Source organism: Chamaesiphon sp. VAR_48_metabat_135_sub, from assembly GCF_031418915.1.
In the GTDB taxonomy this organism is placed as follows: domain Bacteria; phylum Cyanobacteriota; class Cyanobacteriia; order Cyanobacteriales; family Chamaesiphonaceae; genus Chamaesiphon.
Window position 1 is genome coordinate 1 of record NZ_JANOJV010000041.1, and the last position, 49,479, is coordinate 49,479.

The 49,479-nt window shown below is 44.4% G+C and carries 41 protein-coding genes; 22 read left to right on the forward strand and 19 right to left on the reverse strand.

Going from position 1 to position 49,479, the window contains the following annotated elements; genetic code table 11:
• Positions 1 to 166: 166 nt before the first annotated feature.
• The 3 genes from RMO55_RS03020 to RMO55_RS03030 all read right to left on the reverse strand — a co-directional run bounded on the left by RMO55_RS03020 (position 167) and on the right by RMO55_RS03030 (position 4,098).
• On the reverse strand, positions 167 to 2,194 hold the full coding sequence (locus RMO55_RS03020; protein WP_310423290.1) for an NAD(P)H-quinone oxidoreductase subunit 5: 2,028 nt from the start codon (positions 2,192 to 2,194) through the stop codon (positions 167 to 169).
• Between the two features lie 442 nt (positions 2,195 to 2,636).
• Entirely contained in the window at positions 2,637 to 3,167 is a 531-nt protein-coding gene (locus RMO55_RS03025) for a phycobiliprotein lyase (protein ID WP_310423294.1), read from the reverse strand.
• 232 nt (positions 3,168 to 3,399) lie between these two features.
• A complete protein-coding gene (locus RMO55_RS03030; RefSeq protein WP_310423297.1) occupies positions 3,400 to 4,098 on the reverse strand; it encodes a HEAT repeat domain-containing protein in 699 nt (232 codons plus the stop codon).
• Positions 4,099 to 4,329: 231 nt separating this feature from the next.
• On the opposite strand from RMO55_RS03030, the gene RMO55_RS03035 reads away from it, so the two are divergent.
• The 3 genes from RMO55_RS03035 to thiO all read left to right on the forward strand — a co-directional run bounded on the left by RMO55_RS03035 (position 4,330) and on the right by thiO (position 8,068).
• Positions 4,330 to 5,595, forward strand: coding sequence for a HAMP domain-containing sensor histidine kinase (locus RMO55_RS03035; protein WP_310423300.1), 1,266 nt, complete (start codon positions 4,330 to 4,332; stop codon positions 5,593 to 5,595).
• 187 nt (positions 5,596 to 5,782) lie between these two features.
• Positions 5,783 to 6,862 (forward strand): family 10 glycosylhydrolase, encoded by a 1,080-nt coding sequence (locus tag RMO55_RS03040; protein WP_310423303.1) that lies wholly within the window; start codon positions 5,783 to 5,785, stop codon positions 6,860 to 6,862.
• Positions 6,863 to 7,000: 138 nt separating this feature from the next.
• Positions 7,001 to 8,068, forward strand: coding sequence for a glycine oxidase ThiO (thiO, locus tag RMO55_RS03045; RefSeq protein ID WP_310423307.1), 1,068 nt, complete (start codon positions 7,001 to 7,003; stop codon positions 8,066 to 8,068).
• Positions 8,069 to 8,176: 108 nt separating this feature from the next.
• On the opposite strand, the gene clpP is transcribed toward thiO, so the two are convergent.
• Positions 8,177 to 8,788: an ATP-dependent Clp endopeptidase proteolytic subunit ClpP gene (clpP, locus tag RMO55_RS03050; protein ID WP_310423310.1), complete on the reverse strand. Its 612-nt coding sequence runs from the start codon at positions 8,786 to 8,788 to the stop codon at positions 8,177 to 8,179.
• A 421-nt stretch (positions 8,789 to 9,209) separates the two neighbouring features.
• Between clpP and RMO55_RS03055 the strand changes: the two genes are divergently transcribed.
• Positions 9,210 to 10,355, forward strand: coding sequence for a glycosyltransferase (locus RMO55_RS03055; RefSeq protein WP_310423313.1), 1,146 nt, complete (start codon positions 9,210 to 9,212; stop codon positions 10,353 to 10,355).
• Positions 10,356 to 10,446: 91 nt separating this feature from the next.
• Here RMO55_RS03055 and RMO55_RS03060 read toward each other — a convergent pair whose 3' ends face one another.
• On the reverse strand, positions 10,447 to 11,460 hold the full coding sequence (locus tag RMO55_RS03060) for a type I glyceraldehyde-3-phosphate dehydrogenase (RefSeq protein WP_310423316.1): 1,014 nt from the start codon (positions 11,458 to 11,460) through the stop codon (positions 10,447 to 10,449).
• Positions 11,461 to 11,675: 215 nt separating this feature from the next.
• Here RMO55_RS03060 and RMO55_RS03065 point away from each other — a divergent pair, with 215 nt between their 5' ends.
• The 3 genes from RMO55_RS03065 to RMO55_RS03075 all read left to right on the forward strand — a co-directional run bounded on the left by RMO55_RS03065 (position 11,676) and on the right by RMO55_RS03075 (position 13,746).
• Positions 11,676 to 11,846, forward strand: a complete 171-nt coding sequence (locus RMO55_RS03065) for a metallothionein (protein ID WP_310423319.1) — start codon at positions 11,676 to 11,678, stop codon at positions 11,844 to 11,846.
• A gap of 161 nt (positions 11,847 to 12,007) precedes the next feature.
• Positions 12,008 to 12,271 (forward strand): ArsR/SmtB family transcription factor, encoded by a 264-nt coding sequence (locus tag RMO55_RS03070; RefSeq protein WP_396134153.1) that lies wholly within the window; start codon positions 12,008 to 12,010, stop codon positions 12,269 to 12,271.
• A gap of 578 nt (positions 12,272 to 12,849) precedes the next feature.
• Complete coding sequence (locus RMO55_RS03075; protein WP_310423325.1) at positions 12,850 to 13,746, forward strand: hypothetical protein; 897 nt, start codon at positions 12,850 to 12,852, stop codon at positions 13,744 to 13,746.
• Positions 13,747 to 13,854: 108 nt separating this feature from the next.
• Here the strand turns inward: RMO55_RS03075 and RMO55_RS03080 are convergent, their stop codons facing one another.
• The 10 genes from RMO55_RS03080 to lipA all read right to left on the reverse strand — a co-directional run bounded on the left by RMO55_RS03080 (position 13,855) and on the right by lipA (position 24,127).
• Positions 13,855 to 15,084, reverse strand: coding sequence for a nucleotidyltransferase family protein (locus tag RMO55_RS03080; protein ID WP_310423328.1), 1,230 nt, complete (start codon positions 15,082 to 15,084; stop codon positions 13,855 to 13,857).
• Between the two features lie 57 nt (positions 15,085 to 15,141).
• Complete coding sequence (locus tag RMO55_RS03085; protein WP_310423332.1) at positions 15,142 to 17,007, reverse strand: ABC transporter ATP-binding protein; 1,866 nt, start codon at positions 17,005 to 17,007, stop codon at positions 15,142 to 15,144.
• A 25-nt stretch (positions 17,008 to 17,032) separates the two neighbouring features.
• The gene (locus RMO55_RS03090) at positions 17,033 to 17,854 is read right to left on the reverse strand and encodes a hypothetical protein (protein WP_310423335.1); all 822 of its coding nucleotides are present in this window, start codon (positions 17,852 to 17,854) and stop codon (positions 17,033 to 17,035) included.
• A 43-nt stretch (positions 17,855 to 17,897) separates the two neighbouring features.
• Positions 17,898 to 19,088, reverse strand: a complete 1,191-nt coding sequence (locus RMO55_RS03095) for a class I SAM-dependent methyltransferase (protein WP_310423338.1) — start codon at positions 19,086 to 19,088, stop codon at positions 17,898 to 17,900.
• Between the two features lie 134 nt (positions 19,089 to 19,222).
• Positions 19,223 to 20,224: a hypothetical protein gene (locus tag RMO55_RS03100; RefSeq protein ID WP_310423341.1), complete on the reverse strand. Its 1,002-nt coding sequence runs from the start codon at positions 20,222 to 20,224 to the stop codon at positions 19,223 to 19,225.
• Positions 20,225 to 20,239: 15 nt separating this feature from the next.
• A complete protein-coding gene (locus tag RMO55_RS03105; RefSeq protein ID WP_310423343.1) occupies positions 20,240 to 20,380 on the reverse strand; it encodes a hypothetical protein in 141 nt (46 codons plus the stop codon).
• 64 nt (positions 20,381 to 20,444) lie between these two features.
• A complete protein-coding gene (locus RMO55_RS03110; RefSeq protein ID WP_310423346.1) occupies positions 20,445 to 22,334 on the reverse strand; it encodes an asparagine synthase-related protein in 1,890 nt (629 codons plus the stop codon).
• Positions 22,331 to 22,813 carry a lasso peptide biosynthesis B2 protein gene (locus tag RMO55_RS03115; RefSeq protein WP_310423349.1) on the reverse strand — a complete coding sequence of 161 codons (483 nt, stop codon included), beginning with the start codon at positions 22,811 to 22,813 and terminating at the stop codon, positions 22,331 to 22,333. The genes RMO55_RS03110 and RMO55_RS03115 overlap by 4 nt, the downstream gene beginning before the upstream one ends.
• Positions 22,785 to 23,066, reverse strand: coding sequence for a PqqD family protein (locus RMO55_RS03120; RefSeq protein ID WP_310423352.1), 282 nt, complete (start codon positions 23,064 to 23,066; stop codon positions 22,785 to 22,787). Before RMO55_RS03120 ends, RMO55_RS03115 begins: the two co-directional genes overlap by 29 nt.
• A gap of 161 nt (positions 23,067 to 23,227) precedes the next feature.
• Complete coding sequence (gene lipA / locus RMO55_RS03125; RefSeq protein ID WP_310423355.1) at positions 23,228 to 24,127, reverse strand: lipoyl synthase; 900 nt, start codon at positions 24,125 to 24,127, stop codon at positions 23,228 to 23,230.
• A gap of 261 nt (positions 24,128 to 24,388) precedes the next feature.
• Here lipA and RMO55_RS03130 point away from each other — a divergent pair, with 261 nt between their 5' ends.
• Positions 24,389 to 25,126: a response regulator gene (locus RMO55_RS03130; protein WP_310423359.1), complete on the forward strand. Its 738-nt coding sequence runs from the start codon at positions 24,389 to 24,391 to the stop codon at positions 25,124 to 25,126.
• Between the two features lie 141 nt (positions 25,127 to 25,267).
• On the opposite strand, the gene recR is transcribed toward RMO55_RS03130, so the two are convergent.
• The gene (recR, locus tag RMO55_RS03135) at positions 25,268 to 25,879 is read right to left on the reverse strand and encodes a recombination mediator RecR (RefSeq protein WP_396134154.1); all 612 of its coding nucleotides are present in this window, start codon (positions 25,877 to 25,879) and stop codon (positions 25,268 to 25,270) included.
• Between the two features lie 404 nt (positions 25,880 to 26,283).
• Here recR and RMO55_RS03140 point away from each other — a divergent pair, with 404 nt between their 5' ends.
• The 6 genes from RMO55_RS03140 to RMO55_RS03165 all read left to right on the forward strand — a co-directional run bounded on the left by RMO55_RS03140 (position 26,284) and on the right by RMO55_RS03165 (position 33,695).
• Positions 26,284 to 26,493, forward strand: a complete 210-nt coding sequence (locus RMO55_RS03140) for a chlorophyll a/b-binding protein (protein ID WP_310423362.1) — start codon at positions 26,284 to 26,286, stop codon at positions 26,491 to 26,493.
• A gap of 313 nt (positions 26,494 to 26,806) precedes the next feature.
• Positions 26,807 to 27,946, forward strand: coding sequence for an NF038122 family metalloprotease (locus RMO55_RS03145; RefSeq protein WP_310423365.1), 1,140 nt, complete (start codon positions 26,807 to 26,809; stop codon positions 27,944 to 27,946).
• Between the two features lie 260 nt (positions 27,947 to 28,206).
• Positions 28,207 to 29,367, forward strand: a complete 1,161-nt coding sequence (locus RMO55_RS03150) for an NF038122 family metalloprotease (RefSeq protein WP_310423368.1) — start codon at positions 28,207 to 28,209, stop codon at positions 29,365 to 29,367.
• 167 nt (positions 29,368 to 29,534) lie between these two features.
• Positions 29,535 to 30,794 carry an NF038122 family metalloprotease gene (locus RMO55_RS03155; RefSeq protein WP_310423372.1) on the forward strand — a complete coding sequence of 420 codons (1,260 nt, stop codon included), beginning with the start codon at positions 29,535 to 29,537 and terminating at the stop codon, positions 30,792 to 30,794.
• 163 nt (positions 30,795 to 30,957) lie between these two features.
• Positions 30,958 to 32,151 carry an NF038122 family metalloprotease gene (locus RMO55_RS03160; RefSeq protein WP_310423375.1) on the forward strand — a complete coding sequence of 398 codons (1,194 nt, stop codon included), beginning with the start codon at positions 30,958 to 30,960 and terminating at the stop codon, positions 32,149 to 32,151.
• A gap of 251 nt (positions 32,152 to 32,402) precedes the next feature.
• Positions 32,403 to 33,695, forward strand: a complete 1,293-nt coding sequence (locus RMO55_RS03165; protein WP_310423377.1) for an NF038122 family metalloprotease — start codon at positions 32,403 to 32,405, stop codon at positions 33,693 to 33,695.
• A 375-nt stretch (positions 33,696 to 34,070) separates the two neighbouring features.
• Here RMO55_RS03165 and RMO55_RS03170 read toward each other — a convergent pair whose 3' ends face one another.
• From RMO55_RS03170 to RMO55_RS03180, 3 genes are all read right to left on the reverse strand, one after another.
• Positions 34,071 to 35,252, reverse strand: coding sequence for an RtcB family protein (locus RMO55_RS03170; protein ID WP_310423380.1), 1,182 nt, complete (start codon positions 35,250 to 35,252; stop codon positions 34,071 to 34,073).
• Positions 35,253 to 35,387: 135 nt separating this feature from the next.
• On the reverse strand, positions 35,388 to 36,512 hold the full coding sequence (locus RMO55_RS03175) for a geranylgeranyl reductase family protein (RefSeq protein ID WP_310423384.1): 1,125 nt from the start codon (positions 36,510 to 36,512) through the stop codon (positions 35,388 to 35,390).
• Between the two features lie 215 nt (positions 36,513 to 36,727).
• Positions 36,728 to 36,928: an NblA/ycf18 family protein gene (locus RMO55_RS03180; RefSeq protein WP_310423386.1), complete on the reverse strand. Its 201-nt coding sequence runs from the start codon at positions 36,926 to 36,928 to the stop codon at positions 36,728 to 36,730.
• Positions 36,929 to 37,422: 494 nt separating this feature from the next.
• Here RMO55_RS03180 and RMO55_RS03185 point away from each other — a divergent pair, with 494 nt between their 5' ends.
• From RMO55_RS03185 to RMO55_RS03220, 8 genes are all read left to right on the forward strand, one after another.
• A complete protein-coding gene (locus RMO55_RS03185) occupies positions 37,423 to 38,598 on the forward strand; it encodes a response regulator (RefSeq protein WP_310423391.1) in 1,176 nt (391 codons plus the stop codon).
• 81 nt (positions 38,599 to 38,679) lie between these two features.
• Complete coding sequence (locus tag RMO55_RS03190; protein ID WP_310423393.1) at positions 38,680 to 39,042, forward strand: response regulator; 363 nt, start codon at positions 38,680 to 38,682, stop codon at positions 39,040 to 39,042.
• Positions 39,043 to 39,047: 5 nt separating this feature from the next.
• Positions 39,048 to 39,563, forward strand: coding sequence for a chemotaxis protein CheW (locus tag RMO55_RS03195; protein WP_310423396.1), 516 nt, complete (start codon positions 39,048 to 39,050; stop codon positions 39,561 to 39,563).
• 95 nt (positions 39,564 to 39,658) lie between these two features.
• Positions 39,659 to 43,843, forward strand: a complete 4,185-nt coding sequence (locus RMO55_RS03200; RefSeq protein ID WP_310423399.1) for a GAF domain-containing protein — start codon at positions 39,659 to 39,661, stop codon at positions 43,841 to 43,843.
• A 197-nt stretch (positions 43,844 to 44,040) separates the two neighbouring features.
• The gene (locus RMO55_RS03205) at positions 44,041 to 47,358 is read left to right on the forward strand and encodes a hybrid sensor histidine kinase/response regulator (protein ID WP_310423401.1); all 3,318 of its coding nucleotides are present in this window, start codon (positions 44,041 to 44,043) and stop codon (positions 47,356 to 47,358) included.
• 140 nt (positions 47,359 to 47,498) lie between these two features.
• Positions 47,499 to 47,933: a hypothetical protein gene (locus RMO55_RS03210; RefSeq protein ID WP_310423404.1), complete on the forward strand. Its 435-nt coding sequence runs from the start codon at positions 47,499 to 47,501 to the stop codon at positions 47,931 to 47,933.
• Between the two features lie 28 nt (positions 47,934 to 47,961).
• The gene (locus tag RMO55_RS03215) at positions 47,962 to 49,251 is read left to right on the forward strand and encodes a DUF4147 domain-containing protein (RefSeq protein WP_310423407.1); all 1,290 of its coding nucleotides are present in this window, start codon (positions 47,962 to 47,964) and stop codon (positions 49,249 to 49,251) included.
• A 144-nt stretch (positions 49,252 to 49,395) separates the two neighbouring features.
• On the forward strand, positions 49,396 to 49,479 hold an 84-nt coding region (locus RMO55_RS03220; protein WP_310423413.1), incomplete at its 3' end, for an FAD-dependent monooxygenase.

Genomic DNA, 49,479 nt, shown 5'->3' on the forward strand with positions numbered 1-49,479 from the left:
GGGGGGTTTAAGACTAAGAAATATTCGTTTTTTGTTTTAATCTCTATCTATATCGCAAGAAAAAAAAGAGGTAGGGGCAATTAATGACGCGGCGGTTTTATTCGGTGGGAACCTCCTAATAAAACCGACAAGACATTATCCCTACCTTTTTTTGCTACCTAATAACTTAGGTAATTCCGAAAACAACCACTAAACCTAAGACTGCGCCAAAGACAATCAAGGCGTAGAATTGAGCGCGTCCGGTTTCGAGATATTTCAAACCTTCACCGCCGAGCAATGTGGTTAAACCAGCCAGATTCACGGCACCATCAACGACGCGATAATCTACTTCCATTACCTGACGGGCAACCCGACGTAAACCGACGACGAAGACACTATTGTAAATATCGTCGATGTACCACTTATTGAGCGAAAGATTGTAGAGGGTAGGAATTTTGGAAGCGATCGAACTAGGATCGATTTTACGGCTAAGATACATTAGCGATGCTAAAGTTATGCCGATTAAACCGATACCGACTGAACTACCCGCCATAATCAAGAATTCATTGAGATCGAATTCATGAGCATGTTCGGCGACATGTCCAGGTGCGGAGATAAACGCCTCGAAGTAGTTATTAAATGGTGTGCCAACTAAACCGATGAGGGCTGAAGGTACGGCGAGAATAACTAGGGGTAAAGTCATGCTCCAAGGTGATTCATGAGGATTTGCAGCATGATGATGAGCATGAGCATCGTCATGGGCGTGGTCATCATGAGCATCCGCGCCACTGGGACGAGCTGCTGCAAGTAATTGCTGTTGAATCTTCTTGTCATTGCCTCGGAAACTGCCCTCAAAGGTCGAGAAATACATGCGGAACATGTAAAACGCAGTTATCCCTGCTGTGGCGAATCCAACCACCCACAAGAGGGGATTTGAGGCATATGTGGCTCCGAGGATTTCGTCTTTCGACCAAAATCCCGCGAAGGGGGGAATTCCTGAGATTGCTAGGGTACCGACAAAGAAGGTACCAGCGGTGATGGGCATATGTTTGCGGAGTCCACCCATCAGGCGCATGTCTTGGGCGAGCACAGGATTGTGTCCGACGACATCTTCCATCCCGTGGATGACGGAACCGGAGCCGAGGAACATCATCGCTTTGAAGTAAGCATGAGTCATCAGGTGGAATAAACCAGCAGAATAAGCACCGACACCCATCGCCATCACCATGTAGCCCAATTGGGACATAGTGGAGTAGGCGAGTCCTTTTTTGATATCATTTTGGGTAATCGCGATCGATGCACCCAGAAAGGCTGTAGTTGCACCCGTCCAGGCGATCGTATCCATCGCTGTGGGGATATGCTCAAACACAGGATACATCCGCGCAATTAGGAATACGCCCGCTGCTACCATCGTCGCGGCGTGAATTAGAGCCGAAATCGGGGTAGGGCCTTCCATTGCGTCTGGAAGCCAGACATGGAGCGGGAATTGAGCAGATTTAGCAACTGGCCCCATAAATACTAAGATTGCCAGGAGTGCGGCTAAACCGCCACCAATTGCGCCCGACGCGACTAATTCTTGGAGTCTGTCACCGATGATTTGGAAGTCAAAACTACCAGTCGCCCAGTAAAGTCCGAGCATCCCTAAGAGTAAGCCAAAGTCACCAACGCGGTTCGTCACAAATGCCTTTTGACAAGCATCAGCGGCACCTTTGCGATCGTACCAGAAACCAATCAGCAGGTACGAACACATCCCGACTAATTCCCAGAAGATATATACCTGCACGAGGTTGGGGCTAATTACTAAGCCCAACATCGAAGAGCTAAATAGACTCAAATAGGCATAAAACCGAACATACCCAGGATCGTGAGACATATACCCGTGGGTGTAGATCATCACCAACATGGCGACAGTAGTAACAATTACTAACATCAATGATGTCAGATGATCGATCGTGTAACCCATACTCAGATGGAAACTGCCCGCAGATGCCCATTCAAAGGCATAAATGTAAGTGGGATGTCCCTGAAACTGACTAGCAAGAAGGGCAAATGATGCCGCCATCGCCGCACCCATTAACGAAATAATTAGGACTGCATTCAGTTCGCGCAGTCCATTGGTAAATTTATTGAGCGAAATTAATCCCAATCCGACTAGCATCGCCCCAGCAAGGGGAAATACTGGAATCAACCAGGCGTAATCGTATAGTGCTTCCATGTATATGTTGAAATCTAATGATTAAGGATGGACAAACTAACTGGAGTGATTGTTGACTGGAGCGGATGAATACCACTGTTATACAAAGTATTCCCCAGTTGGAGCATCACCTTTAACTAAGTTAAAGGTGAGTGACATCCCAATCCGTTGTGGTTAGCTGGCGATTGAAATCGCGGCTGGTGTTGCAAAATCCGCCGATGCCGTTCCGTTCGCGTAGCGTCTCGTCAGAGAAGCCATGTTACGTCAACGCGGACTAACTCTAGAACAGATATTGCTTTAACCGAACCGTATTTAGTGACATTCAATCGTTGGCATAGTTGCGCCGCGAGGTAATCGAATCTGCTATGAGTAATTATACCGATCCCCACCAGTGATATCTGATTAGTTAGCAGCTTTGCTGCTAAAATTTAGGGGATTTATGGCACTGATGAAGATAATGCTGTTACTTTCCACCCATCCGAATTTCTGAGTAAAAGGAAGCAAGAGAGTCGCCATTAGCCTGTGCGATCATTGTTGTGCGGAGTCGAACATTATCACTCTCAAACCAAATTCGTTCTTCAAAGCAGATACTTTCCTGCTTTGTTACTAGAGTTAAAGCGTCATCATCACCCATCTGATATTGGGCTACTTGAGGCGTAGTGCCATTATCAGCGCGAAAGAGTCTGCCAGTATGGGCTGCTGGCAGATCTGGAATGGAGACGACAATGGTTTCGCCCTGCTGATTTGCTGGGTTTTGGGGCTGAGTATCCCAACTAACGGTGCCTTTCCAGGTATATTTAGCACCACCCCAAGTTAGGCTGGGATCGATACCTACTTGTTGACACAATTGAATAACGTGAGGATTGTCGTTGGGTAAGATCTCAATGACTAAATCGGTTTTTCCATGCTCTGACTGTTTTAAGGTTAGATGGTGACTAGTCTTTTGGGAAAACCATTTACCAGCACTCAACTCAAAAAATTCTCGGACATTCATAAAAGAGGGGGGAGGGTAGGGATAGAGGGTAGAGGGCAGGAGTTAGATCTTTTGGAAACTGTTAATTGTTAATCTTAAAAATTAGATTTAAACCAATAAATAGTATAACCTTCCCACTTACCGATTCTGGCGTTATCGTTGGCGAAGCCTCTGACGAATAAGAAGCGAAAGCATATTAACAAATCCCCAAGTCCCCGTCTTGCCGTTTCCCAATCCCCACATCCCCAGTCCTCTAGCCCTCCATCCGTTGCAAACAGATAGTTGCCGCTGCTGCGACATGAGGATGATGGTCTTTGGTGAGATACTTCAGAGCCGAAATGCTTTTCGGGGTAGGTAATTGGCCTAATGATTCAGCCAAGCGTTGGCGCACTAACCAGTCTTCGGACTCGATGAATAGTAACAATCGATCGATCGCTGCCACAGCTTTAATCTCGCCCAATGCGGCAATTGCAGCTTGTTGGAGAACGACTTCTGGCGCATCTAGAGCTTTGATCAGCACATCAAAAGCACGCGGATCTTTTAAATTGCCCAATGCTACAGCCGCACTAAAGCGCACTAACCAGTCTGTATCCTCATAAAATGCCCTGACGAGTCCTTCAAAGGCGCGAATATCTTCTAAATAGCCTAGGGCACCTGCGGCATCAGCGCGAATCCCATAATCTGGGTCATTAGTGAGGATCTCGATCAAAATCGAGTAAGATTCTGGTGTGACTTTGACACCCAGAGCAAACACTGCCATCGATCGCAGTTGTAAACTTTCATCATTGAGCACTTTTTTGATTAATGGTAATGCGACATCGGCGGGGAGATCTCGCAGGGATGCTAATGCTACCATTCGATCTTTTAGATCTGGACTCTCCAACTGTTTTGCCAGTAATGCTGGCTCCGCTGGTTCTCGTTGGCTTACCCCTTCCGCTGGAAAATCGCTCATATACTTTTTATCATTCTTTATCTCTAGATTGTAACAAATTTTATTAATCCGACGATCGGACAGACTTTATCACCATGCCTAGCATCCACCATGCGATAGGTAAATTAGGTATTCACCATTTAAAATAAATTGTTAAATTAAACCCTTGACCCTTGTATCCCTGACTTCACCATTAAATTTAGCTAATCACTAGCTTATCAATACCCGATCGAGAACCCCCGATAATTATCCATGATCAGTCACATCGACTCAACTTATCTCTGTCAACTTACCGCCGCCCAAATTCAAGAAATTTTAGTTCTGGACGGGGTATTAATTCAACAATATCAATCACAATTACATCGATGGTTGACAATTGCTCAGTTACCAGACTTGGGACAATTGAATCTAAACTTAGAACCTGAAAAAGCTGAAGAGATCGATCGTCGCTTACAGCAGAGAGAAATTGTTGAATTCACAACAATGACAACGGTAATGAATCTCAATATTTGCGATCGATATGTATTTATCCCCTTACTCGAACAGCCCAGTGCTGGTGGCAAGAGTCAGAGTCAATTGTGGGGGAGAATTTGTCTATCTGGAAATTTAAATAGTGTTTGGACACCACAAGATTTATCTTGGGTACAAGCTTTAGGACAACAACTACTGACAGCGATGAATTTGCTGACTGGAGCTAGAACAAGTAACGGATCTCTACCAGCTAGTTCATCCCCGTTATCAGATTTAGCTGAATTAATCGAACGAATTTCTGAATTAGAGTCTATTTGTCAAAAAAAGGATGATTTCATCAATAATATCTCTCATGATTTACGAGCACCATTGATGAATATTAAAATGGCAGCACAAATGTTGACATCCAGCTTAAGGACAGATTCGCAAATATCCAATTTATTGCTAGGTCATCGCGCTCAAAAATACTTATCAATATTGGAACAAGAATGCGAGCGCGAAGTCGAATTAATTAATGATATCCTGGATTTACAACGACTGGAACTGTCAATCGATGGTCTAAATCTCGAACCAGTAGAAATTGCCACTTGGTTACCAATTACCATCGAACCATTCATTCATCGTGCCAATAGTCACCACCAAAAATTAAACGCTTCTGCATCTGAATGGATACCAACCATTGAAATCGATCGAGTTTGCTTGAACAAAATTTTCACAGAGTTATTAAATAATGCCTGTAAATATACTCATGCAGATGGAGAGATTATCGTCAGAATCGATGGAAATGCAAGTTGGATTTCCATCGTCGTTAAAAATCAAGCAGAAATTTCAGTGCAACATTTACCCCACATTTTTGAACAATTTTACCGGATTCCTGGCAGCGATCGATCTCAACAAGGTGGTACGGGGTTGGGACTATCTCTGGTTCAAAAAATAGTACGGCAATTAAACGGTCAAATTCATGTCACTAGCAATTCTGGCTGGACTGAGTTTACTGTTAAACTGCCGATAGGTAATAGATTGATAATTGATAATTATCATTTTTGAATTAAAGCCTCTCCTTTTAAGAATAAAAATATTCGACGTTGCTGAATTAAAGCATGATTTACCGTTCTTACACTTTATTCTTCCAGCTCCACCCTCCCCCTTTCTCCTCTAATTTTTCATACCCCGATCCAGCAACGCCAAATATTTCTGTATTCAAATCCTCTGAGGTGAGATTGCTAACTTCTCTATGTTAAAAGCTGTTTGGTTGACGAATATTGATAGTGCAGTCATGAATTCTCGCAAGGATCTGGCAGAAGGATTACAACGTCTGTCAGAACTGGGATTTAATACGATTTATCCAGTTGTTTGGCAACGTGGTTATACATTATATCCGAGTCAAGTTGCCCAGCAATTAACTGGATCTGCTTTGTTACCAAATAGTCCATTTGTTGGGCGAGATGTACTGGCTGAAATTCTCGAATTAGCACACCCGTTAAAAATGCGCACGATTCCGTGGTTTGAATATGGATTAATGGTACCGCCCAAATCGACGATCGCCATAAACAACCGAGATTTACTAACTCTCGACATTAACGAAAATTCCCAACGCATTCAAGGTGCTAATGGTGAATTAGATCCCAATGCTTGGTTGAATCCCTGTCATTATCGTGTCCGTAAATTTATGGTAGATATGATTGTAGAGGTTGTCAAAAAGTATCCAGTGGCGGGAATTCAATTAGACGACCATTTTTGCTTTCCCCAAGAAATGGGCTACGATAAATTCAGCCAACAATTGTTTCAACAACATAATTTTGGTGACATGGCACCGATCGAACATGATAGTGAAGTGTGGGTGGAATGGGGTGCAGCCCAATTAACCGAATTGTTGCAACAGATCGTTAGTGCCGTCAAATCTGCACGTCGCGATTGTATCGTATCGATCTCACCAAATCCCCTGACTTTTTCTCGCAATCGATATCTCGCTGACTGGCAAAAATGGCAAGAATTAGGCTTGATGGATGAGCTAGTTTTACAAGTATATCGCGATCGAATCGATGCTTTTGAACTAGAATTAACCAAACCAGAAGTTCAAGCTGCGCGGCTGAAAATTCCCACCTCGATTGGGATTTTGGCTGGCTTGAGAACTCGACCGATTCCCAGCCCGATTCTCAAAGAGCAAGTCGCCATAGTTTCTGCTGGACAATTTAGTGGTTTAGCTTGTTTTTTCTATGAAACTTTATTTCACGAACAGCTCGCACCCAATCCCATCAGCAGGACTAAATCGCAACTCTTCGATATCTTCGATCCCACATCACCTGTGGGTTGAAGAAGAGTCTCCGATCTGCCGACTAACATAGATCTAAGATCCTGTGACAAAATCCCTGCCAATCCGATCGAAATCTGAGTTAAACTCGATCGCATTGTAAGCAGCTTCGGCAAGGTATCTGCCGTGGAGAATCGATCGATGCAGTCTGGTAGTGAAATAATCGTCATTGGTGGTGGTGTCATTGGTTTGGCCACAGCCATAGAATTGCGTCTGCTGGGCGCGGAAGTCACCGTTTTGTGCCAAGACTTCCAAGCTGCCGCCGGACATGCCGCAGCGGGCATGTTGGCACCGCAGGCCGAAAAAATTCCCACCGGATCGATGTTAGATTTATGTTTGGCTAGTCGAGACTTATACCCAGAGTGGGTAAATAAAATTGAGTCGATTTCGGGAGTAGACACAGGCTATTGGGCATGTGGAATTTTAGCACCGCATTATGACGATTGCGAACGAAATGAAGATTGGTTGGATCGTCAAACGATCCACCAGCATCAAGCGGCATTGAGTGATTCGATCGTCGGTGGCTATTGGTATCCAGCCGATGGACAAGTTGATAATCGCGCCTTGATTCGATCGCTTTCGATCGCCAGCCAAACTCTCGGTGTAAAATTTCTAGATGGGGTCGAAGTTACAGCGATCGATCGGGATCGGGGACGAGTGACACAGCTAGAAACCAATCGGGGCAACATGTCCGCACAGCATTATATCTTAGCGACAGGTGCTTGGTCGCAGCAGCTCTTGCCGATTCCGATCGTCCCCAGAAAGGGACAACTGTTATCGGTCTTGGTGCCCACCGCGCAAAGAGCTAATTTACCCCTTCAACAAGTATTATTTGGCGAAGAAACCTACATCGTGCCGCGTCGAGATGGCAAAATTATTATTGGTGCGACTAGTGAAGATGTCGGGTTTGCACCACACAATACACTCAAAGGGATTGAGCAACTGATAACCAATGCCATCCGCTTATTTCCTCAGCTCCAGGATTTTCCCCTCCACGAAACTTGGTGGGGTTTTCGTCCAGCGACACCCGATGAATTACCTATTTTAGGCCCGAGTGCCGCTGATAATCTCACTCTAGCTACTGGACACTATCGAAATGGGATTTTATTGACTCCGATTACTGCGAAATTAATTGCCGATTTAGTATGGCACCAGCAAGGAGATAACTTATTATCCTCCTTCAGTTGGCAACGGTTTGAACCTAGTTGATTTTTAAAAACCACACTTGATGGCGATCCCCCTAAATCTGCCCTAAGAGAGCAATTTTTGGTTTCTTAGGGCAAATCTAGGGAGATCTGTCGGAGATATAAAGAGATATTACTGAACTAGAGCCAGAGGAGGATTAGAAGCACTGACACGTCGATCGATCACCGTGTCGATTAAACCATATTCCTTGGCTTCGACAGCAGACATGTAGAAATCTCGATCGGTATCTTCTTGGATTTTCTCCAAAGGTTGCCCCGTGTGTTGGGCTAATAGATCGTTTAATTTACCCTTGATGTAGAGAATTTCTTTAGCTTGGATCGCAATGTCCGTAGCTTGCCCCTGTGCGCCGCCTAAAGGCTGGTGAATCATAATCCGCGAACTCGGTAGACTCATCCGTTTTCCCTTGGCTCCAGCACTCAATAAGAACGCACCCATGCTCGCTGCAAATCCCATGCAGACGGTGCAGACATCGGGGCGAATTTGGTTCATCGTATCAAAGATGCCCATTCCCGCCGAAACCGAACCACCAGGGGAATTGATATACACATAGATATCCTTTTCTGGATCTTCTGCTTCCAAAAATAGCAATTGCGCCACAATTAAGTTGGCTAAATCTGAATCTACCTGGCTGCCCAAGAAGATAATTCGATCGCGCAATAGCCGAGAATAAATGTCAAAGGCGCGTTCGCCTCTCCCAGACTGTTCAATTACGGTAGGTATCATAGCTATGACAATATATATCGATTCTTTTTATTATTACCCAATCTAGGGGCTAAAGGTCTAGGGGTATCCGTACTAAATGACGATCGGATATTGAGTAGGTAAATCTCCTGATGGACTTCTGACTCTTCCTTGCTATACTGGACGATTACATATTGAGACGATTGCGATCGATTTAAGATTCGCCGCTAGAGGTGCTAGTTAAAATATTGCAAATTATTCACATCAATGACAGCTAAATCCTTATGTCCCGATCGTGCCGAAAAGGATCGGTATCACCATATAAATGCTGATGCATAGATTTTACTTGGACGAGATCGGGCACGTATCACCTGTAATTTGAGTCTATTTGAATAAGTTTTAATTTTCCTACGATCCCGCTATTGCGGTTTATCCTCAATATTTTTGCTAATTTAGACAAGATATGAACAGACTTTTAATAATTACGACTGTTCCCAGTACCCTGTGTAGTTTTCTGTTGCCTTTTGCCGCGCATTTTCGATCGCAAGGATGGCAAGTAGATGCGATGGCTTGTGGGGTTTCAACTTCGCCGGAATGCCAGCAAGGATTCGATCGAGTGTGGGAGGTTGAATGGTCGCGTAACCCCCTCGATCCTCGCAATTTATTGGCGGCTCCAGGCGTAATTCGCGAGATTGTGACGCGGGAAAAATATGATATCGTCCACGTCCATACTCCAGTTGCCGCTTTTGTGACACGATATGCATTGAAGGATTTACGCGATCGATTGAAAGTTAAAATTATTTATACGGCGCATGGCTTTCATTTCTATCAAGGGGGTAATCCTTTAAAAAATGCGACGTTTATCAATTTAGAAAAGTTGGCGGGTAATTGGACGGATTATTTAGTCACTATCAATCATGAGGATAAAGTGGCGACATTACAATATAAGTTAGTCTCGCCAGGTCATTCTCGCTATATGCCTGGAATTGGCGTAGATTTAAAGTATTACAATCGCCATGCGGTGCCAGAGCCAGCAGTAATTAAGGTACGGCAGGATTTAGGCATCAGTGTGGATACTCATTTGCTGCTCTCAGTAGCAGAATTTACGCCCCGCAAGCACCATGTCGATGCGATCGAGGCATTTGCTAGACTAGATCGATCTGATGTCCATTTGGCGTTGGCAGGCAGCGGGCCATTGATGGAAAAGATGCGGCAGTTAGCCTTAGAATTAGGTGTTGCCGATCGGATTCACTTTTTAGGCGATCGATCTGATATTCCAGTGCTGATGAGAGCTGCAACTGCAAATATCTTGGTTTCTGCCCAAGAAGGTTTACCCAGATGTGTACTGGAGTCCCTAGCTTTGGAAACTCCTTGTATCGGTACTAAAATTAGGGGTACTCAAGATTTACTTGAAGGCGGTTGTGGACTATTAGTCGATCTTGGCGATGTGGACGGATTAGCAGCCGCAATGACTTGGATGCTCGATCGACCTGAAGAAGCAGCAAATATGAGTAAACTAGGTTATGAACGGATGTCTACTTACGATCTCGAAGCAATTATCAAGCTTCACGAGCAATTGTATGGGGAGGCGTTAGGCGTTAGGCTTTAGGTTTTAGGCGTTAGGTTTTAGGCTTTAGATATAAATATAGGGTGAGCACTAATGCCCACCCTATATTTAACTATCAACTATCAACTAATAACTATCTGACCCACTTTTCGCCGACGATTTCAGCGAGATCGACAACACGTTGGCTGTAACCCCACTCGTTATCGTACCAAGCGACAACTTTGACCATATCATCGCCCATCACCATCGTCAGTGCGGCATCGATCGTCGAAGAGGCATCAGTACCTTTAAAATCGCTGGAAACTAACGGTAGCTCACAGAAGTCCAAAATCCCTTTCATTGGGCCTTCAGCAGCCGCTTTAAGGGCAGCATTAACTTCTTCGGCGAAGGTTTTCTTCTCAACATTGACGACTAAATCGACAACCGATACGTTAGGAGTAGGTACCCGCAGCGCAATCCCGTTGAGTTTACCTTTCAATTCTGGTAACACCAAAGAGACTGCTTTAGCTGCACCAGTAGATGTCGGCACGATGTTCATCGCCGCAGCCCGGGCGCGGCGTAAATCGCGGTGGGAAGCATCCAGCAAGCGTTGGTCGCCTGTGTAGCTGTGAGTGGTCGTCATTGTACCTTTGACGATTCCAAAGTTGTCATTGAGAACCTTGGCAAAGGGTGCTAGACAGTTAGTAGTACAACTAGCGTTACTAATGATGAAATGTTTGCTGTGGTCGTAGTCTTTGTCATTGACTCCGACGACGAATGTACCATCTTCATCTTTACCAGGTGCTGTAATCAGCACTTTTTTCGCCCCAGCATTGATATGGCGGGAAGCACCAGCATGGCTGATGAACACACCTGTAGACTCAATTACCAAGTCGATTTCCCATTCTTTCCAGGGTAAATTGTCAGGGTTGCGATCGGATACACATTTAATCGTTTTACCATTGACAGTAATGGTGTTGTCATCAGCACTGATATCTGCATCGAATTTGCCCAACATGGTGTCGTACCGGAGCAAATGAGCATTGGTGCGAGGATCTGAAGTATCGTTGATGCCTACAACTTCCAAGTGACTATTGGTTCTCCCCAACCAACACCGCATAAAATTCCGTCCGATCCGCCCAAACCCGTTGATCGCTACTCTAATCACAGCCTATAAACCCTCTTTTCCTAAATCTCAGTATCCGCTTATAAAACCAGATCATATCGCAAACTATACACATCTTTGACTTTTTTCAAGAAAGGGGCGGTGTGGGAGGGGTGGGAGTGTTCGTTACTCCCCAACTTTATAATTCCAAACTAATTAATGCATGAACAGGTATTCATGTGTTATTGTAGAAGGATAGTGAATTAAGGTACTAAATCATGACTACTGCAACTCAAATGAAATGTGCATGTAACTCTTGCCTGTGTGTGGTTTCGCTAGAATCTGCCGTCCTCAAAGATGGACAAAATTACTGTAGTGGAGCTTGTGCTGACGGTCATAAAAACGGACAAGTTTGCGGACGTACTGGCTGTACCTGTAACGCGGCTTAGATTAGGCTTTAGGGTTTAGGCGTTAAAATACCTAGTACCTGAACCCTACTTTCATGACTGAAGTAAATCTAGATATCTTTGACGATGAAGAAGCCCACTTGTGTGAATCTTCAGATCGAACTGCTTATCCACCTGCGCTCGCATTAGAAAAAGCGCAGCGGATGGCGGATTTTTTTGGATTATTAGCCGATCCCAATCGACTGCGGATGCTCTCACTTTTGGCAATTGCCGAACTCTGTGTTGGTGATTTAGCGATTGCACTAGAAATGAGTGATTCAGCCGTATCCCATCAACTCAAAACACTTAGAGCATTGCGATTAGTCAGTTATCGAAAACAGGGTCGCCATGTATTTTATCAGCTTCACGATCGACATGTATTCGATCTGTACCAAACTGTCTCCGAGCATTTAGATGAACCGACTTAAAAGTTTAACTCCCCCCATTCTCACAACTTAGACACCCAGAGTCGTGAGTGGATAGTGGATAGCGAAAAGTGCGGGAACAGGGGGTTTCCCGTGAGGCGATCCATTTGGGGAAACTCCTGTTCCCGCACTCGCCCCAAGTAGAGCACCTTTTTAAGACAGTGAATAGTGGATAGCAGAATAGACAATTTCAATCTGCGATCTCGACGGTCTATTTCTTGGGTGCAAAGGGAGTATGAGAGTGGGACAGATATTTTGAGCCTGTTGGCGTAGCCTCTGTGCGAGGAGAAACTGACTTTAATTCAAGCAATCTCCGACTTTTGTCGGATACGAACAGATAGACCTGTCGAGTATGATTGATTCACAAGGGAATTATCTCTGTAACAAATCGCCAAAGATTAGCGATCGAGATCGTAGCAACATGGGTACTATTAAGTTAGCGAATATATCTGTAAACCATCCGCAAATAGCTAGGAATCATAGATCCACAATTCCTACATTACTAATTGCTTGGCAATCTTACTAATTTATTTATTTTTTCAAACTTTATATTAACTAATATGATTAGTCAGCAATCAACAATGTCAAATATTTTTGAGCTAGATGATAACAAGCTAATTGAGAAGTTTGTCCAGGGTAGCGATCGACTTCTAGCTACTGATAATCTGCGGTTAGAAGTAAATGGTGGGTTGTCACAGCTCCTCGCAAGAAATGGCGATCCGATCGCTATTATGTATTTGCAAAATAAGCCAAGAACTGTAGTTGTCAAATTTAAGTCACCGTTTTTTAAATTAATCGATCGAATGTTAATCGATCGAGATTTTGTGATGTTTGGTGATGCTAACCGTGCGGGGTTTATCGAATACAAACATTTTGTCACACCTGCTGGCTATAGAATTTGGCACACCGATCCATCAATTTTATGGAAAAAATGGTGGCCGACTGAAAGATTCCAAAATAAACAACGGTTTAACATGGACATCTTGGTAAGTTTTAAGAATAGCTGGTATCCCGTACAGAATATTAACGTTAACGCGGGGATTTTTACAATTAAAACAATTGCTGGTCAAATCGTACTTAAACGGGATGACAAGGTGCTATGGTTGGCGCAAATAATGCAAGAACATGCCGCTGGAGCTACAGGAAATCTTCAACCAGTAGCTAGTCCGACAACACTAGCGCAAATGCCAGGAATGACAGCATTAGATCCATCAAATTCTGACGATTTAGCTAAAAAAATTCAGCAGAAACAGTCAGAAATCGATCCAGATCGAGCATGGTCGATGATTAAAAAGTTAGAACAAAAGTTACAAAATCAAATTAAATTAAACACTGAAATTGAACAGAAGTTCGATCGATTAGAAAATCGTGCCGTTATTGCCGAACAACGATTGAAAATAATCTACAAATATCTCCAAGAGATTGGTGTCAATCCTCAAGATATTTATAATCGCAATAGCAAAGTGGATAGTGAATAGCCAATAGATAGATATAGGGTGGCATTGCTCACGATCTAAGCTTCAGATATTATTAATGCTGTAAAATAATATTTTCGCAAGCCTAACACCTAAAACTTCAAGCCTAATTCAAGCTTCTGAAACTCGAAAAATGTGTTTTAGAGAAAGTCTAATTAATCGGATTAAATAGTATAATGGAAAAAGTGCTTGGGGTAGTGTGACTATCTGCCATTCTAATGGAGTTGGTGTAAGAATCGTATCGATCCAGTACCAAGAACGATCTCTAAATGATGTCATTGTTTGGCGATAGACAGCATCTTGAGAATTTGTGGAAGTTTTTTCAACTAAGCCTGCACAAATAGCTTGAGGGTGGAATATTATTTCTTTGATTTGGGTGAATAAAATTGGTAATTTCGAGTCAGATTCTAATTGAAATAATAGAGATTCTGGTAAGTTCGCACTAAAAAGTTGATGGGCTAAATAGAGTCCTAACCATAACATTCGCTGAGTGCCAAATTTACCTACCAGGCTACTAATATATTCCCAATCTAGATCACGGTTAGTTCGCAATAATTCGGCAATATCGCAGATCCAATATAATTTTGACCAGTTATGTTTGGAACCATGAGCGCACAAAAATAATAGTAGATGTTCTGCATTCAGAGTAGTAACAGATTGGGAACCAAACTCAACGAGATTGGTTTTAGTCCAGAGCAATTGTCGATCTGGCGTAAAGGAATAATACTTTGGTAAAATCGACCAGTGGAGGTCGATGCATAGTTGTTTTTCTTCATGCCAAAACCACTGTTCGCTCCGTAATCCTGTATAGACAGTTTGCTGTCGATCTGTTAGTGCAAACTGTGATTCATAGCCTTGGCTGATTAGCAACTGACTGGTAGCGAGAACGTCAGCTTCAGCGACTAAGATATCTAAATCGACAAATTGTCGCAGGGCTAAATTTCCGTAGGCAATTTGAGCGAGAATTGGCCCTTTAAAAGACATCATCGGAATAGATTGACTTTCAAATAATCGGCTCAGTTTTACTAGTTCTGCTGTCAGGTGAAGATTGCGCTGAAAGTTTTCATTAAAATTAGCTTGAAGCTGTTCGATTACTTCAGTCGGAATGGTACCAGGTTTAAGCTGCTGGATTTGTCGATCTAGTAATGGTAGAACATTGTGATAAGTTGCTCTTTCTAGGATATAGTTCCAATCTAACGGCTGTCGAACTAATGCTTGAATTTGATTGATTTGCAATGAATCTGGATGAGTGCGGCTACAACAGAGTAGCAGTTCGATTTCCGACTGTCGCTCGAATTGGCGATCGTTTTGTTCTAAAGTTATGGTAGATGCTAGTTTCATATCGATGTTTTTAGAATTTTTCCTAAAGCCTAAAGCCTAAAGCCTAAAGCCTAAAGCCTAAAGCTGGTAGTGCTGTGCTTGAGTGGTAAATAATCGAGCATACAAACCTTGTTGCTGCATCAATTCATCGTGAGATCCGCACTCGGCGATCTGTCCGTTAGATAATACCAAGATTCGATCGACCATTTTAATTGTAGATAATCGATGGCTAATGACAATCGCGGTTCGCCCTTTTACAAGTTGGCGAAACCTGTCGAATACTTCGGCTTCCGCATGTGGATCTAACGCACTGGTTGGTTCGTCTAAAATAATCAGTTGGGCATCTCGCAAGAATGCCCGCGCCAGGGCGATTTTTTGCCATTGTCCGATACTCAATTCTTCGCCATGCTCGAACCAGTTGCCCAGACGGGTATCGAGTCCTTGTGGAAGTCGATCGATCGTCATCTTAGCACCAGCCGCACGAGCTGCGTCCCAAATTCTTTCGGTACTAGGCTCCACCTCGGTATCTCCCAGCCAAATATTTTTGCGAACAGTGAGTTGGTACTGGATATAATCCTGAAATAAAACGCTAATCTGACGATGTAAATCGGTGGGAGAGTAGTTGCGTAAGTCTTCGTCTTCAAGTGTAATCCTACCCGTTGTCGGGTCGTAAAGGCGACATAATAATTTGATCAGCGTAGATTTACCCGCACCATTAGCACCAACAATGGCAATAACTTCACCAGGCGCAATCGTCAGGTTAATATTTTTTAGTACCGAACGCTGACTGTGAGCATAGTTAAAGCTAACATTTTCCAGGCGAATCCCATTGTTCCAGGTAGTGGGTAGTGTTTGAGGCTGTAAGGGTGCAAAAATAGTGGGTTTGAGGTCTAGAAATTGGTAAAAATCTTGGAGAAAGAGACTATTTTCATAGAGACTTACCATCTGACTGAGGAGTTCGCGTAAAAAACCTTGCCCCCTTTGGAAGGCTTGATAATACATCACAAATCCGCCTAGGGTAACGATCCCCTGAATGGTTTGATAAGCGGTAATGCCACAGGCGAGAGCGACAGCGATAGTCGCACTGCTGTGAGTAATGACATCGATGCTAGATTGCTGGGTGGCGAGTTGAATTTTTTCTCGGCGGATGCTGCTGCGGAGCTTTTGGAACCACTGGCTAAATAAATGTCCGAGATTGAAGAGGCGAATTTCTTTAGCGGATGGTTCGGTGGTGAGCAGGGTATGGAAGTAGTCAGCTTGACGCTCGCGTTCTGTCCACGAGCTAATTCGTCCGTAAGCTCTGCCCGTATATCTAAACCGAATCAGAATTCCTGGAATAGTCGCGACGAGGAGCAGGAGGGGAACCATCCAGTTTAGGGCTGCAAGTAAAGCGAGAATGCCCAGGAGGGAGAGACTACTTTGTCCGACTTGCAGGAGACCAGACAAGACCATTTGCGGGCGGTAGGTGGCTTGCTCTTGGGCACGGTGCAGGGTGTTGTAATAGTCAGTGTTCTCGTAATATTGCAGATCGACCTGAATCGATTTAGTATGGAGCAAATGGTGGACTCGATCGCTCACTGCTTCAGTCTGGATGGTCTGAGTGAGCTTGCTGAGGGCACTACAGGCATCATTAAGGATGGCAACCAGTCCAGCAATTCCAATCCAGATTAGCGCGGATTGGAGGGTTTGAGCTGAGGCTCCAGCGGTAACGCTGAGGGTGAGGGTATCAATCAGGCGTTTCATCAGATAGAGTTGTCCCAGGGGTAACAGTCCCTGAACTAACAGCAATCCAAAACTAACCAATGTCCAGCGGGGAGAACTTTCCCAGACAAGGTGAATCGCACGCCGAAGATTGACAATTAAGGATTTCAAGATTGGTTGATAATTGATAGTTGATACTTCGGCTACGCTCAGTACGAGTAATTGATAATTGATAATTATCAATTTTTGAAGCTATTGCTAACACCCCCTACATCTGTTTTTCCGACATATAACCTGATGACATATCCCCGACTTCTTGAAGAAGTCGGGGATATAGTTGACTTAGTTCTGGTAGATCGAATAGTTTTGCCCAGTTGCGAGGATCGATCGTGTTTGCCATGCCTTTGGGTAGAAAGTGAAAGAATAGTAAGTGGCAAAAATTATTGTCTATCTGTTGTGGAATGCGGTGGCGATAATGCCACTGACTGCTACCTGAAAAGATCGCCGCTTGACGCGGAATTAAATCGTGAGCGGTAAAGATATTTTCGGGATCGGTTTCAATTGCCTGCTCCCAATCCGATCGATTGTCAAAGTCTTCAGGCCAATCTCTAACTTGACTAAAGTAAATCGGCCAAGAATGAGATCGATCGACACATAGATCTAAAGTATATTTAGCATAAGGCGCATCCATGTGTACCCGACAAATACCTAAATTATTATACAAACTGAGAAAGTTATAACTTGGCTCGACTAGTTCACCAACGAGATCGCTGACTAATGGGGTGATTTGATGATGGAGTTCAGTAAAGTAAGCATTGTCATGAACCACCAATCGACCGAATCTCAATAGTTCCTGTCGTTCTAGTTCCGATTTACTCAGTTGAGCGATCGAATCCTCAATCCGTGCAAAAGTCTCATCATCGAAGATATTATCGATCGTCATCGTCTCAAAATTCGATCGCGTTTTTAAAGGTTCAAAGGCATCAACAAACTCTAAATACTTATTGGGATAGTTAGTCTCAATTAGTCTCTTAGCCCGAACATAATCTGATAACCAGATCGAATCATACCAAGGAAAAATATTATCCATAGTTTTATTACTATCCACCATCCACCATTCACCATTCACTAATTCAACTATATTTCTGAGCTAGCTCTGCTACATAACTCAAAGCTTTTGCGACAGTGGGAAAACGATGGGGGAATTGTAAATTCAAATGTTGAGCTATGTCGCCCAAAGACTTACCTGCATCCATCCAGTTGAGAATAATCAGGTCGATTTTACCAGATTCGTTGATGCTGGGAATATAGCTGTCCGATCGAGTCTGTAAGGCTTGAGCAGATCTTGGTATGCTGAAAAAGGTAGATTGTTGATAATCGGCTTTAATGTGGTGAGGATCGGCTCCAGCGATGACTTTAGTTTGCCAAGACCAAATATAGTCATCGCCAATCAAATTGGCTTGGAGAGTCACAGTAACTAGATCTCCATGTCCTAAATCGACTGGAGCAGAGAGCGGCAAAAAAGCATTTCCATAAATACATTCTGGTTTGTCTGGAGCATTGGAGAAGCCAATCCCTTCAGCTAAGGTAGTATCAAACCACATGCCAATTCCATGCATAGTGCCCGATTCTGTTTCGGAAAGTCCCCGCCAGCGATCGACTGTCCAAGTCATGGTAGCTTTGACATTAGATTCGATCTTGGTAGTGTAGTCGAGAGTCGCCCAAACTTGAGGATCGACGAGCAATTGCGCTGGATGAAGTCGATGCTTCTCCCAGTTATTAGTCACAAATTGGCGATTGGCAGTCAAAATGCAGCCATAGGGAGCATCTTCCCAAGGTGAGAGATATTTAGATTGATAGTAATCTGGATCGCTAATTAAAGTCGCCCAAACCCGATCCTGTTGGGGAATCTGCACGCCACCAGGTTTGAGAAATCGAGATCTCGCATCGGCGATTGCGGCAAAATGATGCTGATAAATTGGAGTGATACCCCGTAAGTCAGAGATAATTACATCTACTCGCTCGGGGAGATCGATGTCTGTGGAGAGAGCTTGGATAAACTCAATTTTATCAGCACAGTGATTATCGATCGCCACCTGTCGGGCGACGGAGATGGCATCGTCTGGTTCGATAGCATAAACTTTACTCGCCCCAAATTGACAGGCAAGGACGGCAAAAAAACCCGTTCCCGTGCCAATATCCAATACCACTGCACCAGGTTTAATTGCTGCTTTCAAGGCTTGGACATAAGGATCGAGTCGCTGTCGATCGACGATCATATCACCGTAGCCAGGAATGCTATAGCCTTGGATTGAACTGCTCATTAAATATTGGGGGGAAGCGGGGTGCGGGAAGCGGGGGGCAGAGAGCGGGGAGCAGGGAGGGGTGCTTTTACCCTTTACCCCTAAAGCCTAAAGCCTAAAACCTAAAACCTAACCCCCCCTTTCTCTTAGGATTGCTAGACTGGAAAATCGCTGACGATCGTGTCTATCAAATCGTCTAACCGTGCGATATCAGTATGTGGAGTAATTTGGCGGACGGGAATATATTTTACCACCCGACTTAGGAATTCAAATTCCTGGGCGCGGAGGGATTTATCCAATAGATAGTTGGTATAAGTATTCGTCACAAGGGTGATTAACTGTTCCTGAGTTGTCATTGGGGCGACACAAGGACACGATCGATTGTCACTGCGCTCGTTGAGATAGTAGATTGCGGCTAAGGGTAATGGTTCTGTTTGAAACTTATACCCAGTTTGACTCAAATCTAAATATCTTTTATCCCAAGTCGGGTGAGTGGGGACGAGGCGCGGTAGGGCATCAGCAGCACTGTACAGTGCGCGAACTGATGAATCCCACAGTCGGATGCGCGGATATGCAGGTTCGATGAGGAAGTTATCACCTCGATCTATTATTGGCACTACATCGTCGGATAGAATTGCATAGCCTTGTTGAGCAAAGGCGGCGGCTGTGGTCGATTTGCCCGCTCCTGCCGCTCCAACCAAAACTACAACTCGATCGCCAATCGCGATCGCATTGGCATGGAGACAAACTGTACCCCGAAGTCTGAGGACAAAACCCAAGATCGGCCCTAATAGATAGACGGCGGTGTCTTCTAGGGTGAGATCGTCGGGCCAGGTAGCCCAAATTTGGGTACCCAGCCGATTAATCACAAAGGTAGTTTCGTCGTGATAGCGGCAATAAAAATATTGCCCCATCCCGACTTGCCAGACCTGAAGTAGTGGCACCGTCTCCGATCCTACTAAGTCAGATTTTTCGGCGCATTCGTACCAATTGGGGGGAATTCCCGATCGATCTGGCGTTTCCGTCAGCCAACTCGGTAATTCCCCCAACACAACATCGACAATAGGAAGATCGCTCGGCAGGCTGTCTATCGAAATAGGACCTGGTAGAGCGATATTAACAGTCAAACCTAGACCGTAAATCCGGTAATATTTCATCAGTGAATGAAACTGCTAGGATGTTTTCTTTTTAGCAGTACCGAGTCCAGTACCTCCATCGGCAGCAGCAGTAGATGTATTCCCCATATTTTGGGTCATGACACTGATGTTTCCGTACATCCGAAATTCTGGCTGGTGGTAAGTTTGCTTGCTCATAATTTTAATTCGGGGTGATTTTAAGTGTGTAACCGATCGGACAGATATTCAATTAATCCTGAGACTAAGATGTATCGTGCCGTCGGGGGAATGGTTGCAAAGGATCGTCTTTGACAACATCCAGGTGTCGATCGAACCAGTAAGCGAAACTAATCGGAATCAGATATTCCCAGTATTCCCATCCGTTTAGCGAATTGATCGATTCGAGCAATTGGTATATGCCACCGATATTAACATAACTCTCAATGGCGGGCAGTATGTTCGACACTGACACTCGATTCATGCTCTGCAATCCTTTTGCTGCCAAAGGATCTCCCGCTAGCGGTGTTTTTGGTCGTAGTCTAACTTCTGTCGGCAGAATATCTTTCATTGCCGCTCTCATTAACATTTTATCAACACACCAAGGTGTTGGGGGCAATGCTAATAAATAATTTAGCAATCGCAGATCGATAAATGGGAGTCTGACTTCGACCGGAATGCCCGAATAGCCAGGATCGTTATACTCTAGAATAGCTGCCCACAGCATCGATGTACTCTTATGATAGGCTGGCGATCGAGGCGAATCCACCAATTTCTTTGGTCGATCTTTAATTTCCGACCATCGCTGTGCGAGTTCCATCGATCGAACAAAATCTGGATTTAGCCAAGTTGGATATCCCTGTAGCTTTCGCTCTGGCTGCCGCCACCGTCGCATTCTGCCTAGCAAACCCGATCCCCAATGCGGTTTGACTCCAAAACCAAATAAGGAACGGCTCACATCTAATCCTACGTCAATTAGCGACATAGTTTGGATCATTTCTCGGACTGTGGTGGGAGTGAGAGATTCATCACCACCATCGCCACACAATACGACTCGACTATGAGCTGATACTCGTCGAAAACTGTCCCAATCCAGCTCCTGTAGAGGATTGTTGGATGGCTCTGGTAGTTGAAATTTTGCGCTTGTCAAACTAGCATTGAGATCGTAGTTATCAGCGACTTGATAATCGATCGCCATCCCCAATTTGTCGGCGGCGAGTCCCGCATAGTAGCGTTCTCGATCGGGGATGAGTGTATCATAGACGATGCTAAAAGCTTTGAGATCGAGTGGCTGAGATCGCTGTTTGGCGACAGCCAATGCGGTGGCGGCAATTGTGGTCGAATCGAGTCCACCACTAAAAAAACTAGCAACTCGATCGGTTCGCAAGCGATCTCCAACTGATTGACCCATCAATTCCTGAAATCGATCGAGATAATCTTGAGGATTTGCATATCGAATTAGCTCTGGTACTGGCATCGTCCAATACCGTCGCGTCTGCACTCCCCGCTCTGACGACCACGTAAATGTGTGAGCTGCTGGCAATCTTTGAATATCGGCAAATGCTGTCGTTTCGAGATCGTAATTCATGTCGAACAGCAGCAAATCGCCGATCGTCCGCTCGTTCAATTTACTAGATACCTGTGGATGTTGGCGCAGACAATCGAGGGTATTACTAATTAGCAAGCAGTTGTTCACCTGACTATAGTAAAACGGCTTCACACCAAAGTGGTCTCTAGCGCAGAATAACCGCTGTTGGCGATCGTCCCAAATTACAAAAGCAAAGTCTCCCAATAAGCGATCGGCACAATCATCACCCCAGCGGAGATATGCTTGCAAAATTAGCTCGACATCAGTTAATATTTCCTTACGATCGCCGCTTTCTTGCCTAAAATCTAGCTGCTCGATTAAAGTCTGCCGATCGTCGATCCGTGCATCAGCAACAATCCACACCTGTCGGTCGATCGTAAATGGTTGCGACTCGGCTGCTGATTCCCACGTCGTCCGCAACATCGTATGTCCAAACCCAACAAAATCCTGCGACCAAATCGTTTGAGCATCTGGCCCGCGAAAGGTCATAAAATCATTCATCCGACCTAATAAGTGCGGATCGACAGGCGATCGATCGGTATGAATTAGAGCAACAATCCCACTCACAATTTTTCCCCAACAGGTTGTTCAAATGAACGATCGAACGCTTGAAAACGCTGACGGACATCCTCGGTATCATTCAAAACCACGCCCTGATACTCGACCCAGGCATGAGCCGAAAATTTATCTGACTCGCGTTGCACCCCGATCCGTAATTCACTTATGATTCCCTGCGATCGCAACAAAATCCACAACACCAAAGATTGTTTTAAACAATTCGTCCACAGGTGATTGTACCGCACCGCAACTCGCACCATTCGTTCCGTCATCCATACCCGATCGATTTCAGCTACTGTATCATCAACCGAACTGCTGCTTGTGGGTAGTCGTAACAGCATCTTTTGGCTAAAGCGCAAGCCCTTAAAATTTACCAAAATGGCAACCGCAGGCAATAGGCACAGGGCTTGGAACAGTAGAGATCGTTCGTACTCGGACAGACTGAATATAATTTGAGCCTTACGCTTGAGTAATTTCAACCAGTTCATGTTCGACAAATCGTTCGACCAAGTTTAAGAAATCTTGCTTTAACTGTTCGGAATCGACATCATATCGATCGAGCAATCGATCGTAAGCAGTTTGTAATGATTCTGACTCTTTCAGACAAGACCACATCGCACTGCCAACATCATCGAGTCCAAAATATTCTTCGCTCTCCAAATTTAGTAAGACGAGTTCGCCATCTACGTTTTGGACTAAGATGTCTTGCTTTACAGCAACCTTCTGTTTAAGTGTCAGCATTAATCCAAATTACTAGAAAAGGGGGTAAGGGTCGATTGTACAATATTTTGGGCATCTGAGTTTTGGAAGTGTGGATTCGGGGTTCGGGGTTCGGGATTCGGGGTTCGGGGTTCGGGATTCGGGGTTCGGAGGACACAAGCGTCCACCCTCTACCCTCTAGTTCACTCCCCCGCATGATAAGAACTTCGCACCAAAGGACCCGATCGAACATGGTGGAAACCTAATTCCGTGGCAATTGCGCCTAATCGATCGAACTCAGCGGGAGTCCAGTACTTGACTACAGGGAGATGTTCTGAAGATGGTCGCATATACTGTCCCAATGTAACTCGATCGCACTCGATCGATCTGAGATCTTGTAATGTCTCGATAATTTCGGCTTCGGTTTCCCCATGTCCCAGCATCAACCCCGACTTAGTGGGAATGCTAGGATCTAATGCTTTGACATGACTGAGCACATCTAGCGATCGAGCGTATTTTGCCCCACGGCGCACTCGATCTTGCAGTCTAGCTACTGTTTCGACATTATGGTTATAACAAGCAGGTTGTGCGCCAACTACGGTGGCAATCCGTTCTCGTTGTTGCTGTTCGGCATCCTTCCCACTCCAAAAATCTGGAGTCAACACCTCCACCTGAGTCTCAGGATTAACCGATCGAATTGCGTCGATCGTTTTTACAAACCAACCAGCTCCACCGTCATCGAGATCGTCTCTCGCTACCGCTGTCAATACCACATACCGCAGTCCGAGCAATCCCACAGCTTCAGCTACCTTATCTGGCTCCTGAGGATCTAATGGCATCGGTGCATGTCCCTTATCCACTTGACAGAAACCACAACTGCGGGTGCATGTTGGCCCCATCAACAGAAAACTAGCCGTCTTCTGACTGTAGCACTCACCACGATTGGGACAACGACCCTCCTCGCAGATCGTATGAATCTGACGTTGCTTAATAATCTGCTGCACTGTAGAAAGTTCGCTAGCTGTACCGATCGATCGACGCAACCAGGGTGGTAAAGCTTGAACTTCGGTGCGCCAATCTAAATCTGTGGGGGAGGAGGGCATGGGGGTCTGGGGGTGTGGGTGTGGGGTGTGGGGTAAAAGGTAAAAGGGACTGGAAGATTATTACTCCTAAAACCCAAAGCCTAAAGCCTAAAGCCTAGCCCTCTAACCCTAATTTACGATAAGTTAAGGAAACGAGGTAGAATTTTTTTACCAATTTTATCAATTTGCACTGAAACTAGGTCAAACCGTCTGAATTATAAGGATAGGAGTAACGATCGATAAAAACACCTAAGTTCAAACAAAGACAACAAGGAGTCAAGTGTGGCAACTAGCAAAATCTTGGTAATTGATGATAGTCGCGTGATCAGGAAGACAGTCAGGGATATGCTTCCAGAAGGTGACTTTGAAGTGATCGAAGCAAAAGATGGGCTTGAGGGAATCGACTTTGTCGAAAAAGAACATCCTGCGCTGATTATGCTAGACTTCATCCTACCCAAAATGAGTGGGTGGGATGTGTTTCAGCAAATTCAGGCACATCCAGAATATCAGAAAATTCCCTTGGTGTTGATGTCAGGGAAAAAAGAGGAAGTCACTAGTAAGATTTCCGAACCATTTGAGTATTTTGAATTCATCGAGAAACCATTCGATCGGGTTATTCTTGCTGAAGCGATTCGGGTGGCGATGACCAAAGCGCGGAAAGCACGTCCTCGAATGGCCGAATTACCTGGATCTGTCTTAACTGTCGCAGAAGCTCAAATTAATAGTAATGAAATCGCTCAGTTGCAAGCTCAAATCGATCGAGCTAACAAGCAGATTGCAGCGGGCGAAACAGTTACTACGACGGAAATCAAGGAGTTACAAGCACAACTATTAGCTGCCAATCAATTCCAACACGCTGAAATTCAAGATTTAACTGCTAGATTTGAAGCTTTTCAACAAGCCAAAAATACAGAGCATCAAGCTACGATCCAAAAGGTCGTTCAACTTGAGATAGAGATTAGCACCTTGAAAAAACAACTGGGTCAGTTGGTTGTGTTAATTAAGAAAAGACTAACTTAGGTTAGTTGAAAGTTGAAAGTGGAAAGTTGAAAGTGATGTCTTGATTGTAATCGGCGAAGTCATTGAAGTCGCTACAGTAAGTTACTCCAATAACATGGAGATCGTCACATTGCGAGCTTTTTAGTGGAACGTTACTCCCGATTAATTTATCTCTCGTCTGCCTTCTAAAGCGCGGGCGAGGGTTATTTCGTCTGCATATTCTAAATCGCCACCCATCGGGATGCCAAAGGCAATTCTCGTTACTTTGGTGAGTGGTGCGATGAGTCTGCCCAGATATAGAGTTGTCGTTTCTCCTTCGACTGTCGGACTTATGGCGACGATCGCTTCTTTGACATCTTGCTGATGAATTCGCTGTAATAGAGATGAGATATTTAATTGTTCTGGCCCGATCCCATCCATTGGTGAAATCACACCACCGAGGACATGATATTTACCGCTAAATTCGCGCGTTCTTTCTAGCGCAATCACATCGCGAGAATCTGCGACGACACAGATAGTCTGAGCATCACGTTGGGGATTCCGACAGATATCGCAAGTCGGTTCGGCAGACAGGTGAAAACAGACCTGGCACAACCCGACTTGCTGCTTGGCCTCGATCAAGGCTTGAGCCAATTGCTCGACTTCTAGTTGCGATCGCTTCAGAATATGTAAAGCCAATCGCTGCGCAGACTTGGGACCTACTCCAGGCAATCGTTGCAGTTGTTCGATTAAATTAGCCAGGGGGCGTGTATAAGCCGTAATCTTCGCTCCTATCGATCGATGGAAGACTATTATATGCTAAAGCGCGATCGACCCGAACCAAATTTTCTCCGATCTAAATTACTCCCCAAATTTGGGGTAGGGGCAATGTCTTGTCTCGCTAAACCCTCGGGGAACCCGAGGAGCGCGAGCCGCTGTCTTGTCGTTTTTTTATTCGGGGGGAACCCCCGAATAAAAACGCCGCTTCATGAGTTGCCCCTACCCCAAATTTCACGTTTCTAGATGATTTTCATTCGGCTCTTATTTCCCTATAGTTCTTACTGGCTATAGGATTTAGCTAATTCATGCTAGATCTTCAAAAATAGTTTGTAAAGAATGCTTGCTTTTTTGTAAAGATATTGTTATATTAATTTACATAACTAAATATTCATAACGTTAAATCACCCGAGTAACTAATTATGCAAGCTAAAACCTTCATCGACAACGACGGCAGAGAAAATAACTTCGCGATCGAGCCAAAAATGTACGTTACCGACGGTCCTCAAGCTGGCTGGACTGAATATGCAGAGAAACTCAACGGTCGGATGGCAATGATTGGGTTTGTCGCATTATTAGTTCAAGAAGTTTTGACTGGACACGGCATCGTTGGTTTCATCACCAATCTGTAAGATTTCACGCGACCTCACAGTGTCTCTGGGGAGACACGTTTCATCATAGTTTTCTTATCTCTTTCCTCGCGGTAGCAAATTAGCTCCCGCGTTTTTTTTCGCGCTTTTAATCGAGGGAAAAAATTGAATGTTCGGGAATTTTCTCAGTAGTTATACGGAGATAAATTAAAATTTTCATAAATAAACAGTCTGAGCTAATTTAAACGGTAAATTAACTTTATTTTCGAGAGAAGTACTCAGTACTTTCACGGTGGCATGTTCGTATTTTGACAAAGATAATAGATGGGAATACATAAATTGAAACTACTAATTAATGAAGACATCTATCGTCAAAATCAAGCAAGCTGCAGTAATCATGGGTCTTGCTTTGACTGGTATTGGTAGCAGCGGGGCAATTACGCCAGCTAATGCATTAACATTTAATTTCATCTCAAGTAATGCTATCGACCCTTTGGCATTGGCTGGATTTCAACAAGCTGGCGCGCGCTGGTCGAGTTTGTTTAACGACAATGTAACTATCGATCTGAAGATTGACTACACAGCACTAGATCCGGGTATTCTCGGTCAAGCTGGTTCTAGCGGTCAGACGTATACCTACAGTCAGGTTTATAGTGCTCTCAACGCTGACAAAAAATCTGCTGATGACACTCTTGCTGTTAACAGTCTGTCTAATAGCTCGACATTTGGTAGGTTAATCAATCGCACGAGCGATAATCCAAATGGCTCTGGTAGTGCAATTCCCTATGTCGATCCCAATCACAGCTCGATTTACATGAATACTGCTAATGCTAAGGCGTTAGGTTTAGCTGTTACTCCGCCAACAAGTGGAGCTGATGCAGAGATTAGTTTTAGTAACTTATTTACTTGGGATTTCAATCCAAACGATGGTATCAATGCAAATGCTTATGATTTTGTCGGTGTTGCAACTCATGAAATCGGTCATGCGTTGGGATTTGTCAGTGGTGTTGACATCCTAGATGGCAATAGTCCTCCAGTAAATGGTCCATTTTTTGCTAGTCAATTTACTTTTGTCAACACGCTAGATCTATTTCGTTATTCCAGTCTGAGTAAGGCTAGCAACGTCATCGATTGGACTGCGGACGCGCGTGACAAATACTTCTCCCTCGATCGTGGAGCTACGAACATTGCACTATTTTCCAACGGGCAAAATTTTGGCGGTGATGGTCGTCAAGCAAGTCACTGGAGAGATACTATGAACCTTGGGATCATGGACCCTACGGCTGGACTTGGAGAGCTGTTGGCTATTGGTGACAACGATAAACGGGCATTTGATGCGATCGGTTGGGATCGGATTGTTGCCAATAATAATCCCACTGAAGTACCAGAACCTGAGAACTTTGTCGGCACATTTATCTTTGCGGCTTTTGGTGCCAAAATGGTCCTCAAACGCAGACAAAAGTTAGTCGAATCATCCGAGAAAGAAATAGTCTAAGAACATAGATTTTCAGTTGAAGTAGACAATCGGCAATAGAAATTGAAATGTATAATTTATGTTGCCTTACTAGTTACACGATCAAAGATTACAAATTCACTATCAGTAACAATTCCATGTCAATCTCAGACGGTTGACATGGAAATTTTTATTCATCTAATTGCTGCAATGTGTCTAGTAACTTTCTACGTAGTTTCACTGTGGCATGTTTGCACGTTCATATTCATAATTGGATAAACTACACATTTATAAGGACAACAATGAAGACCTCAATCTTGAAATTCAAGCAAGTTGCCGTGATGACGGGGATGGTTTTGAGTGGCGTTGGGGCGATTACCCCAGCTAATGCACTGACATTTAACTTCATTCGGGGTGCTAGTATTACAAACGAGGCTTATGCTGGATTTCAAGAAGCTGGTGCGCTTTGGTCTTCACTGTTTACAGATAATGTCACAGTCAATATTAAAATTGACTATCGAGCACTAGATCCAGGTACTCTGGGTGCTGCTGGTTCTAGCGAGCAGAGTTATAGCTATAGAGATGTTTACAATGCGCTCAACAGCGATAGAAAATCTACCGATGATAGTCTCGCTGTTAGCAATCTGTCTAATAGTTCGGCATTCGGCATGTTAATAAATCGCACGGGCAATAATCCGAATGGATCTGGTAGTGCAACTCCTTATGTAGATGGCAACACAGATGACAATAACAGCACTATTACGATGAATACTGCCAATGCCAGGGCATTAGGTTTAACTACCGATCCTACCGCTTCTGGTGCTGATGCAGAGATTACTTTTAGTAGCCTATTTAATTGGGATTTCGATCGAACTGATGGCACTATCACCGCGAATACTTATGATTTTGTCGGTGTTGCCGCTCATGAAATCGGGCACGCGCTCGGTTTTGTCAGCGGTGTCGATGTCCTCGATGAAAATAGTCCTTATAACGATCCAGACACAGGCACTACTTATTATGCTGCGGACTATCAATTTACCAATGTCAGCACACTAGATCTATTTCGTTATTCCGATCTGAGTAAGGCTAGCAGTGTCATCGATTGGACTGCTGATACTCGTGACAAGTACTTCTCCCTCGAAGGTGGAGCTAATCCCATCGCGCTATTTTCTAACGGGGCAAATTTTGGTGGTGGTAATCCTGGTCGTCAAGCAAGTCACTGGCGAGATAGTCTACAACTTGGGATCATGGACCCGACAACTGCACGTGGTGAGTTGTTATCCATTAGCGAAAACGATCTACGGGCATTTGATGTCATTGGTTGGGATCGCATTCCTGTCAATAATAATGCGACTGCTGTGCCCGAACCAGAAAACTTTATCGGCACATTTATCTTTGCGGCTTTTGGTGCCAAACTGGTGCTCAAACGCCGACAAAAACTAGTCGAATCATCCAACAAATAAACCTAATTTTTCATTTTCTCCCCCAGTCAATCTTTTCCAGTTGACATGGGGCTTTTTTTGCGTGTATCCAGATCCAAGTATTTTCAATGTTTTCTCCGTGTTTTCACTGTGGCGAATCGTGATTTTGATACTGATAATAGGGTGACATACACACAAGCAAAACAATAATGAAGACCTATACTGTAAAACTCAAACAAGTTGCTGTGATGACCGGAATGGCGTTAAGTGGCATTGGAGTGAGTGGGGCGATTACACCTGCAAATGCCTTGACATTTAATTTCATATCAGCAGCGGGAACATCACAAGATGCGATCGATGGATTTAATACCGCAGGTGCACTTTGGTCTTCAGCGTTTAACGATAATGTCACTGTCAACATTAATATTGGTTTTACAGCACTAGGTGCAAATATTCTTGGTCAAGCTAGTTCTAACTCGCAGAATTTTAGTTACAGAGATGTCTACAGTGCGCTCAAGAGTGACAGAAAATCTATTGATGACAGTACTGCTGTTCGCAATCTGCCCAACAGCCCAAAAAATAAATCGATCGGCTCGAGAATTAGTCCACCTGACCCGACAACATTTAATATGTTGCTCAATCGCACAGCAAATAGTCCGAATGGATCTGGTAGTGCGACTCCTTATTTAGACAAGGATGGAGATGCCAATAACAGCTATATCAATATGAATACGGCTAATGCGAAAGCATTAGGTCTGATCGCTGGCAATATGAATACTGCTGATGCGGATATTTCTTTTAGCAACCTATTTAGCTGGGATTTCAATCGAGCCGATGGAATTACTGCTAATACTTTTGATTTTGTGGGGATTGCCGCTCATGAAATCGGTCATGCGTTGGGATTTGTCAGTGGTGTCGATATCCTCGATTACTATGGCGGAACGCAATATAACGATAATGTATTTACTTATGTCACCCCACTAGATCTATTTCGTTATTCTACGGAAAGTAAAGATCTCGGTGCGATCGATTGGACTGCTGATGCCCGTGACAAATACTTCTCTCTTGACGGTGGGACTACTAAAATTGCCTCTTTTTCCACAGGGTCAACGTTTGGGGATGGCCAACAGGCAAGTCATTGGAAGGACAATTTAGGGCTGGGGATTATGGACCCTACTGCTGCGCGTGGCGAACAGTTGGCAATTACTGAAAACGATCTGCGGGCATTTGATGTCATCGGCTGGAATCGCGGTGCTACGGTAGTCAGCAATCAAACGAGAACTAATATCACTGATGATCGAACTCCCAATTCCACTCTTCAAGGGTTGGCTGTTTCTGCGACTGTGACTGATGTGCCCGAACCAGAGAACTTTGTCGGAACATTTATCTTTGCAGCTTTCGGAATAAAAATGGTACTCAAACGTAGACAAAAACTATCCACTGCCGATGTTGCAGAGTCTCAGTCTTAACTAAAATCTTGCTACCAAGCCTATGTCAACGTAATTACGCTAACATAGGATTTTTTATCTAGACATATCCGATTACTTTGGCCGCTTTTTAAGTATTTTCACTGTGGTACATTTTCTTTTTGATACACATAATTGTGGGGAATGCATACGTGTATAAATAATAATGAAGACCTATATTGCAAAAATCAAACAGCTTGCGGTGATAACAGGAGTAGCTGTGAGTGGGATTGGTGTTAGTGGCGCAGTTGCACCTGTAAATGCCCTGACATTTAATTTCACCCCAGCGGCTGGAACATCACAACAAGCGATCCAAGGATTTGCCGCAGCAGGAAACCTTTGGTCTTCATTATTAACCGATAATATCACTGTCAATATTAAGATTGGGTTTGAAAGACTTGGTGGCACAATGTTGGGTGAAGCTAATTCTAGCTTGCAGACTTTTCAATACATTGATGTCTACAATGGACTCAACAACGATCGAAGATCTCTCGATGATGATGCTGCTGTTCGGAGTCTGCCTAATAGTCCAGCATTCAAGATGTTGCTAAATCGTACCTACAACAGTCCCTATGGAAGAGGTAGTGCAACCGCTTATGTAGATAGCGATGGCGATCTCAATAACAAGAGAATTACCTTGACTACTGCCAATGCTAGAGCGATCGGGTTCACGAATAATGTGCCTTATGATGCTGAAATTTCTTTTAGCAACCAGCATAACTGGGATTTTAATCGATCGAATGGAATTAATGCGAATACTTTTGATTTTGTGGGAATTGCCGCTCACGAAATCGGTCATGCACTTGGGTTTATCAGTGGTGTTGACATCCTTGATTATTATAGTTCTACCAGCAATGGTGGCCCATATAATGATGATGAATTTATTTATGTCAGCCCGCTCGATTTATTTCGTTATTCGACAGAGAGTAAGAATCGAGGCGTAATCGATTGGACTGCAGACAAACGAGATAAGTACTTTTCTCTTGACAAAGGAGCCACAAAAATTGCCTCTTTTGCCACAGGAGAGCAATTTGGCGATGGCCGTGAGCCAAGTCACTGGAAAGATGATTTGGGACTGGGGATTATGGACCCGACGGTGGCGCGTGGTGAAAAGTTGACAATCTCTCAAAGGGATCTGCGGGCACTAGATGTCATTGGTTGGAATCGCACTGGTTATAATTCCAGTCTTAGATTGCAGGCAGCTAGCACAGTCGGGAAAAATAGCAGTAATCGCATCGTCGATAGCGATCTTAATGCTAATAATCCCACCGAGGTGCCAGAACCTGCCAATTTTATCAGTACATTGATCCTTACGGCTTTTGGGATCAAAATGGTACTCAAACGCCGACAGAAGCTGTAAGTTGGTGGATACTCGATAGTGGATAGTAGATCGCAATTAAACTTGTCTAAATCTTTATGATTCGATCGAAATTGTGCTTTATCCTACTCCTTTATTCTTTACCTGTTATAGATACACGTAAAGTTATTTACTACCTAGCATAATTAAATACATCAAGCTTACTTGTCGAAAAGTTTCTAAGTCGTTTGGCGGTAGCATGTTCTAGTTTCCATAATTATAGTGATGTGGAATATGTAATGTAAACTACAAGCATGAAGACTTATACTGTGAAGCTCAAGCAGTTTGGGGTGATGACGGGGATTGCATTAAGTGCTGTTGGAGTTAGTGGGGGAGTTACACCTGCGAATGCCTTGACATTTAATTTCACCCCAGCGGCGGGAACATCACAACTAGCCATCGATGGATTTAATGCCGCAGCCGCGCTTTGGTCTTCAAAGTTTACCGATAATGTAACTGTCAACATTAATATCGATTTTACAGCACTCGGTCAAGGTATTCTCGCGCAAGCTGGTTCGACCCGTCAGGAGTTTAACTACGGTCAGGTTTACAATGCTCTCAATACTGACAAGTTATCTGGAGATGATAGTACAGCAGTTGGGAGCTTAGGTAATGGCTCAACATTTAATATGTTGCTAAATCGCACGAGTAATAATCCCAATGGATCTGGTAGTGCAATGCCTTATTTAGACAACAACGGCAATGCTAATAATAGTACAATTAACATGTCTAGTGCCAATGCTAAGGCCTTAGGGATCGATGGGTTGGGGAATGCCGCATCGATGTCGGCAAATAACGTAATTGCACAGGGTTTCAATCCCCGCAACGGCACCAGTGCTGAGGCAATTCAAAATGCGCAGGATAAGTCTGCGATGGTCAATGCAGTGGGGAGTGATGCTTTCATTACTTTTAGTAATCTATTTAACTTTGATTTCGATCCTAGTAATGGCATTACCCCTGGGACTTATGATTTTATTGGGATTGCCACCCATGAAATCGGTCATGTACTTGGCTTTACCAGTGGTGTCGATATCCTAGATATCAATAGTCCCCCTGTAAGTGGTCCATTTAGTGACAATCAATTCACTTTTGTCAATACACTGGACTTATTTCGTTATTCCAATGCAAGTAAGAATGCAGGTGTAATCGATTGGACTGCGGATACTCGTGATAAGTATTTCTCTCTCGATCGTGGAGCTACTAATATTGCTGCTTTTGCAACTGGCGGTAATTTTGGTGATGGTCGTCAGGCAAGTCACTGGAAGGATAATTTAGGCATTGGGATCATGGACCCTACGGCTGCACCTGGCGAGTTGTTGGCAATATCTGAAAACGATCTGCGGGCATTCGATGTCATTGGTTGGAATCGCCCAACAGCAGTCAATCCCAATCCCAACCCGAATCCTAATCCCAATCCTGTGGATGTGCCAGAACCTTCTACCTTTATCGGGACATTTATCTTTGCTGCTGCTGGTGCCGATATGGTGCTCAAACGTAGAAAGCAGCTATTCGATTTGACAGAAGATAAAAAAACCGTTGAAGTCTAGTATTTAACGCAGGTTGCTAGTTATAACCAAGGTTAAAGATTTGGGTATTAGGTATTGGGTATTAGCGATTGGATACAACCTAAAACCGGCATTGCTGATTTGATGTATAATTCCTTGCGACCACCCTTGGGGGTGCGCTTGCGCGTTCGTACATTCTCTACCAGGAAGCTTTGCATCCTGCTCCCCGCTCCCCGCTCCCCGCTCGCCCCTCTAGTTTTTGATACCTGAATTCAGCAACGCCCCTAAAACCTAAAACCTAACAGCTAAAACCTAACACCCATCCCACTAAAAACCTATAACTAGCAACTTGGGTTATTTAATGTTTTGAGTGAACTGGATAAAAGGTAGGGGTAATTCATAAATTACCCCTACCTTTTATCCTTTAATACAGACAACTTGCTTGAGAGTGGCGACTACTTCTACGAGATCGGCTTGATTTGCCATGACGGATTCGATCGATTTATATGCAGCCGGAATTTCGTCGAGTAGATCTGTATCTTTTCGACATTCTACACCGCGAGTTTGAGCGATCAGATCGTCTAGAGTATAAGTATTTTTTGCCATCGATCGAGACATAATTCGTCCCGCACCATGCGAACAGCTACAGAAACTCGCCGCATTACCTTTACCTTTGACAATATAAGATTTAGTCCCCATCGAACCAGGAATAATGCCATAATCTTCGGTTTGGGCACGCACGGCACCTTTGCGAGTTACATACACTTCCTCGCCAAAATGTACCTCTTTCTCGGCATAATTATGATGGCAATTAATTACTAATAGTGGCTTACTTTTTTTGCCACCATTGAGATGTCGATCGATAATCTGCATAAATCTTGCCATCATCACATCGCGATTGGTTCTGGCATAATCTTGCGCCCATTGTAAATCGCGCCAGTAGGCGGCAAATTCGGGCGTACCAGCTACGAAATAGGCTAGATCTCGATCGGGTAAACTCAGATTGGCTAATTTAGCTAGATCTTTAGCTGTATCGATATGACATTGAGCCAATTTATTGCCAATATTACGGGAACCAGAATGCAGCATCAGCCAGACGCGATTTTCGGTATCGAGACAAACTTCGATAAAGTGATTGCCACCACCCAAAGAACCGAGTTGCTTAATTGCTTTATTTTCTAAACCGCGCACGCCACGATGCAGTTCGGCGAAATCTTGCCAGCCTTGCCAATTACTTGCATCCTTAGAAATCTGCTGATTTTCTTCAAAACCAACCGGAATTTGTGCTTCTAAATCGAGCCGAATTTTCTTGAGTTTACCCTCCAATTTTTCACCCTTAAAGGGTGTTTGAATTGCCATCATCCCACAACCCAAATCCACCCCCACAGCCGCTGGAACGATCGCATTTTTAGTGGCAATTACGGAGCCGACTAAGGCACCTTTACCTAAGTGAACATCGGGCATCAAGGCAACATGTTTGAATACAAAAGGTAGAGAGGCAACATTCTTTGCCATCTTGGTTTCTACCTGTGCCAAATCATGTCCGGCCCAAGATAAGACAGGTTTAGGCGTATCGATTTCTAATTCTTGATAAGTCATGGATTAGGCTTTAGGCTTTAGGGACTAGGCTTTCTCTTAATCCATCCCCTTTACAAGGGAAGGGGGAAGGGGATGGGTGGGGTAAAGATCTACGCAGTAACTATTTAGAAATAGATGAGGTATTGTACCGAAAATTTATTTCCCGAAGAAACTCCCACTGATTTTTTTGATCGCTTTTCCGGCAACTTCCGAGTAGCTGAGTTGTCCTGACAAAACTTTGGTCATGGTAATACTAGCAGAAGGACGTTTGATCCCTGCTTTGTAACCAACCTTGGGAAATTGATAGAAAGCTGCGGCTAGACGTTGCGCCCATTTCATGTCCGCGCCCCATTCGGTTATCATTGTTTCAGTATATTTCTCTAGCGCGTTGGTGGTGCCACTAAGCGCAGCATGAATAGCTTCAGCCGCTTTAATCCCAGAGAAAATCGACGGACGAATGCCTTCGGCAGTCATCGGATCGACAATACAGGCTGCTTCTCCAGCTAAGAGGGCATTTTGGGTATGGAGTTTTTGGTCGCCATCCCAGATACAAAGGGGATGTCCGTATTGTTTGAAGTTATTGATATCTACATTAAAAGCACCTTTGGCGTAAGCATCGAGAATGGTTTTAAAGTCTTGACCTTCACCGCCTCGAAAGGTACCAATACCGATCGAGTAGCCATCTGCTTTCGGGAAGTTCCAAATATAACCGTTTTTAACTAACCCAAATTCAAAGTTAATCGTTTTTTCGACATTCTCAGCAGTAGCATCGACTTCTAATGCGCCTGCTAACCGACGTTTGCGATCTTTAAAGCCCAACCATTTTGCCATATTGCCTTTGGCACCATCAGCAGCGATTAAATATTTGCCTTCAACGCTACCATTCGCTGTATTTACTTGCCAGCGATCGACTTTAAATTCGATACTTGTGACTGCCGTATTATCGCGCAGTTCGGCACCTTGCTTTTGGGCTTGTTGAACGAGGAAATGGTCGAAAACATCCCGCCTGACCATCCAAATTGGCTCTTGATTTTCCAGTTTGACATCAACCGGATCTTCTAAATTCCAGGTGTACCGCAAGGTATCTACTCGACAGGAAATTGCTGGACTAAAATCAAAATCAAACCACTGAGCGATCGCGGGCGACACACCACCCCCACATGGTTTATACCGAGGCAGAGACTCTTTCTCTAAAATCAAGACCGATCTACCTTGCTTGGCTAGATGGTATGCTGCACTGCCACCAGCAGGCCCAGCACCGACAATAATACAATCAAACATAAAAATAGCTATTTAGATACATTGGCGATGGCTCTAATCAGCCACAATCTCGACCATTGTACCTCTAGTAACCGCAAGGATACTATGTAGATTTCACCGATCTTCTAGGTAATGTCAAACAGTTCGCGCCCCAATCACCACCTTATCTATAGATTCAGACAGAGAGGGAGGTCACAGCCTGCGACAGTAGATTGACTCTTCACTAGTTTTAAGAATCAAGCTGCTTGTTGTTCCGGTGCATCAAGTCCCCATTGCTGCTTCAACAAGGTTTTGTAGCTATTTTCCTGTAAGACCATTTGTCTATACAGGTTGACGAGAAATTCCTGAGCCTGTTCGCGGCTCATGTCTTTGACTTGGTGCTCGAACGAACGGATATTAAATTGTTGTTCTAGGGATAGATCGAAGGATTTAGACATAATTCACTCCTTGTTGGCTGTGAGTAAAGTAGCCCCACTGCTGGGACAGTTAGTTATCTATGGAGATCTAGCTTTGTCTCTATATGTTAAGAAGTATAACAGTAATTTGACAAAAATGCCGATCTGTTAAATATGAGTATACCCATAGACAACAATTAATCTCTCTAGGTTTCCAGAAACTTTCTAGGCTTCTGACAAAGATTTAGTTAATTTTTATTGAATTAACTCGATTCTCATTCTGAAAGACTTACGCCCACGAAAATGCTCGCAATGAACAAAATACAAGTTTTGTCAAGATACGTTGATAATTCTTTAGAGGGTAGGGTAGAGAGTGGATTTTGGATGCTTGCCTCCTCCTTATCCCGAATCCCCAATCCCCAATTTAATTTTTGTGAGCAAAAGAGAGTGTCGCTGGGCATACTAACGAGAAGGAATCGACACAATTTAGACGATTTGGAATCCTCAATGGTACTTGCTGACAAGAGAAAAATCAAATGGTTGCTGAATATATAACGCTAGATCGTTTAGCTACTCAGTTGAGTGAGATGAAGCACAAACATTTCAGTGGACGTGTTTTACTAAAAAGTTCATTGGGACATGAGTGGTGTCTTTATGTTTACCTCGGTCGCATCCTCTATGCCACTGGAGGTATTCATCCAACTCGGCGTTGGGTGAGAAATTTGACGATCGCAGGTATAGATGTCAGCAATGCGGCAGATCTCCAAGCTCGAATTGATGCGCTGACAGATATTTCAGCATTGACACCAGCAGAGCTAAATAGTTGCTGGGAGTATTACCTGCTCGTTAATTGGGCAAAGCAAGGTCGGATTAACAGAAATGCATTGATCGTGCATATTCAAACCACGATCGTGGAGGTACTATTTGATATCATTCAAGCTGAAAGCGTCACTTACGAACAGGTTGAGCAACATCAACTCAGTCCTCAGTTGACGTTAATCGATATCGATCGAGCATTTGGTTTAGCAGTGCAACAACAGCAGCAATGGCAACAAGTGGGATTGACAGATATTTTGCCCGATCGAGCGATCGAAATTGTGGCGACTGACAAGTTTCAACAGATGGTTTCAGTCAATACTTATCAATCAATCCGATTTATCTTAGATGGGAAATATAGTATTCGGGAAATTGCGGCGAAGGCTCGGAAAGCACCTGTCGCAATCGGACAATCTTTTCGATCGCATCTCCAGTCTGGGGTACTGGCATTAGTAGATCTGCCTGACTTCCTGAGTCCGATCGATCGGGCTAAACAGCTACATGGACTCGACGCACCATTGATTGTTTGTATCGATGATAGCCCGTTTGTGTGTGATCGCTTAGAACAAATTTTTCAGCAAGAGGGTTATCAATTTATTAGTGTGATGGATTCGCTCAAAGCAATTCCGATCGTCATTGCCAAAAAGCCACAGTTAATTTTTCTAGATTTGGTGATGCCAAATGCTAATGGTTATGAAATTTGTAGTCGGCTGCGGAAAATTGGCACTTTTCAGAATACACCTATTGTGATTTTGACAGGTAATGATGGGGTGATCGATCGAGTCCGTGCCAAGGTTGTTGGTGCAACTGATTTCTTGACTAAGCCAGTTCAATCAGAATTAGTTCTGGAAGTTGCCCAAAAGTATCTAAAAACCGCAGCTCGAGTAATTGGGTAAGAAGGGTCAAAGAACCCTTTACCCTTTACCCTTTACCCTCTAACCTTTACCCTCTAACCTTTACCCCTCCCCCCCTTTCTTATGTCTACCGCCTTAATTGTCGAAGATGTCCAGACCGATCTAATGATTTTTACAAGCTATTTAGAAACATTAGGTTGGCGTGTAATAGTAGCAATGAATGGAGAAGAAGCACTGACTTATTTAAGTACAAATACGCCAGATATTGTTTTCTTAGATGTCGTTCTCCCTGGACGCAGTGGGTTTGAAATTTGTCGAACGATCAAGTCGCAGATAGGTACCCAAAAGATTCCAGTAGTAATCTGTTCGACTAAAAATACTGATATGGATCGATTTTGGGGATTGAAACAAGGTGCCGATCTCTATTTGACTAAGCCAGTAAACAGACATGACTTTATAGAAGTATTGCAAAAATTAGTTAATTAATTAGGATGTCATCTTCATCACTTGTCGATTCAGATCGATCGACCTACCAGCAATTTTTGAGATTTCAGCTTCAGCCCAATCTGATGGCGTTAATTGAGATCGAACTAGTTACAGAACTAGTCAATATTTTGGTCGATCGAGTAGTGCCAATGCCCCATCTACCATCCGCAGTAATGGGTGTTTACAATTGGCGAGGTGAGATTCTCTGGATTGTCGATTTGGCAATGCTATTAGGTTGTGGATCTCCGCGCCGTTATCGCAGCCTCCAACCGACGATGATTCTTACCAGCAATCTCAATAGTGAAGATCGACAGCAAAAAACAATTGGCTTTGTTGTCGATGAAATTGCCGAACTTGAATTGTGCGATTTAGATCTAATTGAATCTCCTCTTCCAGATAACATCTATCCAGAATTTTCGGACTGGGCAAGGGGCTTGTGGTCATCGACTACGGGTGAAAGTTTCCTGGTGTTGAATGGAGCTACAATCCTCGATCGAGCCAGTTTTCATGCTGATGTCTAATTAGGTTTTAGGCTTTGGGTTTTAGGCTTTAGTCGATAACTTAAATATCCGATCTGTTAGTGAACTTAAATTAATTTTGATATAAAAATAAACTGATGAATACGATCGAACGTAACGAAACTTCAGAAAATGCTACCCCTCCAGAATCTCAAATTTTGGATACTACATCTACAGATTTATTCCCGTTGGTAGCCACAGAACAGGCAAATCTGACTGAATTGCGTTCGTCAAAATTAACTATCGCTCAAAGAGTAAGCCACCAACATTCACGGACATTGCAGCGACAAATTTTCTTGACAATTTTACCATTTATTGTCCTACCAATCGCAATTAGTGGATGGATGATGTTCCATGAGATTAACGAACATAACTCAGCAGATCGGGAGCAAATCGCTCATCAAAATGTGGAATCACATTCTCGGATAGATCTGATTATTTTGCTATCGATGGGTTGCATCAATTTAGGTGCGGCGATTTGGATGACCCGCCGACTTTCCAACTCTTTTAAGCAAGTAACTGCCAAACTCACTGATGCGGCAAATGGTAATCTCTCCGTCCAACTCGAATCTGGCGATACTGCGGAATTTCAAGAGCTTGCCGAGAGCTTTAACCAATTAGTTGCTAACTTTAGTCAGACGCTTCAACAACAGCAATTGGCAGCACAGGCAAACAAGTTATTTGGCAGGGTTGCGCTCAGAGCGCAGGAATCAGTAGATCTGCTGCAAGTATATAATACTGGCGTAATTGGCATTGCCGAAATTCTCAAAGTCGATCGAGTGTCGATCTACCGTTGCAATCGGGATGGAAGTGCTGTTGTCGTCGCCGAATCAGTAGCATCTGGCTATCAGCCGACACTTTCGACTTCCATCGGACAGATGTATTTTGCGGAGTCCCCCGCCGAATTAAAACGGTATCAGCAGGGCGAAATCGTCGAGATCGACGATCTGCAACAGATCCAAATCACTCCCCAGCGACGGGATCTGTTCGCTAAAATGCAAGTGAGATCGATATTGTCGATCCCAATCTTGGCGGGTAAACAATTGGTGGGTTTACTAGTAATCCATCAATGCAGTCGGGTGAGACAGTGGCAACCTTGGGAAGTGTCTTTTGGCAATCAAGCTGCACTGCGATTGGGTTTAGCTGTCGAACAGATTACGACGTGGAATATTCAGGCTGTGGAATTGCGCCGGACAAATATGTTGTCTCAGGCACTCCAACTAAATGAACCAGTGGAGTTGACAGATTTACTCGATCGCGCGTTGGAAATTATTCGCCAAGAATTTAATCTCGATCGGGTAATGGTGTTAGATCTGTGCGATGTTCGCGCGGGACAAGAGATCGCTACCGCCGTCAAGCCAGGTTGTTTGATGATAGATGAAGCGGCAATCGGCCAGTATTTAGACTATGAATTTGAGCGTAACGATCTTGAACCAGAACAGATTTCTAGTATTTACAACCTGGATGATAGTGGGGGACTGAAGGCAAACGAGATCGAACTGTTAGAAAATTTCCAAATTCGCGCGCGGTTGGTGGCACCGATTTCCGTCGAAGGTCGATTGTTGGGATTGGTAGTTGGACATATGTGTACGGAAGATCGCCAGTGGAAACCAGCCGAGATTGACAAATTTGCCATCGTTGCCAATAAAATCGGATTGGTCATCGATCGCCGCAACTCGATCGGTCAACGAGCAGATCGGTTACATTACAAGAATTTGCTCTCAGAGATCATTCTAAAACTGCGGGAATCACTCGATCGAGATGAGATTATTGCCACCGCATTGACTAATTTACGACAGAATTTTGGACTCGATCGAGCAATTTTCATCAGTCTAAATGAGAACTCGCCAGCGACGATCGTCGCCGAATCACTCGCACCTGGCAACCTGTCGATCTTAGGTGAAGTAGTCGATAATTCTTTGCTCGAACAAGCTCAAATTTCTGGCTCCCAGAAAGGACAAATTACGGCGATCGAGGATATCTATCGAGAGGGGTTTAATGCTGCTCAGATCCAGCAGATCGAAAGCTTCCAAGCGCGGGCAAGTATCATGATGCCGATTGTAGTTAACACCAAATCGATCGGGTTAATTATTGGAGATATGTGTCACGGTACGCGGATGTGGGAGCCAGTCGTCGTCGAGACAATCGGGGAAATTGCCACTCAAATCGGTCTGGTTTTGAATCAGGCTCAACTATTCGCCCAAAGAGAAAATGATGCCCGAAGATCGCAAATTATCTCTAACTTTACCCTGCAATTGCGGCAATCCTTAAAACGAAAAGATATTCTGACTACGGCTGTCGAACTCGTGCGTCACGCATTGGATCTCGATCGAGCCATCATTTTTGAGCTAGATTCAGCTCTTAATGGCACAATTGCTGCTGAATCTGTTGCGGCTGGAAAACTCTCGATTATTGGCCAGCACATTGAGGATTGTTGTATCAAAGATGCGGGATACGCACAGGGGAAATTTACCGCATTCGCGGATATCTATCACTCTGGCTTGACTGATTGTCATATTCAGATGCTAGAAAAGCTCCAAGTGCGGGCGAATTTGGTCGTGCCGATTTCAGTCGACGGTCACTTATTCGGCTTATTTATCGCCCATGAGTGTCAATTACCCCGTGCATGGCAACCAGAGGAGATCGATTTATTCAATCAATTATCTACTCAACTCGCTCTGGCACTCAACCAGGTATTGCTACTCGAACAACGAGAAGCAGCGGCAAAGCAAGCTCAATTTTTGTCAGAGATTACGCTCAAACTCCGTCAATCGATTGACGAAACCAAGATTCTCAGTATCGCGCTCCCAGAAATTCGGACAGCTTTGGGAGTCGATCGCGCTAGCATTTTGGTGGTAGATAATCATGGCGAAGGTGAAGGTAAAATTATTGCTGAATCGATCGCCTCAGCCGAATTTTCCATCATGGGTGCCACTGTTGCTGCGGAATATATGTTTGAAGTTTTTGGCAGGGGTTATCAAGAGGGTTCTTTTATTCAGGTCAACGATCTCCAGGTATCGGATTTTAGTGCAGCTTTAATCTCGCATTTACAAAGAATTAACATCAAATCGATCGTCACGACTCCAATTATTGTCAACAATAAATTTTTTGGACTATTTAGTATCACAATGTGTCGGAGTCCAAGAGATTGGCAGCCGTCGGAAATAGATCTTCTGCTCCAAATCGCTACTCAAATCGGTGTTGCCCTCACCCAATCGCAGCTAGTTCGTCAACTGGAAGCTGCCAATTTACAACAGTCGGGATATGCTGCCAGTCAAGAAGCCGCGCGACAAATTCTCCAGAAAAATGCTTGGGATCTGCTGATTCAAGTCGATCGGATCAGCCAAGGCGATCTGACAATTCGCGCTCATGTAACTGAAGACGAAATTGGTACGATCGCCGATTCCTACAATTCTACCGTCGCCAGCTTACGACGATTGGTCAACGACGTGCGAAATGTCTCGCAGAAAGTAGTCAGCACCACGAATCTCAATGAAATTTCGGTCGCCGAACTGTCGATCGAAGCTCTCCAACAATCTGAGGATATTGATTCCGCACTCCATCGACTGCGAGAGATGTCTGGATCGATCGATCTAGTTGTGAGCAATGCTCTGGTTGCCGAATCCGCCGTGATGGAATCAGCCAAATTAGTCCAAGCTGGCGATGCCGCGATGAATTTGGCGGTGGAAGGGATTCTCACCATTCGCAATACCGTTGCCGAAACAGCCAAAAAGGTCAAACGGCTGGGTGAATCTTCCCAAAAAATCTCGAAAGTTGTCAACCTGATTAGTAGCTTCGCCGCCCAAACCAACCTCCTAGCACTCAATGCCAGTATTGAGGCAGCGCGGGCGGGTGAAGAAGGACGAGGATTTGCGGTAGTCGCCGAAGAAGTTCGCTCTCTGGCGCGCCAATCTGCCACAGCTACAGGTGAAATTGAGAATTTAGTCGCTAGTATTCAAGCACAGACGAGTGAAGTGGTAATGGCGATGGAAGCTGGTACCGAACAAGTAATTATCGGTACCAGACTGGTTGATGAAACTCGTGCCAGTCTCGATCGCATTACCGCCATCGGTGCCAAAATCGGCGAACTTGTCGAATCGATCGCCCAAGCCGCTCTCGTGCAATCAGAAAGCTCGGTACAAGTAACTCACAGTATCGATCGAGTCGCCAATATTGCCACTAAAACCTCCACGCGGGCGGATAATGTCCAAGCCTCATTCCAAGATCTGATCCAACTCTCTCAGGAATTACAGCAGAATATCGGTCAGTTTAAAATTGAGTAGCTAAGTTAGGGGATAGGTGATAGGGGATAGGAAATAGGGTGCTTAGGGATCGAGAGAATAGAGGATCGGGAGGATGCTTGCGTCCTACAACCTAAAACCTAAAACCGACCCTCTATCTCCCAAATAATCCAAATCCCCTCATCTCTAAAATTAGATCTTTCCCCTATCCCCTATCCCCTATCCCCTCCCCCCTAGCCATGTACATCGACCCAGAATTGCGAGATCGAGTTTATCAATTGTTCAGCTTGGAAGTGCCCAAGATGTTACAGGAGATCGAAACAGAACTAGTGACTCTGAGTATCGATCGGAGTGGGACTAAGGTCAAAAAATTGTTGCGTGCAGCTCATTCGATCAAGGGGGGTGCGGCAAGTTTGGGGTTGACAGAAATTACCGATCTCTCTCATCAAATTGAAGATATTTTTAGGGTGCTCAATCATCCAGAGTTGCCCTTCGATCGCAAGTTAGAACTACTCTTATTTGAAATTTATGACTATCTGAATCAACTTGTCACTGCGGAGATTCGAGGGGAAATATTACCACAGAGTTTTCATACCAAAACTCAAATCGTCCTCGCCAATCTGGACGAAGAGATCGGTCACTTTGTCATCGCTGGACAACAACTACCAGACTGTCTGTTGATTGGGATCGATATGACTCAATCAATTTTTGAGATCGATGTCGCCCAAAGTTTGGCCAGACTCGAACGGGTACTACTAGATCCAGACTGTCATCATATTGTCGTGGGCGAGTTTCGCGCTCAATCAGAAGTATTTACTGGAATTGCGGCACTCACGAATACACCTTGTTTTGGCAAGCTCGCTCATGCCACCATTGCCGCTTTAGACCGTCATCCCCACCGCGCTCGGGAAATGTGTTGTTTTGCCCTAGTAGACTTTTATGCTGCCTTAGAAGCTGTCCTGATTGGCGATCGAGATGCGTGCGGTCAGATCTCTCCAGGCTTTGCATTTGCAATCGCCGAACCACCCCAGATCGCCATTACTACCGAGCAAACCAAACCAATGGTGGTAGTTGCTGGCGATTTATTCGATCTCGAAGATCTGTTCGACGATCTTTTACCTGCTTTCGCTCCGCCAGATTTGGAACTCGGTGGCGATTTTCTAACTGTAGGCACAGCCGCGCCGCTGGAGCATCTCATCCTCGATCTCAACAATGACGAGCTTGAATCGTTTGGCTGGGCGGCTGAAGCGCAACTCGATCGACAGATCCCACCGCAGTTAGATTTTCCAGGGTTGACTAGTGACGATCAAGATGAATTTGATTTCTTAATTGAAGACAGCCGATTCGCACCAGCGATGGCAGTGGAAGCTAGTTTCAGTTTTGACTTGGTGGATATTTTCGATCTCCCCAGTAACCAGAGCTTCGGATTTCCCGCGATGGCAGTGGAAGCTAGTTTCAGTTTTGACTTGGTGGACATTTTCGATCTCCCCAGATCTCTGAATACTTCCCTCAGCAGCAATAACCTGGAGATAATGCTGACGGAAATCACTAGTAATTTCGACAAATTTGCATCGATTACACCATCGACATTTGCGCCGCCACCCAGAGAAATCGCGCCAATTCGGGTCAAAAAGTCGCGGAAACTAGCTATTTCGCCCATCCCGCAACTATCAGTGCGAGTCGGCATCGATCGATTGGAGCGGATGAATAATCTGATGGGCGAACTCGCGATCGAGCGACATGGATTAGCATTACATAATGAGCAATTTAGCGATACCTTGGCGCGACTGCGCGCGAAATGCGATAATTTCCAGTCAATTGGCGATAACTTACGACAGGTTGCCGATTCCTTGGCGATCTCCGCCCATCAGCCACCAACACAGAACGATTTACCTGACGAGTTTTCACTCAATGAGGATTTCAGTCAAGAATTCGATACCCTCGAACTCGATCGCTATAGCGAAGTCCATCATATCGCCCAAGCCACGATCGAGCAACTCGCCCAAATCGAAGAACAGATCGAGGATCTCTCCTTGTTTGTCACCCAATCCCACCATCAGATCGATCGCCAAAAACAACTCCTCTCCCATCTCCGCGACGATTTAATGTGGGCGCGAATGTTACCATTGGGCGAAATTCTCAATCGTTTTCCCCGCAGCATTCACGATCTGTCGATCGAATTTAACAAACCCGTCGATCTCAAAATTGTCGGAGCTGGAGTCCTCGTAGATCGAGCTGTAATCGACAAACTTTTCGATCCCCTCGTCCATCTCCTCCGCAACGCTTTCGACCACGGCATCGACCCCCTGGCCGCCCGTCAAGCAATGAATAAACCCGAACGCGGCTCGATCGAAATTAATGCCTACCATCAAGGTAGTCAAACAGTCATTGAGATCGTCGATGATGGCGGTGGCATTGACATCGAGCGGATTAAAGCCAAAGCGATCGCCCAGGCAATTATGACCGCGACAGATGCTGCTACAGCTACCCGAGCGCAACTCCTCGATCTTCTGTTCTCTCCAGGTTTCTCTACAGCCGATCGAGTCACGAAATTATCTGGACGCGGCATGGGTTTGGACATCGTCAAAGAGCAGATTCGATCGATTAAAGGGACGATCTCGATCGATTCTCAAGTGGGAGTCGGAAGTACTTTCACCCTCCGCATTCCGCTCACCCTGACGATCGCCCAGTTAATGATCTGTCAAGTCGGCAATGCGATCTACGCTTTCCCTGCTGATAGTATTTACAAAATTGTTGTTCCCACCCCTGCAGAATTGACAGCAGAAGACACTCAGAGAATCTTCCATTGGCGCGATCTAACCATCCCTATTTACAATCTTGCCGATCTCCTCACCTATTCGATTCCCATCCCCGAACGCCGGATTTCCCATACTCTCAAAAGTAGTGGTAACAACCCCGATGACTGGCTACCGCCACTGTTACTGATCCGCAGAGGCGATTTAATCGTCGCCATCGAGATCGATCTAATGATTGCCGAACAAGAGTTAACCATCGTCCCCTTTGGGAAAGCCATTACTCCTCCTAGTTATAGTTATGGCTGTACGATTTTAGGGGATGGAATTATCCTCCCTGTCATCGATCCGCACACTCTAATTCAGACATTAGTCGAACCTCCACGTTATTTATTCACTCCTAAGTTATTCTCAGCTCCAGCGATCGGTTCGATCGGTTCAATTCTGGTCATTGATGACTCGATTACTACCCGTCAGAGTCTGTGTCTCTCGCTCGAAAAATTTGGCTACCGCACGCTCCAAGCCAAAGATGGACAAGAAGCACTCCAAATCCTCCGCCATAAAACCAGCGAAATTAAATTGGTCGTTTGTGATGTCGAGATGCCAAACATGAATGGATTTGAATTTCTCAATGTCTATCGGCAAGATGCCGCGATTTCCCATATTCCCGTTGTCATGCTCACCTCTCGTAGCAATGCCAAACATCGTCAATTTGCCGCTCATCTGGGTGCGATCGACTATTTTATTAAACCCTATGTCGAACAAGATTTTATGACTGCGATCGGAAAAATAATTAATAATTGATAATTATTAATTATTAAATCTAGTACTAGTAATCGACGACATAAGTTCAGCCACCAGTTACAACGCCTCGCTCCCAATAACGAATCCCGAATCCCGAACCCCGAATCCCGAATCCCGAATCCCGAATCCCCCAAAAGAATATGTTTGCAAATACTGCCTTAAATAAATCGTCTAAACTAACCCCCAAAATTATACCAACGCTCGAATTAGTTGTGTTCGAGCTTGCCAAAATTAGTTTTGGGATTCCCATGACTAAAATTAATCGAGTCATTAGTAGTATTTTCATCGGTGAAGATTATAGTCTCACACAGGATGTCCAGATCCTCGATCTTCACCACCAACTAACTGGGTTAGAACTCTTAGAGCCAAACGCGATCGCCATTTTCACCAGCAAAGATCGACAATTATATGGTATCCCGATCGAAACAGTGCCGACTCTTGTTTCTGTGCCACTCGATCGAATTCGGATTTTACCTAGTGAATTTCGTACTAACAATCCCCTCGGAATTGCCAGCCATATTGCGATGGTTTCTAGTCCGGTTGCCGAATTAACTATCTTTATTTTAGATCGTTAACTCTAGAAAGTTCCGTGCAAAGTAAAAGATGAACGAGACGATTGACCGATTAATCAATTCTGCATTAGCAGCCGTCAACCCATTTGATGCGATTCAAAATCATTTATGCTTAGATGGCGACAATCTAAGGATTGAAGATTGCGTCATTAATTTAACTAATAAAGATATTCGTTGCGTCTCTATAGGTAAAGCTTCTGTACCAATGGCTCGATCGATTCACACACTGCTCGGCAGTCGGATTTCTCAAGGATTAGTTGTTACTAAATATGCGCATTTAGGCGATTCAAAACTTCCAGCTTATTGGAAATCGATCGAGTCAGCACATCCAGTCCCTGACAATCGTAGTTTACATGCTGGCGATCTCGTGTGGGACTTTCTCGCTGATTGTATAGATCGAACCTTAGTGATAGCTTGTATCTCTGGTGGTGCCTCTGCGTTAGTCGTCACACCAAGCAATTGGAGTGCCTTAACTAAACTATTAACCAATCCGCCCACCACCGAAATTACTCAGGAAACGCAACAATTAATTCAGGCGGCTGTATTGAATCAATCCATCGATATTAACACCGTCAATCCTGAAGAAAATATTTCTCTTGCAGCACTTCAATCGATCGGGACGGCATTATTAGGTAGTGGATTATCGATCGAGAAAATTAATGCAGTACGATCCAGGATCGATCGGTTAAAAGGTGGTGGTTTCGTCGAACGAGTTGGAGCAGGCAAAGTGATTGGATTAATTTTATCAGATGTCATCGGCGATCCAATTGCCTCGATCGCCTCAGGTTTAACCAATCATCCCGATGCCGATAATCTATTAGTGGGAAACAATCGTCAAGCCTGCGAAGCTGTAGCGAAAACTGCCCGTGAATTGGGCTACGATCCGCAGATCGTTACTACGGAAATGGATGGAGCAGCGCGGGTAAGAGGAGTGGAAATTGCGCGTGAAATTATTACGAAACCCGATCGAACTATTTTAATATATGGTGGCGAAACTACTGTTAATTTACCCGAACATTGCACTGGTAAAGGTGGGCGCAATCAAGAATTAGGACTAGCCGCCGCAATCGAATTAGCGATTCATCGTACCCCCGCTTGGGTAATAACCCTGGCAACTGATGGTACAGATGGGCCGACTGATGCGGCGGGGGTGACAGTAAACGAGATGACGATCGAACGCGCGTTATCATTAGGATTGGATGCTGATTCAGCACTCGATCGACATGATAGTTATCCATTCTTTCAGCAATTGGGCGGTCTACATCAAATTGGTGCTACAGGCACTAATGTCGCCGATCTCACGATCGCAATTCGTCCCTAGATGTAAGTTTATCTATCCAAATATGTCTTTATATAAAGGAATATTTCAATTATGACCGACTGCGTGGGTTTCACCACAACCACCATAAGAGTCCGTGCTAACATCCATCAGTGTAAGCACAAGTCATGAGAAGAGAGTATAGCTGTGGTACTACGGGTTGCTGTTGTCGGTTCTGGTCCAGCGGGTTCTTGCGCCGCTGAAGTGTTGGCGAAAGCTGGTATTGAAACT

Coding starts and splice junctions, on each gene's coding strand:
- RMO55_RS03080 (WP_310423328.1), bottom strand. CDS start 15,084: ATGAAACTAGCATCTACCATAACTTTAGAACAAAACGATCGCCAATTC.
- RMO55_RS03215 (WP_310423407.1), top strand. CDS start 47,962: ATGAACGAGACGATTGACCGATTAATCAATTCTGCATTAGCAGCCGTC.
- RMO55_RS03145 (WP_310423365.1), top strand. CDS start 26,807: ATGAAGACATCTATCGTCAAAATCAAGCAAGCTGCAGTAATCATGGGT.
- RMO55_RS03150 (WP_310423368.1), top strand. CDS start 28,207: ATGAAGACCTCAATCTTGAAATTCAAGCAAGTTGCCGTGATGACGGGG.
- RMO55_RS03090 (WP_310423335.1), bottom strand. CDS start 17,854: ATGGATAATATTTTTCCTTGGTATGATTCGATCTGGTTATCAGATTAT.
- RMO55_RS03025 (WP_310423294.1), bottom strand. CDS start 3,167: ATGAATGTCCGAGAATTTTTTGAGTTGAGTGCTGGTAAATGGTTTTCC.
- RMO55_RS03140 (WP_310423362.1), top strand. CDS start 26,284: ATGCAAGCTAAAACCTTCATCGACAACGACGGCAGAGAAAATAACTTC.
- RMO55_RS03205 (WP_310423401.1), top strand. CDS start 44,041: ATGTACATCGACCCAGAATTGCGAGATCGAGTTTATCAATTGTTCAGC.
- RMO55_RS03195 (WP_310423396.1), top strand. CDS start 39,048: ATGTCATCTTCATCACTTGTCGATTCAGATCGATCGACCTACCAGCAA.
- thiO (WP_310423307.1), top strand. CDS start 7,001: ATGCAGTCTGGTAGTGAAATAATCGTCATTGGTGGTGGTGTCATTGGT.
- RMO55_RS03020 (WP_310423290.1), bottom strand. CDS start 2,194: ATGGAAGCACTATACGATTACGCCTGGTTGATTCCAGTATTTCCCCTT.
- RMO55_RS03070 (WP_396134153.1), top strand. CDS start 12,008: ATGGCGGATTTTTTTGGATTATTAGCCGATCCCAATCGACTGCGGATG.
- lipA (WP_310423355.1), bottom strand. CDS start 24,127: ATGCCCTCCTCCCCCACAGATTTAGATTGGCGCACCGAAGTTCAAGCT.
- RMO55_RS03075 (WP_310423325.1), top strand. CDS start 12,850: ATGTCAAATATTTTTGAGCTAGATGATAACAAGCTAATTGAGAAGTTT.
- RMO55_RS03120 (WP_310423352.1), bottom strand. CDS start 23,066: ATGCTGACACTTAAACAGAAGGTTGCTGTAAAGCAAGACATCTTAGTC.
- RMO55_RS03095 (WP_310423338.1), bottom strand. CDS start 19,088: ATGAGCAGTTCAATCCAAGGCTATAGCATTCCTGGCTACGGTGATATG.
- RMO55_RS03185 (WP_310423391.1), top strand. CDS start 37,423: ATGGTTGCTGAATATATAACGCTAGATCGTTTAGCTACTCAGTTGAGT.
- RMO55_RS03105 (WP_310423343.1), bottom strand. CDS start 20,380: ATGAGCAAGCAAACTTACCACCAGCCAGAATTTCGGATGTACGGAAAC.
- RMO55_RS03160 (WP_310423375.1), top strand. CDS start 30,958: ATGAAGACCTATATTGCAAAAATCAAACAGCTTGCGGTGATAACAGGA.
- RMO55_RS03190 (WP_310423393.1), top strand. CDS start 38,680: ATGTCTACCGCCTTAATTGTCGAAGATGTCCAGACCGATCTAATGATT.
- RMO55_RS03030 (WP_310423297.1), bottom strand. CDS start 4,098: ATGAGCGATTTTCCAGCGGAAGGGGTAAGCCAACGAGAACCAGCGGAG.
- RMO55_RS03200 (WP_310423399.1), top strand. CDS start 39,659: ATGAATACGATCGAACGTAACGAAACTTCAGAAAATGCTACCCCTCCA.
- RMO55_RS03210 (WP_310423404.1), top strand. CDS start 47,499: ATGTTTGCAAATACTGCCTTAAATAAATCGTCTAAACTAACCCCCAAA.
- RMO55_RS03175 (WP_310423384.1), bottom strand. CDS start 36,512: ATGTTTGATTGTATTATTGTCGGTGCTGGGCCTGCTGGTGGCAGTGCA.
- RMO55_RS03040 (WP_310423303.1), top strand. CDS start 5,783: ATGTTAAAAGCTGTTTGGTTGACGAATATTGATAGTGCAGTCATGAAT.
- RMO55_RS03115 (WP_310423349.1), bottom strand. CDS start 22,813: ATGAACTGGTTGAAATTACTCAAGCGTAAGGCTCAAATTATATTCAGT.
- RMO55_RS03170 (WP_310423380.1), bottom strand. CDS start 35,252: ATGACTTATCAAGAATTAGAAATCGATACGCCTAAACCTGTCTTATCT.
- RMO55_RS03100 (WP_310423341.1), bottom strand. CDS start 20,224: ATGAAATATTACCGGATTTACGGTCTAGGTTTGACTGTTAATATCGCT.
- RMO55_RS03165 (WP_310423377.1), top strand. CDS start 32,403: ATGAAGACTTATACTGTGAAGCTCAAGCAGTTTGGGGTGATGACGGGG.
- RMO55_RS03035 (WP_310423300.1), top strand. CDS start 4,330: ATGATCAGTCACATCGACTCAACTTATCTCTGTCAACTTACCGCCGCC.
- RMO55_RS03180 (WP_310423386.1), bottom strand. CDS start 36,928: ATGTCTAAATCCTTCGATCTATCCCTAGAACAACAATTTAATATCCGT.
- RMO55_RS03055 (WP_310423313.1), top strand. CDS start 9,210: ATGAACAGACTTTTAATAATTACGACTGTTCCCAGTACCCTGTGTAGT.
- RMO55_RS03155 (WP_310423372.1), top strand. CDS start 29,535: ATGAAGACCTATACTGTAAAACTCAAACAAGTTGCTGTGATGACCGGA.
- RMO55_RS03065 (WP_310423319.1), top strand. CDS start 11,676: ATGACTACTGCAACTCAAATGAAATGTGCATGTAACTCTTGCCTGTGT.
- clpP (WP_310423310.1), bottom strand. CDS start 8,788: ATGATACCTACCGTAATTGAACAGTCTGGGAGAGGCGAACGCGCCTTT.